51 protein-coding genes (1 of these 51 running past the window's edge) are annotated in these 56849 nt (G+C 72.4%); 25 read left to right on the top strand and 26 right to left on the bottom strand.

All coding sequences use genetic code 11. The features are described 5' to 3' along the window. A protein-coding gene (locus ABGB05_RS30165) for a BTAD domain-containing putative transcriptional regulator (RefSeq protein ID WP_347657328.1) crosses the window boundary here: on the bottom strand, positions 1–2155 show its 5' portion. The gene continues 731 nt to the left of window position 1, outside the view; the window shows 2155 of its 2886 coding nt (coding positions 1–2155); the start codon lies at positions 2153–2155; its stop codon lies off the left edge, out of view. Positions 2156–2283: 128 nt separating this feature from the next. Here ABGB05_RS30165 and ABGB05_RS30160 point away from each other — a divergent pair, with 128 nt between their 5' ends. From ABGB05_RS30160 to ABGB05_RS30145, 4 genes are all read left to right on the top strand, one after another. Continuing rightward, on the top strand, positions 2284–2481 hold the full coding sequence (locus ABGB05_RS30160; protein ID WP_347657321.1) for a hypothetical protein: 198 nt from the start codon (positions 2284–2286) through the stop codon (positions 2479–2481). 237 nt (positions 2482–2718) lie between these two features. After that, complete coding sequence (locus ABGB05_RS30155) at positions 2719–3258, top strand: TlpA disulfide reductase family protein (protein WP_347657320.1); 540 nt, start codon at positions 2719–2721, stop codon at positions 3256–3258. Further along, positions 3255–5093 (top strand): ABC transporter ATP-binding protein, encoded by a 1839-nt coding sequence (locus ABGB05_RS30150; RefSeq protein ID WP_347657319.1) that lies wholly within the window; start codon positions 3255–3257, stop codon positions 5091–5093. The genes ABGB05_RS30155 and ABGB05_RS30150 overlap by 4 nt, the downstream gene beginning before the upstream one ends. A 14-nt stretch (positions 5094–5107) precedes the next feature. Next, complete coding sequence (locus tag ABGB05_RS30145; protein ID WP_347657318.1) at positions 5108–5650, top strand: S26 family signal peptidase; 543 nt, start codon at positions 5108–5110, stop codon at positions 5648–5650. A gap of 10 nt (positions 5651–5660) precedes the next feature. Here the strand turns inward: ABGB05_RS30145 and ABGB05_RS30140 are convergent, their stop codons facing one another. Continuing rightward, positions 5661–6422 (bottom strand): TetR/AcrR family transcriptional regulator, encoded by a 762-nt coding sequence (locus ABGB05_RS30140; protein WP_347657317.1) that lies wholly within the window; start codon positions 6420–6422, stop codon positions 5661–5663. 103 nt (positions 6423–6525) lie between these two features. Between ABGB05_RS30140 and ABGB05_RS30135 the strand changes: the two genes are divergently transcribed. Further along, complete coding sequence (locus ABGB05_RS30135; protein ID WP_347657316.1) at positions 6526–8064, top strand: MFS transporter; 1539 nt, start codon at positions 6526–6528, stop codon at positions 8062–8064. Positions 8065–8164: 100 nt separating this feature from the next. Here the strand turns inward: ABGB05_RS30135 and ABGB05_RS30130 are convergent, their stop codons facing one another. Together ABGB05_RS30130 and ABGB05_RS30125 are read right to left on the bottom strand one after the other, a co-directional pair. Then, positions 8165–9397 carry an alpha/beta hydrolase gene (locus tag ABGB05_RS30130; protein WP_347657315.1) on the bottom strand — a complete coding sequence of 411 codons (1233 nt, stop codon included), beginning with the start codon at positions 9395–9397 and terminating at the stop codon, positions 8165–8167. Between the two features lie 47 nt (positions 9398–9444). Further along, positions 9445–9825, bottom strand: coding sequence for a hypothetical protein (locus ABGB05_RS30125; protein WP_347657314.1), 381 nt, complete (start codon positions 9823–9825; stop codon positions 9445–9447). Between the two features lie 150 nt (positions 9826–9975). Between ABGB05_RS30125 and ABGB05_RS30120 the strand changes: the two genes are divergently transcribed. Continuing rightward, on the top strand, positions 9976–11781 hold the full coding sequence (locus ABGB05_RS30120; protein WP_347657313.1) for a glycoside hydrolase family 15 protein: 1806 nt from the start codon (positions 9976–9978) through the stop codon (positions 11779–11781). Further along, the gene (locus tag ABGB05_RS30115) at positions 11778–12557 is read left to right on the top strand and encodes a glucose 1-dehydrogenase (protein ID WP_347657312.1); all 780 of its coding nucleotides are present in this window, start codon (positions 11778–11780) and stop codon (positions 12555–12557) included. The genes ABGB05_RS30120 and ABGB05_RS30115 overlap by 4 nt, the downstream gene beginning before the upstream one ends. Positions 12558–12607: 50 nt before the next feature. Here the strand turns inward: ABGB05_RS30115 and ABGB05_RS30110 are convergent, their stop codons facing one another. The 8 genes from ABGB05_RS30110 to ABGB05_RS30075 all read right to left on the bottom strand — a co-directional run bounded on the left by ABGB05_RS30110 (position 12608) and on the right by ABGB05_RS30075 (position 20314). After that, the gene (locus ABGB05_RS30110) at positions 12608–13357 is read right to left on the bottom strand and encodes an SDR family oxidoreductase (protein WP_347657311.1); all 750 of its coding nucleotides are present in this window, start codon (positions 13355–13357) and stop codon (positions 12608–12610) included. Positions 13358–13423: 66 nt separating this feature from the next. After that, positions 13424–15100, bottom strand: coding sequence for an aldehyde ferredoxin oxidoreductase N-terminal domain-containing protein (locus tag ABGB05_RS30105; RefSeq protein ID WP_347657310.1), 1677 nt, complete (start codon positions 15098–15100; stop codon positions 13424–13426). After that, positions 15091–16386, bottom strand: a complete 1296-nt coding sequence (locus ABGB05_RS30100; protein WP_347657309.1) for an L-fuconate dehydratase — start codon at positions 16384–16386, stop codon at positions 15091–15093. Before ABGB05_RS30100 ends, ABGB05_RS30105 begins: the two co-directional genes overlap by 10 nt. Beyond that, a complete protein-coding gene (locus ABGB05_RS30095) occupies positions 16383–17255 on the bottom strand; it encodes a fumarylacetoacetate hydrolase family protein (protein WP_347657308.1) in 873 nt (290 codons plus the stop codon). The genes ABGB05_RS30100 and ABGB05_RS30095 overlap by 4 nt, the downstream gene beginning before the upstream one ends. Further along, positions 17252–18085: an amidohydrolase family protein gene (locus ABGB05_RS30090; RefSeq protein ID WP_347657307.1), complete on the bottom strand. Its 834-nt coding sequence runs from the start codon at positions 18083–18085 to the stop codon at positions 17252–17254. Before ABGB05_RS30090 ends, ABGB05_RS30095 begins: the two co-directional genes overlap by 4 nt. Then, positions 18082–19098, bottom strand: a complete 1017-nt coding sequence (locus ABGB05_RS30085; protein ID WP_347657306.1) for an aldo/keto reductase — start codon at positions 19096–19098, stop codon at positions 18082–18084. The genes ABGB05_RS30090 and ABGB05_RS30085 overlap by 4 nt, the downstream gene beginning before the upstream one ends. After that, positions 19095–19232 (bottom strand): hypothetical protein, encoded by a 138-nt coding sequence (locus ABGB05_RS30080; RefSeq protein WP_347657305.1) that lies wholly within the window; start codon positions 19230–19232, stop codon positions 19095–19097. Before ABGB05_RS30080 ends, ABGB05_RS30085 begins: the two co-directional genes overlap by 4 nt. After that, a complete protein-coding gene (locus ABGB05_RS30075) occupies positions 19229–20314 on the bottom strand; it encodes a mandelate racemase/muconate lactonizing enzyme family protein (protein WP_347657304.1) in 1086 nt (361 codons plus the stop codon). The genes ABGB05_RS30080 and ABGB05_RS30075 overlap by 4 nt, the downstream gene beginning before the upstream one ends. A 175-nt stretch (positions 20315–20489) precedes the next feature. Here ABGB05_RS30075 and ABGB05_RS30070 point away from each other — a divergent pair, with 175 nt between their 5' ends. Continuing rightward, positions 20490–21158, top strand: coding sequence for a GntR family transcriptional regulator (locus tag ABGB05_RS30070; RefSeq protein ID WP_347657303.1), 669 nt, complete (start codon positions 20490–20492; stop codon positions 21156–21158). An 11-nt stretch (positions 21159–21169) separates the two neighbouring features. Here the strand turns inward: ABGB05_RS30070 and ABGB05_RS30065 are convergent, their stop codons facing one another. Together ABGB05_RS30065 and ABGB05_RS30060 are read right to left on the bottom strand one after the other, a co-directional pair. Beyond that, entirely contained in the window at positions 21170–22540 is a 1371-nt protein-coding gene (locus tag ABGB05_RS30065) for an MFS transporter (RefSeq protein ID WP_347657302.1), read from the bottom strand. Positions 22541–22633: 93 nt separating this feature from the next. Then, positions 22634–23725, bottom strand: a complete 1092-nt coding sequence (locus ABGB05_RS30060; protein WP_347657301.1) for a winged helix DNA-binding domain-containing protein — start codon at positions 23723–23725, stop codon at positions 22634–22636. Between the two features lie 152 nt (positions 23726–23877). On the opposite strand from ABGB05_RS30060, the gene ABGB05_RS30055 reads away from it, so the two are divergent. The 3 genes from ABGB05_RS30055 (at position 23878) to ABGB05_RS30045 (ending at position 26941) form a co-directional block, all read left to right on the top strand. Continuing rightward, positions 23878–24762, top strand: coding sequence for a helix-turn-helix transcriptional regulator (locus ABGB05_RS30055; RefSeq protein ID WP_347657300.1), 885 nt, complete (start codon positions 23878–23880; stop codon positions 24760–24762). A gap of 69 nt (positions 24763–24831) precedes the next feature. Further along, on the top strand, positions 24832–25653 hold the full coding sequence (locus ABGB05_RS30050; RefSeq protein ID WP_347657299.1) for an SAM-dependent methyltransferase: 822 nt from the start codon (positions 24832–24834) through the stop codon (positions 25651–25653). A 190-nt stretch (positions 25654–25843) separates the two neighbouring features. Next, positions 25844–26941, top strand: coding sequence for a hypothetical protein (locus tag ABGB05_RS30045; RefSeq protein ID WP_347657298.1), 1098 nt, complete (start codon positions 25844–25846; stop codon positions 26939–26941). 59 nt (positions 26942–27000) lie between these two features. Here the strand turns inward: ABGB05_RS30045 and ABGB05_RS30040 are convergent, their stop codons facing one another. Next, complete coding sequence (locus ABGB05_RS30040; RefSeq protein WP_347657297.1) at positions 27001–28038, bottom strand: LacI family DNA-binding transcriptional regulator; 1038 nt, start codon at positions 28036–28038, stop codon at positions 27001–27003. A gap of 290 nt (positions 28039–28328) precedes the next feature. Between ABGB05_RS30040 and ABGB05_RS30035 the strand changes: the two genes are divergently transcribed. The 7 genes from ABGB05_RS30035 (at position 28329) to ABGB05_RS30005 (ending at position 38851) form a co-directional block, all read left to right on the top strand. Beyond that, a complete protein-coding gene (locus ABGB05_RS30035) occupies positions 28329–30752 on the top strand; it encodes a glycoside hydrolase family 3 N-terminal domain-containing protein (RefSeq protein ID WP_347657296.1) in 2424 nt (807 codons plus the stop codon). Continuing rightward, a complete protein-coding gene (locus tag ABGB05_RS30030) occupies positions 30749–31747 on the top strand; it encodes an ABC transporter permease subunit (protein WP_347657295.1) in 999 nt (332 codons plus the stop codon). The genes ABGB05_RS30035 and ABGB05_RS30030 overlap by 4 nt, the downstream gene beginning before the upstream one ends. Then, the gene (locus tag ABGB05_RS30025) at positions 31744–32709 is read left to right on the top strand and encodes a carbohydrate ABC transporter permease (RefSeq protein WP_347657294.1); all 966 of its coding nucleotides are present in this window, start codon (positions 31744–31746) and stop codon (positions 32707–32709) included. The genes ABGB05_RS30030 and ABGB05_RS30025 overlap by 4 nt, the downstream gene beginning before the upstream one ends. Positions 32710–32766: 57 nt before the next feature. Continuing rightward, positions 32767–34404: an extracellular solute-binding protein gene (locus ABGB05_RS30020; protein WP_347657293.1), complete on the top strand. Its 1638-nt coding sequence runs from the start codon at positions 32767–32769 to the stop codon at positions 34402–34404. A gap of 126 nt (positions 34405–34530) precedes the next feature. After that, positions 34531–36129 carry a xylan 1,4-beta-xylosidase gene (locus ABGB05_RS30015; protein WP_347657292.1) on the top strand — a complete coding sequence of 533 codons (1599 nt, stop codon included), beginning with the start codon at positions 34531–34533 and terminating at the stop codon, positions 36127–36129. Then, complete coding sequence (locus ABGB05_RS30010) at positions 36126–36815, top strand: DUF624 domain-containing protein (protein WP_347657291.1); 690 nt, start codon at positions 36126–36128, stop codon at positions 36813–36815. Before ABGB05_RS30015 ends, ABGB05_RS30010 begins: the two co-directional genes overlap by 4 nt. Beyond that, positions 36812–38851 (top strand): beta-galactosidase, encoded by a 2040-nt coding sequence (locus tag ABGB05_RS30005; RefSeq protein WP_347657290.1) that lies wholly within the window; start codon positions 36812–36814, stop codon positions 38849–38851. Before ABGB05_RS30010 ends, ABGB05_RS30005 begins: the two co-directional genes overlap by 4 nt. Positions 38852–38912: 61 nt before the next feature. Here ABGB05_RS30005 and ABGB05_RS30000 read toward each other — a convergent pair whose 3' ends face one another. Both ABGB05_RS30000 and ABGB05_RS29995 read right to left on the bottom strand, forming a co-directional pair. Further along, positions 38913–41075 (bottom strand): alpha-glucuronidase, encoded by a 2163-nt coding sequence (locus ABGB05_RS30000; protein WP_347657289.1) that lies wholly within the window; start codon positions 41073–41075, stop codon positions 38913–38915. Positions 41076–41265: 190 nt separating this feature from the next. Next, positions 41266–41583, bottom strand: a complete 318-nt coding sequence (locus ABGB05_RS29995) for a hypothetical protein (RefSeq protein WP_347657288.1) — start codon at positions 41581–41583, stop codon at positions 41266–41268. Between the two features lie 340 nt (positions 41584–41923). On the opposite strand from ABGB05_RS29995, the gene ABGB05_RS29990 reads away from it, so the two are divergent. Then, positions 41924–42850 carry a 2-hydroxyacid dehydrogenase gene (locus ABGB05_RS29990; RefSeq protein WP_347657287.1) on the top strand — a complete coding sequence of 309 codons (927 nt, stop codon included), beginning with the start codon at positions 41924–41926 and terminating at the stop codon, positions 42848–42850. An 85-nt stretch (positions 42851–42935) separates the two neighbouring features. Here the strand turns inward: ABGB05_RS29990 and ABGB05_RS29985 are convergent, their stop codons facing one another. Next, a complete protein-coding gene (locus ABGB05_RS29985) occupies positions 42936–43688 on the bottom strand; it encodes a class I SAM-dependent methyltransferase (RefSeq protein WP_347657286.1) in 753 nt (250 codons plus the stop codon). A gap of 333 nt (positions 43689–44021) precedes the next feature. Here ABGB05_RS29985 and ABGB05_RS29980 point away from each other — a divergent pair, with 333 nt between their 5' ends. After that, positions 44022–45479, top strand: coding sequence for an MFS transporter (locus tag ABGB05_RS29980; RefSeq protein ID WP_347657285.1), 1458 nt, complete (start codon positions 44022–44024; stop codon positions 45477–45479). Here ABGB05_RS29980 and ABGB05_RS29975 read toward each other — a convergent pair. From ABGB05_RS29975 to ABGB05_RS29960, 4 genes are all read right to left on the bottom strand, one after another. Next, complete coding sequence (locus ABGB05_RS29975; RefSeq protein ID WP_347657327.1) at positions 45445–45744, bottom strand: DUF6510 family protein; 300 nt, start codon at positions 45742–45744, stop codon at positions 45445–45447. The genes ABGB05_RS29980 and ABGB05_RS29975 overlap by 35 nt on opposite strands. A 135-nt stretch (positions 45745–45879) precedes the next feature. Further along, the gene (locus ABGB05_RS29970) at positions 45880–46644 is read right to left on the bottom strand and encodes a ferredoxin reductase (protein ID WP_347657284.1); all 765 of its coding nucleotides are present in this window, start codon (positions 46642–46644) and stop codon (positions 45880–45882) included. Continuing rightward, on the bottom strand, positions 46614–47213 hold the full coding sequence (locus ABGB05_RS29965) for a molybdopterin-dependent oxidoreductase (RefSeq protein ID WP_347657283.1): 600 nt from the start codon (positions 47211–47213) through the stop codon (positions 46614–46616). The genes ABGB05_RS29970 and ABGB05_RS29965 overlap by 31 nt, the downstream gene beginning before the upstream one ends. A gap of 77 nt (positions 47214–47290) precedes the next feature. Next, the gene (locus ABGB05_RS29960; RefSeq protein WP_347657282.1) at positions 47291–49270 is read right to left on the bottom strand and encodes a glycosyltransferase; all 1980 of its coding nucleotides are present in this window, start codon (positions 49268–49270) and stop codon (positions 47291–47293) included. A 148-nt stretch (positions 49271–49418) separates the two neighbouring features. Between ABGB05_RS29960 and ABGB05_RS29955 the strand changes: the two genes are divergently transcribed. After that, positions 49419–50597, top strand: coding sequence for a CaiB/BaiF CoA-transferase family protein (locus ABGB05_RS29955; RefSeq protein ID WP_347657281.1), 1179 nt, complete (start codon positions 49419–49421; stop codon positions 50595–50597). Between the two features lie 76 nt (positions 50598–50673). On the opposite strand, the gene ABGB05_RS29950 is transcribed toward ABGB05_RS29955, so the two are convergent. After that, a complete protein-coding gene (locus ABGB05_RS29950) occupies positions 50674–51585 on the bottom strand; it encodes a sulfotransferase domain-containing protein (RefSeq protein ID WP_347657280.1) in 912 nt (303 codons plus the stop codon). 126 nt (positions 51586–51711) lie between these two features. Here ABGB05_RS29950 and ABGB05_RS29945 point away from each other — a divergent pair, with 126 nt between their 5' ends. Beyond that, on the top strand, positions 51712–51984 hold the full coding sequence (locus ABGB05_RS29945) for a DUF2795 domain-containing protein (protein WP_347657279.1): 273 nt from the start codon (positions 51712–51714) through the stop codon (positions 51982–51984). Positions 51985–52038: 54 nt separating this feature from the next. Beyond that, entirely contained in the window at positions 52039–52644 is a 606-nt protein-coding gene (locus ABGB05_RS29940) for a DUF1345 domain-containing protein (RefSeq protein WP_347657278.1), read from the top strand. Between the two features lie 276 nt (positions 52645–52920). Here the strand turns inward: ABGB05_RS29940 and ABGB05_RS29935 are convergent, their stop codons facing one another. Both ABGB05_RS29935 and ABGB05_RS29930 read right to left on the bottom strand, forming a co-directional pair. Further along, complete coding sequence (locus ABGB05_RS29935; RefSeq protein ID WP_347657277.1) at positions 52921–53586, bottom strand: hypothetical protein; 666 nt, start codon at positions 53584–53586, stop codon at positions 52921–52923. A gap of 67 nt (positions 53587–53653) precedes the next feature. Then, positions 53654–54631 carry a pirin family protein gene (locus tag ABGB05_RS29930; RefSeq protein WP_347657276.1) on the bottom strand — a complete coding sequence of 326 codons (978 nt, stop codon included), beginning with the start codon at positions 54629–54631 and terminating at the stop codon, positions 53654–53656. Between the two features lie 71 nt (positions 54632–54702). Between ABGB05_RS29930 and ABGB05_RS29925 the strand changes: the two genes are divergently transcribed. After that, the gene (locus ABGB05_RS29925) at positions 54703–55572 is read left to right on the top strand and encodes an LLM class flavin-dependent oxidoreductase (RefSeq protein WP_347657275.1); all 870 of its coding nucleotides are present in this window, start codon (positions 54703–54705) and stop codon (positions 55570–55572) included. A 74-nt stretch (positions 55573–55646) separates the two neighbouring features. Here the strand turns inward: ABGB05_RS29925 and ABGB05_RS29920 are convergent, their stop codons facing one another. Then, the gene (locus ABGB05_RS29920) at positions 55647–56201 is read right to left on the bottom strand and encodes a class I SAM-dependent methyltransferase (protein ID WP_347657274.1); all 555 of its coding nucleotides are present in this window, start codon (positions 56199–56201) and stop codon (positions 55647–55649) included. A gap of 27 nt (positions 56202–56228) precedes the next feature. Between ABGB05_RS29920 and ABGB05_RS29915 the strand changes: the two genes are divergently transcribed. Next, positions 56229–56726 (top strand): MerR family transcriptional regulator, encoded by a 498-nt coding sequence (locus ABGB05_RS29915; protein ID WP_347657273.1) that lies wholly within the window; start codon positions 56229–56231, stop codon positions 56724–56726. Positions 56727–56849: the final 123 nt, after the last annotated feature.

Raw genomic sequence — 56849 nt, 5'->3', positions numbered from 1 at the left:
CGAGAAAGGTGCTCAGGTGCCAGGCCAGCTCGCACACCGCCTGGTCGAGTCCGACCTCGGCCGCCTGATGGACCAGCGCCAGCAGCACCTGATGCTCGCTGTTGAACCACTCCAGCGCCGTCTCCGGGTCGCCGGGGTACCCCGCGCCCGACGGTGCCCGGGGCGGGGTACCGCCGCCTGTGTCCCGGGGCCAGCACGACACCGATCCCGGATGCCGGTACGGCGAGATCAGCCGGTCGGCGGTGGCGGTGGCGTCCAGGTAGTAGCCGAGGATCCGCTGCGACGCGGCGCGGCGTACCGCCTCCGGTTCGACCACTGCGGCGAGTTCGGCGGCGTAGGTGCGCAGCAGGTCGTGACAGCTGAAGCGCCCGGGCCGGTGCTCGACCAACAGGTGTGCCCGGGTCAGCTGCGCCAGCAGCGGACGGACCCGGCCCGGCGGTACGCCGACGAGGGCGGCCGCGGCGGTGGCCGACAGCTCCGGCCCGGGGTGCAGGCCGATCAGCCGGAACAGGGCCGCCGCCTCGGGGGAAAGGAGACGGTAGGACCAGGAGAAGACCGCCCGCACGTCGAACGCCGCGTCATCGTCGGAGAAGACCGCCAGGTCACCCGCGCTCTCCCGGAGTTGACTGGCCAGTGACCCGAGCGGGAACCGTGGCTGGATACCGGCCCGGGCGGCCACGATGGCCAACGCGAGCGGCAGCCGGGCACATGCGTTGATGATCTGGGTGGACGCTTCGGGCGCCGCCGCGACCCGCTCCGGGCCGATCCGGTTGGCCAGCATCTGCCGGGCCTCGACATCGGTCATCAGATCCAGGTCGATCGGATGGGCACCGGCGGCCACCAGCCCGGCCAGCTCGTGGCGACTGGTGACCAGGACAAGGCAGCGGACCGCGCCGGGCAGCAGCGGGCGGACCTGGTCAGCCGCGCGCGCGTTGTCGAGCAGGATCAGCATCCGCCGCCCGGCGAGCAGGCTGCGGTAGAGGCCGACCTGCGCGGTCAGGCTGACCGGGATCCGGTCGGGCGCCATCCCGAACGCGTCGAGGAAGCCACGCACCACCTCGTCGGGCCGGACCGGTCCGGCATCCGCCTCGAAGCCCCCGAGGTCGGCGTAGAGCTGCCCGTCGGGAAACCGCTCGGCGACGCGGTGTCCCCAGTGCACGGCGAGGGTCGTCTTACCCACGCCCGCCGTCCCGGTTATCGCGACCACTGTGGGGCCGTCGCCGGGGTCGGCCGTCAGCAGTGTGTCGAGGCGGCGCAACTGCTCGGCCCGCCCGGTGAACGCCGCCGTGCCGGGCGGAAGCTGGGCCGGCACCACCATGGGCCACCCGGGCGCGGTGACCGCGACGGGCGACGGCTCGACCGCGCGGGGAGGCAGACGGGTGAGCGCGTCCGACTCGAGCAGTTCCTGATGGGCCCCGGTCAGCACCGGCCCCGGATCCACGCCCAGCTCCGCCACCAGGCGCCGTCGGACGGTGTCGAAGACGGCGAAGGCGTCGGCCCGGCGACCGAGGGCGACGTAGCAACGCATCAGGTGGGCTTGTGCCTGCTCGTCCAACGGTCCGCCCTCGGCCCACTCACGGACAAGGGCCAGCACCTCGTCGGCCCGGCCCTGACGGATCGCGGCGGCCACCCGCCAGGAGAGTGCCAGCTGCGCCTCCGCGGTCAGGGCCGCCATCCGGGGATGCCCGGCGAGCACCGGTACGTCGGCCAGCGGTGGCTGCCACAGTCGCAGCGCCTCACCGATCAGCTGCCAGACCCGTGCCTGGTCGTCACGGTTGCGGGCGGTACGGGCCTCGGCCATCAGTCGCCGGAACCGGAGCGCGTCGACGGCGGCGGGATCCACCGCCAGCCGGTATCCGGTACCCACCGACGGCAGCAGTCGACTTGCCATCCAGGCCGGCCGGCCTGGTTCCAGCACCCGGCGAAGGTGCTTCACGTGGGTGTGGATGACGTTCGTACCGCTGCGCGGCGCCCCGGTCGGCCACAGCGCGTCCACCAGCTCGTCCCGGCCCACAGGTTGGCCCTCGGCGAGCGCGAGCAGACCCAGCACCGCCCGCCGCTGGGGTGGACCGGCCGGCAACTCCGTCGCGCCCCGCCAGAGGCGCACCCGACCCAACAGACAGAGCCGCAGCTCCGCCAACCTCTCCGGCTCCACACGCAACCCCCGTGGCTGTGACAGCACGTAGCGCGGCACTGCCGCTCTGGTCGTCCATTCTGCATCCAGTCAATAACCAGCCGGAAGATCCACGATGGCAGACACGTCAATGGGAGGAGGTGAAACGAATGCTGCGATTCGTGAACGAGCTTGGTGACCGGATGCTCGCCTTCCTCGTGCCGCGAGCAACGGCCGCCGCTGCTGACTGCGGGAGCCCCCGCTACAACGTGAAGGTGTGCATGAGCGGCTGGGAGCACTATTGCCGCTGCTGGTCCAACAGCAACTGCCGCTGCGACAACTGCACGCGAACGACCCACGCCTGCTGACCAGCGGACGGCAGGACGGTACCGGGGTGTCTGGCCGGTCGACGGTTGCGGTGACCGGCCGGGCCGGCGACGGACCACGACGGCAGCAGGGCTGTGTTGGTGGGTCAACCAACCACACCCGCTGGCGTGGAGACCCGCCACCAGGTCCGGCGGCGGGCCGTCCCCGGCCCGCCGCCGGACCTCGTCCACTCCCGCCGGCCGCGCGAATCGGCCGGGGTCCACGAACAAGGAGCCCTCATGCCATATCTCGTCGCCGGCGTGGTTCTGGCAACCGCGCTGGGCACGCTGAACCTGCTGCTCACCCTGGCCGTCATCCGTCGGCTGCGGGAACACACCGAACTGTTGGCCGGGCACGGGGCCGAGGCCGGCAGCGGGATCATCGAGGCCGGGCGGGCGCCCGGCGACTTCGTGGTCACCGACACCGACGGCAGTGTGGTACGCCGGGAGGACCTCGGTGGTGACGTCCTCGTCGCCTTCTTCTCCCCGGACTGTCCTGCCTGCGCGGACGCGTTGCCGCGGTTCGTGACGCAGGCGGCAGGATTTCCCGGCGGGCGCACCCGGGTGCTCGCCGTGGTGAGCGGCGACGGGTCAGGGGTACCCGAACTCGCGGGTCGGCTGACCGCCGTGGCGCGGGTGGTCGTCGACGGGGTCGACGGCACGCTCGCCAGGGCGTTCCAGGCACGTGCTTTCCCGTCCTGGTGCCTGCTGGACACCACCGGCACCGTCGCGCGCAGCGGCAGTGGTTGGGCCGAGCTGCCCGTACCGGTGGCCGTGTGACGTCGGAGCACACCCGGCACAGGGTGACCCTCCGGCTGGTCACCGCCACCGTGGGGCTGGCCTACCGGGCCGCGCCGCGAACGGCCGTGGCCCAAACGCTGCTGGCGATCGCCGCCGGAATGGTGCCGGTCCTGGTGGGCGTCCTCACCAAGCTGGTGGTGGACCGACTCGCCGGGACGGACGGGAGCCCGGTGGCCACGGTGATCGGGATCGCCGTCGGGCTCGCGCTGGCCGGAGTGGCCGCCACCGCGCTGCCACTGCTGGTGGGGCACGCGGAGGCCGAGTGGGGGCGGGCGCTCGCCGTGCGGGCCCAGGCCGACCTGTACGCGGCGGTGGACCGCCTTCCAGGCCTCGGCCGCCTCGAGGACCCCGCCTTCCGCGACCACCTCAGTCTCGCCGAGGAGGCCGGCCGCAACAGTCCGATCGCCGTGGCCGGCGGTGGCCTCGAACTGCTACGCGGTGTGATCACCATCGGCGGTTTCGCCGGCACCCTGGCCCTCATCAACCCGTGGATGGCCGGTCTGCTCGCGCTGGCGGCCGTGCCCACCGCCCAGGCCGAGCTACGGCTGTCCCGGCAGCGGGCCGAGTTGTCGTGGCAGCTCACACCCATCACGCGGCGCCAGATCTTCTACGCGCAGTTGTTGACCGGGCTCGCCGCGGCCAAGGAGATCCGGCTGTTCAATCTCGGTGGGTTGTTCGGCGGACGGATGGTGACGGAGCTCCTGGGACTCAACGCGGCGAAACGCCGGATTGACCGGCACGAGCTGCTCGTGCAGGCCGGTCTGGCGGTGGCCGGTTCCGTCGTCGCCGGCGCCGGTCTGGTCTGGGCGATCCTGACCGCCCGCGCCGGCCGGTTGAGCATCGGCGACGTGACGATCTTCATCGCGGCGGTGGCCGGCATCCAGGGGGCGGTCGCGAGCGGGGTCGGCCAGTTGGCCACCGCGCACGAGAACCTGCTGCGGTTCACCCACTACCAGGAGGTGCTGGGCAGCGCCCCGGACCTGGTGCTGTCCGCGCAGCCGGTACCGGTACCGCCGTTGCGCGGCGGCATCGACCTGCGCGACGTCTGGTTCCGGTACGGCGACCGGCACCCGTGGGTGCTACGCGGCGTCAACCTGACCATTCCGGCGGGGCAGACGGTGGCCCTCGTCGGGCTGAACGGCGCCGGCAAAAGCACGCTGGTCAAGCTGTTGGTGCGGTTCTACGACCCCGTGCGCGGCAGCCTGCGGTGGGACGGCGTCGACTACCGGGAGCTGGACGTCTTCCAGCTTCGCGACCGGATCGGGGCGACGTTCCAGGACTACATGTCCTATGAACTGTCCGCCGAGGAGAACATCGGCCTCGGCGACGTCGGGGCTCTCGGCGAGACCGAACGGATCGTCAGCGCGGCGAGGCAGGCCGGCGTGCACGACGTCCTGGCCGCACTTCCGCACGGATACGCCACCCACCTGACCAGAACGTTCGCCGACCCGAGGGACCGGGACGACGTGAGCACCGGCGTGCTGCTCTCCGGTGGGCAGTGGCAGCGGCTCGCGCTCGCCCGGTCCTTCCTGCGGGCCGGCCGGGACCTGCTGATCCTGGACGAGCCGAGCGCCGGCCTGGACGCGGAGGCAGAGGCGGACCTGCACCAACGGTTGCGGAGACTGCGGGAGGGCCGGGCCACTCTGCTGATCTCGCACCGGCTCGGCACGGTGCGGGACGCCGACCACATCGTCGTGCTGCGTGACGGGGTGGTCGCCGAGCAGGGCAGCCACGAGGAGTTGCTGGCGGCACGGGGTGCCTACGCCCGGCTGTTCCACCTTCAGGCGGCCGGCTACCAGCCCGCGCCAGGCTGACGGGAGCGTTGGACATGATCCTCGCCGTGGTCGCCGTGGTCGCCGGGGCCGCGCTGGGCGGCCTGCTGGTCCGGGTTCGGCGTTGCTGGGTGCTGGTCACGGTGGACGGCCGGTCCATGGTGCCGACCCTCGAGCCCGGTGACCGCGTGTTGGTGCGCCGCGTCCTGCCCAGCGCGGTGCGGACCGGTCAGGTCGTCGTCGTTGAGGAACCACTCGGTGGGAGTTGGGACACGCCACCCCTGGCCGAGGGAGTCGCCCCCGGGCCCGAGCGCCGGTGGATCGTCAAGCGGGCCGTCGCTGGTCCGGGTGATCCGGTGCCGGCCACGCCGATGCCACCGGGCGGCTCCGCCCTGTCCCGGGTGCCGCCCGGGCGCTTCGTGCTGCTCGGCGACAACCGGCCCGACAGTTGTGACTCGCGGGATTTCGGATTCGTTCCCGGTGACCGGATCCTCGGATCGGTACGCCGGGTTCTTCGCCCGGCCCGGAACGGGCGCGGTCGGGAACCGGCCGGCGGTCATCCGGCTCCGGGGAGCCGTACCGGCGGGCCTGACGGGTGACCCCGATCGGCTAGGCGTCGGGAGGGCCCGGATCCCGCCGCTGCCGGGTCAGCCACAGCTCCAGGCCGTCGAGCAGTCGGTCCAGTCCGAAGGTGAAGCCCTCGTCCCAGGACCGTTCCAGGTCCGTCGCGTCGGCACCGAGTCCACGTCGCCACCGGTCGTAGTTCGGGTGGTCGGCGCCGACCCGCTCCAGGTACGGCTCCAGGGTCCGGATCGTCTCGTCGAACGACCGGTCGGGGCCCCCCATGCTGTTCCGCACCGCCGCCGCGGTGGTTGCCGAGCCGATGGCGTGGGCCATCAGCAACGAGCTGACGTGGGCCACCTCCATATCGGCGAAGCCGGCCGCCTCGAGCAGCGCCACCATCCGGTCGCCGACCCGCAGGGCGTTCGGTCCGAGGTTCGGGCGTACCCCGAGCAGGCTGATCACCCAGGGGTGGCGCAGCAGCATGGTACGGAATCCGACGGCGAGGACCGAGGCGCCGACCCGCCAGCCCGTGTCGCCCGCCTCGGGGACGTACACCTCCCCCATCACCTCGTCGACGGCGAGTTCGAGCAGCTCGTCCTTGTTCGCGACGTACCAGTAGACGGAGGTGGCGCCGGCGCCGAGTTTGGTGCCCAGCCGACGCATGCTCAGCCCGCCGGCGCCCTCGCTGTCGAGCAGCTCGATCGCGGCGCGGACGATCTGCTCGCGGCTGAGCGTGGGCTGCTCGCCCCGGCCACGGGGCGGGCGGGTCCAGACCGAGTTGGTGAAGTGGTCCGACTTCGGGGGCATCCGGCGTCCTCTCTACCAGATCAGTCTACCGACCCTCGTACACTGTTCGAGATTCCTGTACGGTGTGCGAGAAAACTCGAACACCGTACGAGCGGAGATCGTCGTGACCACTCCCCACCCCCGTCGATGGTGGATCCTCGGTGTGCTCTGCCTGAGCCTGCTCGTCGTCGTGATCGACAACATGGTGCTCAACATCGCCATCCCGTCGCTGATCCGCGACCTCGGGGCGAGCAGCTCGGACATCCAGTGGATCATCGACTCGTACATCCTGGTCTTCGCCGGCCTGTTGCTCACCGCGGGCAGCCTCTCCGACCGGCACGGACGGCGTCGTGGCCTGGTCATCGGCCTGGTCGCCTTCGGAGGCGCGTCCGGCCTCGCCACGCTCTGCCAGACCCCCGGTCAGCTGATCGCCGCCCGGGGTCTGATGGGGGTCGGTGCCGCGTTCCTGATGCCCGGCACGCTCTCCATCCTGACCACCGTCTTCGACGAGTCCGAACGCAAGAAGGCCATCGCGATCTGGAGTTCCGTGCTGATGTTCGGCGCGCTCGGCGGCCCGACCGTCGGCGGGCTGTTGCTCGAACACTTCTGGTGGGGCTCGGTGTTCCTGATGAACATCCCGATCGCGGTCCTCGGCGTCGTCGCCGCCCTCGTGATCATTCCCGAGTCACGCGGACCGGCCAGCCGGCCCGACGTGCTCGGTGCGCTGCTCTCCACCCTCGGCATGACGGCCCTGGTCTGGGCGGTCATCTCGTCGGCCGGGCACGGGTGGTCCGCGCCCCGCACCATCGGCGGGCTCGTCGCCGCCGCCGTCCTGCTCACCGCGTTCGCGCTCTGGGAGCGCCGGGTCGCCGAGCCGATGCTGCCGATGGCGCTGTTCCGCGACCGCAACTTCGGCGGCGCCAGCCTCTCGATCGTGCTGCTCTCCTTCTCCGCCGGCGGCGTGATGCTCGCGCTCACCCAGTACCTGCAGTTCGTCCTCGGATACGGTCCGATGCGGGCGGGACTGGCGTTCATTCCGATGCTGGTGACCGTGGTCGCGTTCAACGGCATCGGGGTGCTGGTGGACCGACGGTTCGGCGCCCGGACGGCGATCGCCACCGGGCTGCTGCTGATGGCCGCCGGCTTCGGGGTGCTCGCCACCACCGGACCGACCGACGGTTACCTGCGGCTGGCCGTGGCGCTGGTCGTCATCGGGACGGGTAGCGGCCTCACCGGACCGGCCGCGGTCGGCACCCTGCTCGCGGCCCTGCCACCCGAACGCGCCGGCGTCGGATCGGCGGTCAACGACACCGTCCAGCAGGTCGGCGCGGCGCTCAGCGTCGCCGTGCTGGGCAGCGTACTGACCGCCGCGTACGCGGCGGCGATGCCCCGGGACGTCACCGGGCCGGCCCGGGAGTCGATCGGCGAGGCACTGCGGATCGCCGCCCTCACCGGCGACGGCGACCTGGCCCGGCTGGCCAGGAATGCCTTTGTGGAGGCGATGTCGACCGGCGCGGTCGTCGGCGTGCTGGGCGGCGTCGCCGCCGCGATCGTGGCGGTAGCCGTGCTGCGCCCAAAACCGGCCCCGGCCGCACCGGCGACAGCGACAACACCGGCGGCACCGGCGGCACCGGCCGAAGAGGACCTGACCGCGGCCCGCTGACCACCGGTCGTCGCGCCCGGAAATGGGTGCGGGAGCCGGCCCACTGACAGGTTGTCATCCCGGCCTCCCGTCGCTCGCCCCGACCGCCCCGGGGAAATCGTCAACGGCGGAACTTCCAGTAGGGACCGTTCGGGGCCATCATCGGCACCAGGCCGAACCGCTCCTCCGGTGGCCGGCCGTGCGTGATCAGCGCGTACAGGTCGGCGACCACCGAGCGGTGCTCCAGCACGTACGAGTGGCTGAGGAAGTCGGTGTCCAGATCGGTGGCGTCGACGGTGTCGACACCCTTCACGACCACCATTCCCGGCCCGGCCTGACCGGCGCGCGGATGCCGAACGAACCGTTGCGCGGCGGCCAGCGCCCGGTCCCGGGCGGAGGTGTAGAGCGTGTAGCGCTCGGCGGTACCGGTGAACCCGGCGACCCGGTCGGCGAAGACCCCGGCGTCGACGTCGGGCGCGGCGAAGACGACGTGCCCGAGCCGACAACTGTCCACGGCGGTCAGCGCCTCGCTGAGGATCCGGTTGCCCATGCTGTGGGCCACGACGTGCACCCGCCCGTCGCCCGCCTCGCCGGCCACCACCCGCAGGAAGGTACGGAAGTGCCGCTGGCTGGCGGCGGCGTTCTCCCCGTCGACGAAGTACGACAGCGTCTCCGCCACCGACGGCCAGCTGTACAGCAGCGGGACGCCGGTGAAGTTGAGGTCGTACGCGAGCTGGGCGGTCCGGCGTACCGCGTCGGCGAAACCGACGTTGTAGCCGTGGACGAACACCAGGAGGTCCGGTCCCGGTGCCCGGGTCCCGAGCCTGGTCAGTACGTCGGTCAGCCCGGTCGTCCCGTCCAGTTCGAGGTGGCTCTCCCGGTCCGGACGGAACCACAGCCGCCAACTGCGTGGCCGCGGCAGTCGGCCCATCCGGTGGTCGTCGGGGATGCCGACCCGGGCCACGCCGTAGCTCAGGTCGCTGGCCCGCTGGCCGCCGTACCGGCGTTCGGCGACCCTGGCCCCGGTGGGCGCGCGGTCGGTGACGTACCCGATCTCGACCTGGCTGTGCCGGATCCGGCGCAACCCTTCGTCGACCTGCGCACCACGTTCGAACAGCGTGTAGAAGAGGAAGTCCCGCTCGCGGTCCACCCGGTCCCGGAACCGGGGAACGCTGTCGAGCAGGGCGAGGAGCCGGGTCTCCGGCAGTGCGACCGCCGCACCGACGGCACCGTCCAGGGCGCGGAGTCCGTCGAGCAGCTCGGGTTCGATCGCCGCCACCTCGGGCGAAACCTCCGCCGGGTCGTCCGGCCAGGCCCGGGCGATGGCGTCGGCCAGCAGCTGGAAATCTTCCATCGTCTCCACCCACCCGTTCGGGAACCGGCTCCCCCGACAGTAGACAATCAGCCGCCGCGCTCGGACGCCTCCCCGGCACGGTCCGGTTCGGGCACCGCGCCCGGATCCACCGGAGGTGGCCGCACGAGGCGCCGGTAGGAGTAACCCTGGACCATCGCGGACACCACACAGCCAGGGACGAATCCGTACTGGGTGGTCAGCACGGCGTAGGTGATCCAGCAGATCTGCACGGCGGCGCCCAGCAGCCAGCCGACGCCGTGGCCCCGGCCCACCGCGTAGAGGGCGGTCACCTGCAGCGCGGTGAGTATCCAGGCCCAGGCGGGCCCCAGTCCGATCCCGTGGTCACGCCGGGTCGCCGCCATCACGGCGGAGAGCGCGGCGGACCCGGCGAAGGCCACGATCACCGCGAAACGCGTAGTCCTGTCCATAAACACCCACCTCGCGCCGCGTGTCCCATTCACCCAACGAGCGACGGTCGGCCGACGGCGTCACCGCGGGCGGCGGACCCCACCCGTCAGCGGACCGGACGACCCGGGTCGCCGACCGAATGCCGTCCGCCGATACGGGTAGACCGGGAGGTGGCCAACGACCGGATCGCCGACCACGGGTTGCTCGCCGACGGGCGCAGCGCGGCCCTGGTGGACCGGGACGGATCGGTCAACTGGTGGTCTCCGGAACGGTTCGACGCACCGTCGGTGTTCGCCCGACTGCTCGACCCGGACGGCGGGCACTGGTCACTACGTCCGCACGGGCGGTTCGAGGTGCACCGCGCCTATCTGCCGGGCACGCTGGTGCTGCGCACCGTCTTCCGTACCAGGCAGGGCGAGGTGGCGGTGACCGACGGGCTCGCGCTGGAGCCCGGCGCCCGCGGTCACGAGATCGGGCGACGGTCACCCCGGGCCCTGGTCCGGGTCGTCGAGGGAATCTCCGGCGTCGTACCGATGACCATGTCCTACTGCCCCCGGTTCGAGTACGCCCGGCGGGACGCCTACCTGGTCCCCGAGAACGGTGCGCTGCGGGTCACCGCCGGGCCGACGACGCTGACCCTGACCGGCACCCGGCCGCTGGTCGCGGCCACCGACCAGGTGATCCTCGACTTCGAGGTCCACGCCGGACAACGGGAGGTCTTCACCCTCGGTTACGCCCCGACGTACGGGACGGCGCCGGCCGTGCCGGACCCGCGCCACCCGGACCCGCTCGCCGAGACGGTACGGGGCTGGCAGTCCTGGGCCGACGAGCACCCGTTCCACGGCGACCACGCCGACCTGGTCCAACGGAACGCGCTGGTGCTGCAGGGGCTCACCTACCAACCGAGCGGGGCGGTGGTGGCGGCGGCCACCACCTCACTGCCGGAGGAGTTGGGCGGTGACCGCAACTACGACTACCGCTACGCCTGGCTGCGCGACTTCTGCCTGACCCTGCGCGCACTCTGGGTCGCCGCCTGTCCGACCGAGGCCGGTCGGCTCTTCGACTGGGTCGCCTCGGCGGTCGGCCGGGTCGGCGCGAACCGGGTGCCGGTCATGTTCGGTGTCGAGGGCGAACGGGACCTGGACGAGCAGACGATGGAGACACTGCGCGGCTACGCCGACAGCAGGCCCGTCCGGGTGGGGAACCAGGCATGGCGGCAACGGCAGCTCGACGTACCCGGTGAGGTGCTCGACGCGGCCTGGCGGCTACGGGACCATCTCACTCCGATGCCGGACCCGATCCGGGACCTGCTGCGCGACCTCGCCGACCAGGCGGCGGCCAACTGGCGCAAGCCGGACGCCGGGATGTGGGAGGCCCGGGACGCCGAACGCCACTACCTCTCCTCCAAGGTCTACTGCTGGGTCGCGCTGGACCGGGCGGTCCGGTTCGGCGACCGGCTCGGCAACGCCGACGAGGTGGCCCGCTGGGCCCGGCAACGCGACGAGGTGCGGGAGGTGATCCTGCGGCAGGGCTGGAACGCCGGCGTCGGCGCCTTCACCGGCGCGTTCGGGTCTGACCGGCTGGACGCCAGCGTCCTGGTCATGCCGATCATCGGTTTCCTGCCCGCCGCCGATCCCCGGATGCGGGCCACCATCGACCTGATCGACCAACGGCTCGGCCACGGCGGACTGGTCCGCCGCTGGGACGGCGACCCGGCCACCTTCCACCTCTGCTCGTTCTGGCTGGTGCAGTGTCTGGCGCTGGCCGGCGAGCGGGACCGCGCCGCGCGCCTGTTCGAGACCGTTGCGAGCCGCGCCAACGACCTGGGGCTCTTCGCCGAACAGCTCGACGCGCACACCGGCGAACAGCTCGGCAACTTCCCGCAGGCGTTCTCACACATCGGCCTGATCCTGGCGGCCTGGCAGCTCAGCACCGCGTCGACCGGCGCGACCTACTCCGAGGAGGGCTTCCCATGACCGGACGGCTCAACGGAATGACCGCACTCATCACCGGATCGGACTCCGGCATCGGACAGGCCACCGCGGTCGAGTTCGGCAAGGAGGGCGCGGACGTGGTGGTGCACTACCTGACCGACCACGACGGCGCCGAGCACACCCGGGAGCAGGTGGAGCGCTCCGGCCGGCGGGCCATCGTCGTACAGGGCGACATCAGCGACGAGCACCAGGTCGGCGCGATGTTCGACGAGGCCCTCGCCGAGTTCGGGGCGCTCGACGTCCTGGTGAACGACGCGGGGGTGGACGCCTCCGGCATCCCGGTGATCGACCTCGACACCGAAACCTGGGACCGGGCGATGCGGGTCAACGTCTACGGGGCGTTCTTCTGCGCGCGGCGGTTCGCCCAGCACCGCCGGGACCAGGGCGGCGACGGCAAGATCATCAACATCACCTCGATCCACCAGGAGGTGGCCCGGGCCGGCGGCTCCGACTACGACGCCAGCAAGGGCGCCCTGCTCAACCTCGCCAAGAGCCTGGCCCTGGAACTCGCCCCGATGCGGATCAACGTCAACAACATCGGACCCGGGATGGTCCTCACCCCGTTCAACCAGAAGGCGATCGACGACCCGAAGTACCTCGAGGAGCAGGTGCAGAGCATCCCGTGGAAGCGGGCCGCCCAACCCGAGGAGATCGGCCGGCTCGCCGTCTTCCTGGCCAGCCACGACGCCGACTACGTCACCGGATCGACGTACTTCATGGACGGTGGCCTGATGCAGAACCAGGGCCAGGGCGCCTGACCGGCCGGGCGGCCGGGTGGTGGACCACCCGGCCGATCCCGGCCCGTCGGTCAGACCCGGGGCAGGCGCAGCCCGTGCATGCCGCCGTCGACGGCGAGCGAGGTGCCGGTGGTCGCCCCCGCGGCCGGACTCGCCAGGTACGCCACCGCGGCCGCGACCTCCTCGGCGCTGACCAGCCGTCCGGTGGGCTGCCGGGCGGCGAGCCGCCGCTTCTCCGCCGCCGGATCGGCCGCCCGGGCCAGCAGCCGGGCCACCCACGGGGTGTCCACGGTGCCCGGTGCCACGCTGTTCACCCGGATGCCCTCGCCCACCAGGTCGGCGGCCATCGCCCGGGTGAGCGAGTGCACCGCGCCCTTGGAGGCCGAGTAGAGGGCCCGCTGCACCAGCCCGGCGGTGGCCGCGATCGAGGAGATGTTCACGATCGCCGCCCGGGCGCTGCGCCGCAGGTACGGCAGCGCGGCCGCGGTGGTCCGGACCACCCCGACGACGTTGACGTCGAGCACCCGGTGCCACTCCGCCTCGTCGTTCGCCTCGACGCCGCCGACCGCGCTGATCCCGGCGTTGTTGACCAGGATGTCGATGCCGCCGAACGTCTCGGCGACCCGGGCCATCGCCGCGTCCAGCGACGACCGGTCGGCGACGTCGGCGACCACCCCGAGCGTGTCACCGCCCTGCTCCCCCGGGTCGAGGTCGAGCACCCCGACCTCGCCGCCACCGGCGGTGAACGCCGCCACGCAGGCCGCGCCGATGCCGGAGCCTCCACCGGTCACCACGGCCACCAGGCCGTCGAAGTCACCCATGCCCCACCTCACTTCATTTCCGTCGCCCACGCCGGATCGGCCGGGCACCCCACACGTCCGGACCGGTCAGGCCCGATCCGTGAAGCCGAGTTCGTCCTGCAGCCGGGCCACCGCCGCTCCGAAGGCGGTCCGGTCCAGCACCGCTCCGGCGTACCGGCCGGCCGCGACCGGCTCGGTGAAGAACCGGTCGGGCAGGGTGTCCGCGTCCAGCCCGAGACCGACCCGGCGGTTCACCGCCCGCTGCAGGCGCAGCCGTCGCGCGCCGAGCGCCAGCACGTCGGGTCGTACGCCGGTCACCGCCCGCACCAGCTCCTCGACCCGGTCCAGGGTCAACGGCCGGGTCGGGGTGGCCGCGTACGGGCAGATCCCGAGCGCGTCCAGCCCACTCCAGAGCCGCATCAACTGGGCGGTACGGGTCACGTCGAGTTCGCCGCGCGGCCGCGGTGCCCGTACGCCGAGCCGGGCGAGTTCGGGATAGCTGTGCGGCAGTCCCTGCTCCGGGTCGAAGTCGAGATCGTGTTCGATGATGTCGTAGCGGGGCCCGATCGGCGCCACCGCGTAGCCGAGGCCGAGGTTCGGCTGCACCCGGGGGTCGAACGGCGGCAGCTCGATCCCCTTGCTGGTCATCGCCGAGCCCGGGGCGACCCGGGCGGCGCCCTCGCCGAGCGGGTCCGCGCCGGCGCCGATTTGTTCGACCGTCGCCGCGACCTCGCCGGCAGGGGTGCCGACCGCGGCGAGGGTGCCACCGAGTGACACCGGGTCCAGCCCGAGCTGCAGGCAGCGGGCGTGCACCGGCCACGGGTCGGCTAGGCCGAGGTTCGGCCCGAGCATCGCCAGCGCCTCCTGGTGCAGCCCGGCGCCGGCGAAGACCTTGATGCAGTCGGTGGGGCAGCCGGGACAGGCCGCGACCCGCTCCACCGGCGGCGCCACCCCGATCCCGCCCGCCGTCCGGGTGTCGGCGAAGTTGGCGACCGGGGCGTACCCGGGGTCGCCGGTCCAGACCCCGAAGCCGGGTGTGCCGTGCTGCCACGCGGTCAGCGGGTTGTCCGACTGGGCCGAGGCGTACCAGGCGCCGATCCGGGCCAGCGCCGCCGGGTCGGCGACCCGCGGCGGCGTACCGGGCCGGCAGACCACCGCCTTGACCCGTTTGCCGCCGAGCACGGCGCCGAGACCGAGCCGGGGCAGCGGATGGTCCCGGCAGGTGACGATCGAGGCGTACCTGACCCCGTGTTCACCGGCCGGGCCGATGACCGCGACCGCCGCGTCCGGGCCGTACCGGTCCAGCAGCGCGTCCGTGGCGGGGCCGGTCTCCAGCCCCCAGATCCGGTCCGCCGGCTCGAGCCGGGCCCGGCCGGCCTCGACCACCACCACGGACGGCCCGGCGGCCCGGCCCTGCAGCACCACCCCGGTGACCCCGGCGGCCCGCAGTCCGGCCCCGAACGGACCCTCGGCCCCGGTCTCGGCGACGCCGCCGGAGAGCGGGGAGAGCCCGATCGCGGCACAGCGGGCCAACCCGGGGCCGGGCGTACCGGCGACGGAGCCGGCGACCAGTGCGACAGGCGCGTCGGCCGGTTCGGTCGGGCCGGTCACCGCGTCGTGCAGGACCCGCAACGCGGCGACCGGACCACCGAGGTCGTCGTCGGCCACCGCGACGCCGGCAGGTCCGCCAGCGCCGGGCCGCCCGACCGTGCCTGCTGGTGGCGCTGGCGGCCCGGCGCCGAGGTCGACGTGGATCAGGACCACGCGGGCCCGTCCGGGTAGCGGTACTCGGCCAGCGTCTCCGGCCGCATCCGGGCCGAGAAGCCGGGCGCGGTCGGCGCCCGGTACGCCCCGTCCACGATCACCACCGGGTCGGCGAAGTGCTCGTGCAGGTGGTCGACGTACTCGATGGTGCGGTTCTCCAGCGAGCCGGAGACCGCCGCGTAGTCGAACATGGACAGGTGCTGGACCAGCTCGCAGAGGCCGACACCGCCGGCGTGCGGGCAGACCGGTACGCCGTACTTCGCGGCCAGCAGCAGGATCGCGATGTTCTCGTTGACCCCGGCCACCCGGCACGCGTCGATCTGGACCACGTCGACCGCCTCGGCCTGCAGCAGCTGCTTGAAAACGATCCGGTTCTGCACGTGTTCGCCGGTGGCGACCCGGATCGGTCGGCCGCCCGGGGCGGCGCCGGCCAGCGCGCGCCGGATCGCGGCGTGCCCGAGCACGTCGTCCGGGCTGGTCGGCTCCTCGATCCACCACGGGTCGTACGGCGCCAGCGCGGTCATCCACTCGACCGCTTCGGCGATGTCCCACCGCTGGTTGGCGTCGACCGCGATCCGGATCGCCGGTCCGACCGTCTGGCGGGCCAGGGCCAGTCGGCGCACGTCGTCGGCCAGGTCGGCGCCGACCTTGAGTTTGATCTGCCGGTAGCCGTCCGCGACCGCCTCCCTGGCGAGCCGGACGAGCTTGTTGTCGTCGTACCCGAGCCAGCCCGGCGACGTGGTGTACGCCGGGTAGCCGGTCCGCTCGAGCTCGGCGATCCGCTGCTCGCGGCCGGGGCGGGCCGCCTCCAGCAGTTCCAGCGCCTCGGCCGGGGTGAGCGCGTCGGTCAGGTAGCGCCAGTCCACCAGGTCGACGATCTGCCGCGGCTCCAGGTCGGCGAGCAGCCGCCACACCGGTTTGCCGGCGACCCGGGCGGCCAGGTCCCAGGCGGCGTTGACCACGGCCGCGGTGGCCAGGTGGATGACCCCCTTCTCCGGGCCGAGCCAGCGCAGCTGCGAGTCGGCGGTGAGCCGGCGGGCGAACTCGCCGAGGTCGTCGACGTCCCGCCCGACGACCAGCGGGGCGAGCGCCTCGATCGCCGCCCGGCAGACCTCGTTGCCCCGGCCGATGGTGAAGGTGAAGCCCTGCCCCTCCGTCCCCTCGTCGGTACGCAGTACCAGGTAGGCGGCCGAGTAGTCCGGGTCGGGGTTCATCGCGTCGGAGCCGTCCAGCTCCCGCGAGGTGGGGAAACGGATGTCGTACGTGTCGAGCCCGGTGACCTTCACTCGGCGGCCCGCACGACGGAACGCTGCCGGCCGAGGCCGTCGATCTCGAGTTCGACCACGTCACCGTCGACCAGGTACGGGTACCGGCCGGAGAGGGCGACGCCCTGCGGCGTACCGGTGTTGATCAGGTCGCCCGGTTCGAGCACGGTGTACTGCGACAGGTACCAGACCAGGTACGCCACGTCGAAGATCATGTCCGCCGTGCTGGAGTCCTGCCGGGGTTCGCCGTTGACCCACAGTCGCAGCCCGAGCTGTCCCGGGTCGCCGACCTCGTCCGGGGTGACCAGCCACGGCCCGAGCGGGTTGAACGTCTCGCAGGACTTGCCCTTGGACCACTGGCCGCCGGAGACCTCCAGCTGGAACTCCCGCTCGGAGACGTCGTTGGCGACCGCGTACCCGGCGACGTGCGCCAGCGCCACCTCCGGCGACTCCAGATAGCGGGCGGTACGGCCGATCACCACGGCCAGTTCCACCTCCCAGTCGGTCTTGGTCGACCCGCGCGGGACGAGCACGTCGTCGTACGGGCCGACCACCGTGTTCGGCGCCTTGTAGAAGATGACCGGGGAGGTCGGCGGCTGCGCCCCCGACTCGGCGGCGTGCGCGGCGTAGTTGAGCCCGACACAGAGCACCACCCCCGGCCGGGCGATCGGGGCGCCGATCCGCTGCCCGGTGATGTCGAGCCCGGGCAGCCCGGCCACCAGGTCGGCGGCACCGGCGTCCGGCGCCATGCCGCGTACCCCCGCCAGGCCGCCCGCCGCGAGGAAGGCGCCGTCGATGTCCCGGGTGACGCCGGAGAGGTCGTGGTACCGACCGTCCACCTGGGCCACCGGACGCTCCGCTCCGGCCGGACCCACCCGCAGGTACCTCATTCGATCTCCAATTGATAGGTGCGGACAGCTGTGCTGTGGAAGATGTCGTCGGGCGTGCCGCCGAGAACGGTCGCGATCGCGGCGAGAACCTCGACGTAGGAGGCGGCGACCTCGCAGACCGGCCAGTCCGAGCCGAACATCAGCCGGTCGGGGCCGAAGAGGTCGACCGCGGTCGCCACGAACGGACGCAGGTCCGCGACGGTCCAGGTGGCCCGGTCCGCCTCGGCGACCAGGCCGGAGAGCTTCGCCACCACGTTGGGCAGGGCGGCGACCGGAGTGACCAGCTCACGCCACCGGGCCAGCCCGTCGGCGCCGGCCCGGACCCGCGGTTTGCCGAGGTGGTCGAGGACGAACCGGCTCTCCAGCAGCGCGGCGGCGGCCCGGGCCACCGACGGCAGCTGCTCGGCCCGGACCACCAGCTCGTTGACAAGGCCGGCGGCCGCCACGGTACGCAGTCCGGCCCGGACGTCCGGCCGGTCCAGGTGGTCGTCGGGCTGGCCCTGGACCTGGTCCCGAATGCCGACCAGCAGATCGCCACCGACGCCCGCCCGGTGTCCGGCGACCACCTCGGCCAGCGCCGGATCGGTGAGCGCCGCCCAGCCGACCACGCCGGCGATCTCCGGGGTCTGCGCCGCGATCGCCAGGAACTCCGTGGTCTCGGCCGCCTCGCAGCGGCCGGCCTCGACCAGTACGGTGCGGTCCACTCCCGCCGCCCGCAGGTTGGTCCGCAGCTCCCCGACGCCGTAGTCGCGCCGGATCCGGGCCAGTGCCGGGTCGGCCAGCCAGGCGTAGTCGGCGGTCCAGAGGTGCTGGTGCGCGTCGATGATCACGGCAGCGGTGCCTCCTCCGGCAGCAGGCCCGCCCGACGCAGGTCCCGCCAGAGCTGTCCGGGGATCTCGTGGCCGAACATCGTCACGGCGTCGGCCACCTCCTCGGGTGAGCGGACGCCGACCAGCACCGTCGCCACCGCCGGGTGGGCGAGCGGGAACTGCACCGCGGCGGCCCGCAGCGGCACGTCGTACCGGGCGCAGACCGCGGCGATCGCCCGGGCCCGGGCGAGCAGCGGCTCCGGCGCGGGCAGGTAGTCGTAGGTGGCGCCGGGCCTCGGGTCGGCGAGCAGCCCGGAGTTGTAGACCCCGGCGGCGATCACCGAGACCCCGCGCTCGCTGGCCAGCGGCAGCAGCTCGGCGAGGCCGGACTGGTCCAACAATGTGTAGCGGCCGGCGAGCAGCACACTGTCGAGGTGCCCGGTCCGGACGAGGTCGGCCAGCATCTCCGCCTGGTTCATCCCGACCGAGACGGCGCCGATCCGGCCCTGGTCCCGCAGTCGGACCAGGGCCGGCAGCGCTTCGGCGACCGCCGGCCCGTAGTGCTCGTCGGGGTCGTGGACGTGCAGCACGTCCGCCCGGTCCAGGCCGAGCCGGTCGAGGCTGTCGGCGTACGACCGCAGCACCCCGTCGGCGGTGAAGTCCCAGACTGGTCCGGTGTCGCCCGCCTCGGCCCAGATGGTGCTGTTGTGGTCGACCGCCGCACCGCTGCCGGCCTCGGGCGGGCCGGGGTCGGCGGACGGCCGCAGCACCCGGCCGACCTTGGTGGAGAGGGTGAACTCGTCGCGGGGCTTACCGGACAGCACCCGCCCGGCGCGACGCTCGGAGAGCCCGCTGCCATAGAGCGGGGCGGTGTCGAAGTAGCGCAGCCCCTCGTCCCAGGCCCGTTCCAGGGTGGCGTACGCCTGCTCGTCGCCGACCCGGCGGTACAGGCCGCCGAGCGGTGCCAGCCCGAGCCCGAGCCGGGTCACCTCGACCCCGGTGTCGCCGAGTCGGGTCCGGTCGGTGTGTCTCATCCTGCTCCGTCCTCCCCCGCCGGGTCCGGCCCGGCGTGGATCGGCCGGATGACCGCCTGGCTCATCCGGCCGTGGTCGTCGGTGAATTCGCCGCGTGGCGTGACGTCCGGCACCGAGCTCCGGTCGGCCCTCACCGGACCCTCCGGTCGTCGATCGCGTCCCGGTCCCAGTCGATGCCGAGCCCGGGGGTCTCCGGTGCCACCGCCTCGCCGTCGACGATCCGGATCTCCTGGCGGGTGATCGTCCGTAGTTGTGGGATGTGTTCCAGGTAGCGGCTGTTGGGCACCGCGCAGCAGAGGCTGACGTGCAGTTCCATCAGGAAGTGCGGGCAGACCGGTACGTGGTACGCCTCGGCCAGGTGCGCGACCTTCAGCCAGGGGGTGATACCGCCGATCCGGGCCACGTCGACCTGGACGATGCCGGCGGCCTGGCGGTGCAGGTACTCCCGGAACTGGGTGACGGAGTACAGCGACTCCCCCACCGCGACCGGGATGGTGGTGGCCGCGGCGAGTGCCTGGTGCCCGGCCACGTCGTCGGCGGGCAGCGGCTCCTCGAACCAGTACGGGTCGGACGGTTCGAGCAGCCGGGCCCGGCGGGCCGCCTCGGCCCCGGTGAGCGACTGGTTGGCGTCGAGCATCAGGTCGAAGTCGGGTCCGACGGCGGCCCGGACGGCGGCCAGCCGATCCGCGTCCTGCACCGGTGACCGGCCGATCTTCAGCTTGACGCCACGCCACCCGGCGGCCTGGCTGCGCGTGGCACCGGCGACCAGTTCGTCGGTGCCGAGGTGCAGCCAGCCGCCCTCGGTGTCGTAGAGCGGAATCCGGTCCCTGGCGCCACCGGCGAGGCGCCACAGCGGCTGGCCGGCGGCCCGGCACCGCCAGTCCCACAGCGCCGTGTCGACGGCGGCCAGCGCCAACGACGTGATCGCGCCGACGGTGGTGGCGCGGGTGGCGGCGAACAGGTCCTGCCACACCGCCTCGACCCGCTGCGGGTCCGCACCGACCAGCCGGGGCAGCAGGTAGTCGCGCAGCATCGCGAGCACCGCCGTACCGCCGGTGCCGATGGTGTACGAGTAGCCGGTACCGCCACCACCGTCGTCGGTGCCGATCTCGACGAAGACGGTCTCCTGTTTGAGGAACGACTGGACCGCGTCGGTCCGTACCGTCTCGACCGCCAGGTCGACCAGGTACGCCTCGGCGTGGGTGATCGTGGGCAACACGGCTCCTTCACCGGCGGTGTCGGTCGTGGTCAGGCTGTCGGTCGTGGTCAGGTACGTGGAGTACTCGCCAGCCGATCGTAGATCCTATAGGATCTTCCAGAATGTGTACCCCCTCGTCGGCACCGCGTCAAGACTCGGCCGGCGGGCACGCACCACGCCGGAAGGAGGATCGTTGACCAGCCGTGAACCCGTCCCGCTCCGGCGCTCCACGCTCGGCGACGACGTCTACGAGACGCTGAAGAGCCTGGTCCTGGAGCACACCCTGGCCCCCGGCGACCGGATCAACATCGACGCGCTCGCCCGGGAACTGGCCGTCTCACCGACCCCGGTCCGCGAGGCGCTGGCCCGGCTGGAGTCCGACGGACTGGTCCGCAAACGCCCGCTCGCCGGCTACACCGTCAGCCCGCTGCTGACCCGGGACGAGTTCTTCCAGATGTTCGAGATGCGACTGCTGCTCGAGTGCGCGGGCAGCCGGTTCGCCGCCGAACGGGCCAGCGACGCGCAGCGCGCCTCGATCACCGCCGCGGCCGCCACCCCGACCCCGCCCGAGACCGACGGCCCGGACGGCTGGCACGCCGCCTTCACCGCCCTCGACGCCCGCTTCCACGGCCTGATCGCCGAGGCGTCCGGCAATCCCCTGCTCCGCGACGGCCTCGACCGGCTTCACGTCCACCTGCACCTGCACCGCCGCTACTTCCCGTACGGGCAGACCGGCACCACCCGCGACGAGCACCAGCGCGTCGCGGCGGCGATCGCGGCCGGCGAACCGGACCGGGCAGAGGCGGCGATGCGCGACCACCTGCTCCGGGCCCGGGAACGGCACCTGCCCGCCTTCGGGTGACCCGCCGGCGCTCACCCCACCTCGACCGGCGCCGGTACGGCCGCCGGCCGACTCAGGTACCGGCGACTCAGCCGCCGGTACGGCCGGCTGGCGAGGGCCAGCCCGGTCGCGGCCAGACCGACGACCCCGGTCAGTACGAAGACCAGCGCGAGACCCCGTTCGGCGCCGGTGCCGAACCACCCGCCGATGGTCCGGGCGCCGACCCCGTCGGTCATCGTCGGGATGAAGACGAACTGGGCGAGCGGCGAGATGAGGAACGCGGTCAACGGTGAGGCGGCCTGTTCGACACTCTGGGCGAAGCCGAAGACCCGCCCCTGCCGCTCGTACGGCACCACCTTCTGCAGGATCGTCTGCTCAGCCGCCTCCGCGTACGGCACCAGGAGCATGTACGCGTACAGGCCGGCGGTGAGCAGGACGATCGAGGAGCGCAGCGGGAACAGCAGGGTGACCGTCCAGAGCGCGAGGTTGACCAGCAGCAGCAGGCGTACCGGGTTGCGACTCAGGCCGGTACGGGCGACGAGCAGCCCGCCGACAATGAAACCGGTACTCAGCAACCCCCAGAGCAGTCCCCACGCCTGGACCGACATCAACGACAGTCCGTAGGCGTCCAGCAGCGCCATGAAGACACCACCGAGGAAGTTGTTGAACGCGGCGAAGAGGATCAACGCCCGCAGCCCCGGCACCTCGGCGACCACCCGGACGGTGCCGCGCAGGTCGACGCGGCGCTTCGGTGGGTTCGCCGGCTCCCCCGCCGGTCCGCCGACCGGCTCCGGTGCCCGCTCCGGCACCGGCACCAGGGCCAGGTGCAGGAGACCGACCGTGAGCACCACCAGCGCCAGGACCAGCACCCAGAGCATGCCGCCGACCGCCACCAGCACGCCACTGATCACCGAGGTGACCAGGAAGCCGACCCCGGAGGTACTGCCGACGAGCCCGTTGGCCCGGTCCCGCCCCTCCTCGGCGATCAGCACGGTGACCAGGGTCGGCAGCGCGATGGTCCGGACGTTGCCGGCGATGACCCCGCACATCAGCAGCACGATGAGCGTCCAGAGCCCGACGCTGGTCGGGTCGGTGAACGACCGGTCCGGCACGACCAGGTAGACGGCGAGGGCGGCGGCGTACAGGGCGAGCGACACCACCGCCGACACCTGCATCACCGTCTTCTTCGGGAAGTGGTCGACGAGGCTGCCGAACCAGATCCCGGTCAACGCCGTCATCACCAGGAAGATCCCGGAGATCACGCCGGTGGCGAAGACCGACCGGGTCTGCAGGTAGACGTAGAAGGTGATCGCGAACCAGACGGTGTAGTTGGTGACCGACACCAGCAGCGTGTTGCCGAGCAACTGGTAGAAGGTCCGGCGGTCCCCCGGAATCCGACTCATGACCCCTGACCGTACGGGCTCGACCGTGGTTGAGGTCCACCTCCGCCGACACCACGCCGGTCCCGGTCCACTGCCCGGTCCCCGGCGACGCCGTCATCCGCCGAACTCGACGCCGGCGAGCGGGACACCCCGGTACGCGGCGAGGCGTTCTGCCTGCTCGGTGACGCTGCTCCGGGTGGCCGTCGAGAGCCGGCGCCACGGCTGGACGGTGACGGTGAACGTCCGGCCGGACTTCCGGGGACGCCAACTGCCCACCAGTTCACCGTCGACCAGGACGGCGCCCGGGCGGCCCAGCACCGGCCACAGTTCCTTGGCGCGTGCCGGGTCGGTGACCAGCGTCTCCCGGTCCCGGGCCTGCAGGAAGAGGTCGTACGGGCCGAGCAGCCGGGTCACCCTGACCTCGGCGGACTCCAGCGCCGCCCGGTCGTGGCCGAGCAGCCAGCGTGGTTCGCCGTCGACCGTCACCTCGACAACGTCCTCGGGCCAGCGTTCCTTCACCTCCCGGACCGGGGCGTCGAGGTAACCGGCCACCTGCTTCGGGGTGGCCGGGCCGAGCAGTCGCAGACATCCCCGGATCAGGTCGAACCGGTCGCCCGCCGCGGTGGCCGGTCGGAAACCGGCGATCGGGCAGAGCACCGGAGGCGAGGTGTCGAGCCGCAACTCCAGTCCGGCCCGTACGGCGGCCAGCCGCAGCGGCATTTCGTAGACGTGGGTGGCGTCGCAGGGGCGGCAGAACCGCAGGTACGGTTCGGGCAGCCGGCTGGACAGCCGGCCGGAGACGTCGCCCTTGGCCATCGGCCCGGTCACGATGTCCCGCAGGTGGGCGGCCACCTCGTCGAGCGCGGCCAGGTTGCCGATGCCGGCCGCCTTCAGTGGCCTGGCCGCGTCGTAGATCCGCCGGCCCGCGTCGGCGTCCGAGTACGGCGCGACCGCGGTCGCCACCTCGGCCAGGTCGCCGCGCCGGTAGAGGTGCGGAGCGCCCCGGACGCTCCACAGCAGGATCACGTCCGGCTCGGCGAGCGCGCTCACCTCGACCCCTCGGACGGCCAGCGCCCACCGGGCGCCGTCCGGCCCGGTGTCCTGCACCCCGAGGTCGAGTACGGCGCTGTCGTCGAGCGTGCCGTGCTCCCGGTCGAGTTGCTGGGCGTGGACCCGGAACCTCGACACCTGACGCCGGTCAACCATGGCCACCAGCCTAGTGAGTGGGCCTGCCCGGCCGGGTCGGCACCGAGTCCTGCCGGCGGTGGCGTCGTGGCCGGCGCCTGCCATCGACCGCCGGTGGTTTCCGCCGGCCGGCGGTGGCATGCTGGACGGCGGGAAAGATCCGGAGGTGCGTGGTGCGCGGATCACCAGGGCAGGACGGGCCCGGCGAGGACCCGACAGCGGTGCGGATACTGGTCGGCGCCCAGCTTCGGCGCCTGCGCGAGGAGCGGGGGCTGACCAGGGCGGAGGCGGGCGAGCCGATCCGCGCCTCGGAGTCGAAGATCAGCCGGATGGAGCTGGGCCGGGTCCGGTTCAAGGAGCGCGACGTCCGTGACCTGTTGTCCCTCTACGACGTGCGGGACGAGCAGCAGCGGGAGACGTTGCTGGCCCGGGTCCGGGAGGCGAACGCGTCCGGCTGGTGGGACGCGTACCGCGACGTCACCCCGAACTGGTTCCAGCGGTACCTGGGCCTGGAGGCGACCGCCACGCTGATCCGCAGCTACGAGGTCCAGTTCGTGCCAGGACTGCTGCAGACCGAGGAGTACGCCCGGGCGGTGGTACGGCTCGGGCACGGCGGCGCACGGGAGCGGGAGGTGGCCCGCCGGGTACGGCTGCGTCTGGAGCGGCAGCAGATCCTGACCCGCCCGGACCCGCCGAAGCTGTGGGCGGTGGTGGACGAGGCCGCGCTACGGCGCCCGGTCGGCGGCCGCCGGGTGATGCGTGACCAGCTCGAGGCGCTGGTCGCCGCCGTCACGAAGCTGCCGAACGTGACCCTGCAGGTGGTCCCGCTCGCCGCCGGTGGACACGCCGCGGCCGGCGGCGCGTTCAGCATCCTGCGCTTCGCCCAGCCGGACCTGCCCGACCTGGTCTACATCGAACAGCTGACCAGCGCGTTGTACCTGGACCGACGGGAGGACGTGGACTGCTACTTCGACGCGGTGAACCGCCTGTTCGTGGAGGCCGCACCGGCGCGGGAGACCGTGCCGATCCTGGACCGGATCATCCGTGACCTTGGATGAGACGTGCCGCCGACCGGATGTATCCTTGGCCGACCACAGTGGACGGCAGCAGACCGAAGGGCTTGACCGGTGACCGAGGAGATCCGCCCGTCCGGCAACGGACCGGCGACCGAACCGAAGATCGACACCACCGTTCCGCAGACTGCCCGGGTCTGGAACTACTGGCTCGGCGGCAAGGACAACTACGCCGTCGACCGCGCCCTCGGCGACGAGATCGCGAAGGCCTTCCCGATCATCGTCGACATCGCCCGCGCCGACCGGGCCGTCCTCAACCGGGCCGTCCGCCACCTGGCCGGCGAGGCCGGCATCCGGCAGTTCCTCGACGTCGGCACCGGACTGCCGACCACCAACAACACCCACGAGGTGGCCCAGTCGGTGGTCCCGGAGGCCCGGATCGTCTACGTCGACTACGACCCGCTGGTGCTCGTACACGCCCAGGCGCTGCTGACCAGCGGGCCCGAGGGTGCCACCGACTACATCGACGCCGACCTGCGGGACGCCGAGACGATCCTGCGCGAGGCGGGGCGGACCCTCGACCTCGACGAGCCGGTCGCGCTCATGCTCTCCGGAATCCTGGCCCACCTGCCCACCGTCGAGGAGGCACGGTCCGCCGTACGCGCATTGATGGACGGCCTGCCCTCCGGCAGCCACCTGGTGGTCGTCGACGGCACCAACACCAACCCGGAGCTCAACGACGTCATGCGGATCTGGAACGAGTCGGCCAATCCGCCGTACGCGATGCGCAGCCCGGAGGAGATCGCCAGCTACTTCGAGGGGCTGGAGCTGGTCGAACCGGGCCTGGTGGACGTCACGCGGTGGCGGCCCGACCCCAGCCCGGCCGGCCTGCCCCCCACCCTGGACAACCTGATCGGTGTGGGCCGCAAGCCCTGACGCCGGTCGGTGGGCCGCCGCCGGCGCGGACCCGGCCCACCCGTCACACCAGGCACCCGGTGGGATCGCGTCCAGGATCGCGACCACAGTCGCCCGTACGCCTGTGCCACTGCCACTACCCGACAGCGCCGCCCGCCGACGTCACGGAGACTGTGCGGTAACGCATCGACTTCTGCCGATAGGAGGGCACATGCGTATCCGTCCCCGCATGCTCGCCGTCGCGCTGGCCGCCGCGCTCACGGCCACCGCGCTCGTCCCCGCCGCCCCGGCCCGGGCCGCCACCGCCGAACGGTGGGGCTTCGCCTACGTCGACGACCCGACCGTACCGGTCTGGACCGTTTTGGACCCCACCCGACAGTGGGGCAGCTGGAAAGCCAGCTTCCCCGGACTCTCCGCCGAGGGGATGAAGGTCGGACCCGGCCGGTTCCTGGTGAGGTTTCCGCAGGTCGGCACGGGCTCGCGAGGAAACGTGCACGTCACCCCGGTGAACCGCACCGGCAACTACTGCGAGATCGTGCGCTGGGGCCAGTCCGGCGCCGACGAGATCGTCGACGTGCAGTGCCACAAGCCCGGCGGCGAACGGTCCGACACCCCGTTCACGGTACTGTGGACGGTCAGCACCGGGGTGATCCCGCCGGCCCAGGGGACGTACGCCTCGGTGCAGTGGGGGCCGGCCGCGATCGTGCAGTCGTACAACTCGACCGGCGCCGGGGTGAGCGTCACCCCGCTCGGAGTCGGCATCTACGAGGTCCTGCTCGGCGGGGTCGGTACGCTCGCCGGGATCGCCGGCAACCTGCAGGTGACCGCGGTGCAGCCGAACGCCGGGCCTCGCCGGTGCAAGGTGCTGCGCTGGGGTGGCATCGGGTCCGACGTCCTCGCCTACGTCGGCTGCGTCAACCAGGCCGGCGCGGCGACGGCGAGCGAGTTCACCCTCTCCTACCACCGGGAGCGGGCCGTTTTCGGTTCGTTCGGCCCACCGAAGTACGTCGGCTACCTCTCCTCGGCCCACGGCGGCCAGACGAACTGGAACTACCCGGCCGGCGGCTTCGGCTTCAACGCCTTCGGCGCGATCGCCCCGGCCGGCCGCTACCTGGTGAAGTATCCGTTCCTCGGGTACGCGGAGACGCACGCCCAGGTGACGGCGTTCGGCCCCGGGTCGAACTACTGCCACCTGACCCAGCCGTGGCGGCACGTCGGCGGCACCGCCGAGGTGGACGTGCTCTGCTTCGACAACACCGGTTCGCCGGCACCGCACGACTTCCTCTCCACCGTCACCTCGCGGGAGTGATCCGGTAATCCCACCCTGGCGGCGGGCCGCCCGGCGCAGGTGCCGGGCGGCCCGGTCGGTCAGCGGGGTTCGGCCGGGGGCGCGGTGCTCTCCCGGACCACCAGTTCGGTCACCAGGTCCACCCGGCTGGCCGGCAGGGCGACACCCCGGGCCAGGTCGAGCAGCATCTGGCTGGCCGTGCTGGCCATGTGCCGCACCGGCTGGTTGACCGTGGTCAGCGCGGGTCCGAGCCAGGCGGCGACCGGGATGTTGTCGTAGCCCACCACGGAGAGGTCCCGGGGCACGTCGAGGCCGAGCTGCCGGGCCGCCCGGAACACTCCCATGGCCTGCATGTCGGAGCCGGCGAAGATCGCCGTGGGGCGGTCCGGCCGGGACAGCAGTTCCATGCCGTGCTGATAGCCGGTAGCCACCCGGAAGGCGCCGCACCGGACCAGCCCCGGGTCGACGGCGACCCCGGCCTCGTCGTGGGCGAACTGGAACCCGGCGGCCCGGGCCCGACTGCAGAGCACGTCCTGCGGTCCGGAGATGATCGCGATCCGCCGGTGTCCAAGGTCCAGCAGGTGCCGGGCGGCGAGTTGCCCGCCGTTCCAGTTGTTCGAGCCGACGGTGGGGACCGAGGCCGAGGTCGCGCTGTCGGTGTCGATGACAACAAACGGGATCCGCTGTCGTGCCAACTGCTGCCGCTGCGGCTCGGTCAGGTTGCAGAGCACCAGCAGTACGCCGAGGGGGCGGCGGGCCAGGATGCCGTCCAGCCACTGCGTGGACGGTCGGTGCGCGCCACCGAGCTGGGAGAGCACCACGTCGACCCGGGCGTCGGTGGCCACCTCCTCCACCCCACGGATGATCTCCATCGCCCAGACCGAGTCGAACTCGTGGAAGACCAGGTTGATCTGCTCGGCGTGGCTGGGCTGCCGCTTGCCGCGACGGCGGTACCGGTGCCGTTCGAGACTGGCCTCGACTCGGGCCCGGGTCTCCGGCGCGACGTCAGACCGTCCGTTGAGGACTTTCGAGACGGTGGTCGTGGAGACGCCGACCTCGTCGGCGATGGTCGCGATCGTTGCCGAACCGGGTCCGACGACCGCACGATTATTTGTCATCATGGCCTCACACAACGTGTCCGAAAGTTTCGGCAACGAACCCTAACACCGCGTAGCTCAAGCTTGCCGGCGCCGGCGAGGACCACCACGACCGGCTGGAGCGTTGCCGGGACGATACTCCATGCGACCAAACAGGACAGCAGTTCAGAGAGCCTTGACACACCCCGGCGTGGCGCTTAAGTTGCCCGGCACAGGTAACGCAGTTATTACCGAAAGTTTCGAAGACGCGCCGACGTGTGCCGCCCGCCGTCCGAACGGGCCGACGCCCATGTTCGGACTGGAAGGGTGGCATGACAACTCAGTTGCCCATGGACGACGGACCCGCGTCCGAGCCGACCGCGCCGTGGCGGGATTCGGCACTCTCCCCTGCCGAACGGGCCGAGGCGCTGGTCCGGGTGATGTCGCTGGAGGAGAAACTCGCCCAACTGGTCGGGCTCTGGGTCGGCGCCGACGCCTCCGGTGGCGGTGTCGCCCCGTACCAGGCCGACATGACCGACGACGTGCCACAGTGGAGCGACGCGATCCGGCACGGGCTCGGCCAGCTCACCCGGCCGTTCGGCACCGCGCCGGTCGACCCGGCGCTCGGCGCGCGGGCGCTGGCCGCCTCCCAGGCGCAGATCGCCGCGGCCAGCCGGTTCGGGATCCCCGCCCAGGTGCACGAGGAGTGCCTCACCGGTTTCGCCGCCTGGCGGGCCACCGTGTACCCGGCACCGCTGAGCTGGGGCGCATCCTTCGACCCGGAACTCGTCGAGGCGATGGCGACCCGGATCGGCCGGTCGATGCGGGCCGCCGGTGTGCACCAGGGTCTGGCGCCGGTGCTGGACGTGACCCGGGACTACCGTTGGGGCCGGACCGAGGAGACCATCGGCGAGGACCCGTACCTGGTCGGCACCCTCGGCGCGGCGTACGTCCGGGGTCTGGAGGGCGCCGGAATCGTCGCCACCCTCAAGCACCTCGCCGGATACTCCGCCTCCCGGGGCGGCCGCAACCACGCTCCGGTGCCGATGGGTCGGCGGGAACTGGTCGACGTCATCCTGCCGCCGTTCGAGATGGCGCTGCGGCTCGGCGGGGCACGGTCGGTGATGAACTCGTACGCCGAAATCGACGGCGTACCGGTGGCCGCCGACCCGACCCTGCTGACCGACCTGCTGCGCGACGAGTGGGGTTTCACCGGCGTGGTGGTCTCCGACTACTTCGCGGTCCGGTTCCTGCAGACCACGCACCGGGTGGCGGGCGGAGCCGAGGATGCCGCCCGACTCGCGCTGCGGGCCGGAATCGACGTGGAGTTGCCCACCGCGGACACCTACGGGCCACCGCTCGCCGAGGCGGTCCGCTCCGGCGCCGTCGACGAGGCGCTGGTCGACCGGGCCGCGCACCGGGTACTGGCCCAGAAGGCGGAACTCGGCCTGCTCGACGAGGACTGGCAGCCACTGCCCGACGACGTCGGACAGCTGCGGCTCGACGACGAGGTCGGCCGGGACCTCGCCCTGCGGCTGGCCCGACAGTCCGTCATCCTGCTCCGCAACACCGACGGGGTGCTGCCGCTCGCTGCCGACCAGCGGGTCGCGCTGGTCGGACCGCTCGCCGACGATCCGATGGCGATGCTCGGCTGCTACTCCTTCCCGCTGCACGTCGGCGTGCGCCACCCCGAACACGGGACCGGCGTGGAGATCCGGTCACTGCGCGAGGCCCTCGGCCAGCTGGTGCCGAAACTCGACCACGTGCCGGGCTGCGACATCACCGGCGACGACACCTCGGGCATCGCGGCGGCGGTCGCCGCGGCGGCCGAGAGCGACGTCTGCGTCGTCGCGGTCGGCGACCGGGCCGGCCTGTTCGGCCGGGGCACCTCCGGGGAGGGATGCGACGCCACCGACCTGCACCTGCCTGGCGTCCAGGGCGAACTGGTCCGGGCGGTACTCCACACCGGCACCCCGGTCGTCCTGGTCCAGCTGGCCGGTCGGCCGTACGCGCTCGGCCCGGAGGTCGACTCCGCCGCCGCCGTCGTCCAGGCGTTCTTCCCCGGCCAACTCGGCGGCCAGGCGATCGCCGAGGTCCTCACCGGTCTCGTCAACCCGTCGGGGCGGCTGCCGGTGGGTGTGCCCCGGGTCTCCGGCGGCCTGCCGGGCACCTACCTCGCCCCACCGCTGGGCCGGCGGACCGAGGTGTCGTCCGTCGACCCGACCCCCGCCTTCCCGTTCGGGCACGGGATCGGCTACACGACCTTCGAGTGGCGCGACGCCGTCGTACTCGGATCGGACGGTCGGCCGGTGCCACCCGGACCGGCCGACGGCGTCCCGCCGGGCTGGGCCGTCGACGGCGAGGTGACGGTACGGATCACCGTCCGCAACAGCGGGGTCCGGGCCGGCACCGAGGTCGTCCAGCTGTACCTGCACGATCCGGTCGCCCAGACGACCCGGCCGGTGGTCCGGCTGGTCGGCTACGCCCGGGTCGCGCTCGAGCCGGGCGAGGCCGCCGACGCGACCTTCGTGGTCCCCGCCGACGTCACCTCCTTCGCCGGCCTGCACGGCCGGCCGATCGTCGAGCCCGGCGACGTCGAGCTGCGGTTCGGCCGCTCCAGCGCGGACGTGGTCGCCACCGTGCCGCTGCGCCTGGTCGGCGTCGAACGCGAGGTCGGTCACCAGCGGCGACTCCAGTCGCTGGTGCGCGTCGAGCGCAACGACGCGCTCCCGCACATCCCGGAGGCCCGAGAATGAGCACACCGAGAACACTCGCCCCACCCCCGGAAACACTCGGCGTCGAGGTACGACCCGAGGGCCGCCGGCGCGGCCGCCCGGACCGGCCCCGGCGCCGGGGCTGGGGACAGGCACTTCGCCGGGACTGGCAGCTCTACTCGCTGGCGGTCCTGCCGCTGCTGTTCTTCCTGATCTTCCGCTACCTGCCGATGCTCGGCAGCGTGATCGCGTTCCGGCGGTTCCAGCCCGGCGGCAGCATCTTCGGCGAGTACTGGGTCGGCCTGCGTTACGTCAAGATGTTCCTCAGCGACCCGACGTTCTGGAACGTCTTCACCAACACCCTGGTCCTCGGCGCGCTGACCCTGGTCATCTGCTTCCCGCTGCCGATCGTGCTGGCCCTGCTGCTCAACGAGGTACGCGCCCGGCGGCTCAAGCGGTTCGTGCAGTCGGTGTCGTACCTGCCGCACTTCCTGTCGATCGTGGTCGTCGCGGCAATGGTGATGCAGATCCTCTCCGTCGACGGCACGGTGAACCAGCTGATCCTGGCGGTCGGCGGCGAGGCGGTGCCGTTCCTGCAGCAACCCGAGTGGTTCCGGACCATCTACGTCTCCTCCGAGGTCTGGCAGACCGTCGGCTGGGGCACCATCCTCTACCTGGCCGCGCTCACCACGATCGACGACAACCTCTACGAGGCGGCCCGGATCGACGGCGCCAACCGGTGGCGGCAGACCTGGCACGTCACGCTGCCCGGCATCCGGCCGACGATGGTGACGCTGCTGATCCTCAACGTCGGCACCTTCATGGCGGTCGGGTTCGAGAAGATCCTGCTGCTCTACAACCCGCTGACGTACCCGACGGGAGACGTGATCGCCACGTACGTCTACCGGATGGGTGTGCAGTCCAGCAACCTCAGTTACGCGGCGGCGATCGGACTCTTCGAGGCCCTCATCGGGCTGACCCTGGTCCTGACGGCGAACGCGATCTCCCGTCGCACAGTGGGGGCGAGCCTGTGGTGACCATCAAGCCCTCGACCGTCCCCCCGTCCGGGGAAACCCCCGACCCGACGGTCGGCACGCCGCCCGCGCCCCGGCGCCGCCGCGGTATCCGGACCAGCCGGGGCTACCGGATCTTCCAGGTGGTCAACAGCATCGTCCTCACCCTCGTCGTGGTGGTGACGCTGTACCCGTTCGTCAACATCGTCGCCCGCTCGTTCAGCGACGAGTTCTACATCCGCTCCGGTCAGGTCAACCTGATCCCGCGCGGCTGGAACCTCGAGACGTACCAGCTGGTGATGTCGGACTCGATGTTCTGGACGAACTACCGGAACACCGTAGTCTACACCGTGGTCGCCACGGTGATCGCGATGGTGCTGACCACCTGCTACGCGTACGTGCTCGCCAAGCCCCAGCTCAAGGGTCGAGGCGTGTTGATCGGCATCGCGGTCTTCACCATGTTCTTCACCGGCGGCCTGATCCCGAACTACGTACTGATCAACAACCTCGGCCTGCGGAACACCATCTGGGCCATCGTGCTGCCGAACGCGATCAGCGTCTTCAACCTGCTGGTCATGAAGGCGTTCTTCGAGAGCCTGCCGGTCGAGCTGGAGGAAGCCGCCGCGGTCGACGGGCTGAGCACGTACGGGATCCTGCTGCGGATCGTCATCCCGCTCTCCAAGGCGGTGATCGCCACGATGGTGCTGTTCTACGCGGTCTCCTTCTGGAACTCGTGGTTCAGCGCGTTCCTCTACATGGACCGGTCGGACCTCTTTCCGGTCACCGTCTACCTGCGCAACCTGATCGCGGGGGCGACCAGTGCCACGTCCACCGGCGGCGGCATCGGCACCTCCGACGTGGTTCAGACCGCCGCCAGCATCCAGTCGGTGACGATCGTGCTCACCGTCGTACCGATCCTGATGATCTACCCCTTCATCCAGCGGTACTTCGTCTCCGGAGTCATGCTCGGCGCGGTCAAGGGCTGACCCCGGAACCTCCCAGTCCGTTCACCCCCACCGCACCTCACACCGGAAGGAAACCCGATGTTCCACAGATTCCGGCGCCACGCAGCGTTGGTCGCTGCCGGTGCGCTCACCCTCGCCATGGCCGCCTGCGGCAGTGACGGGGACTCCGACGCCGAGAACCTGGACGACAACCGCGTCGGCGCGATGTCCGAGTACGGGGTCGGCACCCAGTTCAAGGCGACCGAGCCACTGACCTTCTCGATGCTCTACAACAACCACCCGAACTACCCGAACCGCAAGGACTGGCTGTTCTGGTCGGAGCTCAACAAGCGCACCGGCGTCACGATCGACACCGTCGAGGTCCCGCTGAGCGACTACGAGCAGAAGCGCGGCCTGATGATCGGTGCCGGCGAGGCCCCGATGATCATTCCGAAGACGTACCCGGGCCAGGAGGCCCCGTTCGTGGCGTCGGGCGCGCTCCTGCCGGTGAGCGAGTACATCGACCTGATGCCCAACTTCAAGGACAAGATGGAGAAGTGGAACCTCAAGGCCGACATCGACACGCTGCGTCAGGCCGACGGTAAGTTCTACATCCTCCCCGGGCTGCACGAGAACGTCTGGCCGGACTACTCGCTGGCGATCCGGACGGACATCCTGGAGGAACTCAACCTCCAGATCCCGAAGAGCTGGGACGAGTTCTACACCGTCCTCAAGGCGATGAAGGCGAAGTACCCGAACCAGTACCCGTTCTCCGACCGGTGGAGCAAGCCGACGCCGGGCGGCAACCTCTTCAACATCATGGGCGTCGGCTTCGGCACCCGGGGCGGCTGGGACTACCAGAACTACACCTGGGACGCGGCCGCCGGCAAGTTCGTCTTCACCGGCACCACCCCGCAGTACAAGGCGATGGTGGAGTTCCTGAACAAGCTGGTCAAGGAGGGGTTGCTCGACCCGGAGAGCTTCACCCAGGACGACGACCAGGCCCGGCAGAAGCTGGCCTCCGGTAAGTCGTTCGTGATCGGCACCAACGCCCAGACCCTGGTCAACGAGTACCGCCCGGACGTCAGCAAGCTCGACCCGAACGCGAAGATCGTGAAGATCCCGCTGCCGGCCGGCCCGGCCGGCGATGTCAAGCGGGGCACCCGGCTGGAGAACGGTGTCGCCATCTCCAGCAAGGCCCGGGAGAGCAAGAACTTCGTCGCGATGATGCAGTTCCTGGACTGGATCTACTACTCCGACGCGGGCCAGGAGTTCGCCAAGTGGGGTGTCGAGGGGACGACGTTCACCAAGGACACCGCCGGCAAGTGGACGCTGGCCAAGGACATCGACTACGTCGCGCTGAACCCGGGCGCGCCGAAGCACCTGCAGAAGGACTTCGGGTTCGGCAACGGCGTGTTCGCCTACGGCGGACCCACCAAGCTGCTCCAGTCCACCTTCTCCGCCGAGGAGCTGGAGTTCCAGCAGGCGATGGCGGCCAAGCAGACGCTGCCGGTCGACCCGCCGCACCCGCTCACCGACGAGGAGCGGGAGCAGGCGACGCTCTGGGAGACCCCGCTGAAGGACTTCGTCACCCAGCAGACGCTCGCGTTCATCCTCGGCCAGCGTGACCTGGCCCAGTGGGACGCGTACGTGGCCGAGGTGAAGGGCAAGAACGCGGACGCCTACATCGACCTGGTCAACAAGTCGTACGAGCGGTTCAAGAAGGACCACGGCTGATCGCACGGCACCCCGGTCCGGTCCCGCCCGATCCCCGGGCGTGACCGGACCGCACCACCCCCGGGCCCGACCGGTACGGCACCCGCCGACCGGCCGGGCCCGACGGCACTGAGCAGAGGACAACACATGCGTTTCACCGTTCCGGCGCGCCCCTGCGGCCGGCTGACCGACGCCTGGCGGGCCTGCGTCGGCACGGGCCGTTTCGAACTGGCGCTGCGCCGCGACTACCAGGACTCGCTGGCCCTGGTCCAGCGGGAGATCGGCTTCCGGCACATCCGGGGACACGGCCTGCTGAGTGACGGGGTCGGGGTGTACCGGCCCTACGAACACCAGGGCTCGCGCCGGGTCCAGCACGCCTTCACCTACGTCGACCAGGTGGTCGACGCCTACCTCGACCTCGGCATCCGCCCGTTCGTGGAGCTGGGGTTCATGCCGGCTGCCCTCGCCTCCGGCGAGCAGACCGTCTTCTGGTGGCGCGGCAACGTCACCCCGCCGTCGTCGGAGACCGAGTGGGTGGCGCTGGTCAAGGCCACCGTCTCGCACCTCGTCGACCGGTACGGCCTGGCCGAGGTACGCGGCTGGCCGATCGAGGTGTGGAACGAACCCAACCTCCGGGACTTCTGGCTCGGCGCCGACGAGGCCGCCTACCACCGGCTGTACGAGCTGACCGCGCACGCGATCAAGGACGTCGACGCCGGCCTCCAGGTCGGCGGTCCGGCGATCTCCCCCGGCGCCGACGAGTGGCTGCCACGGTTCGCCGACTTCGTCGCGTCCCGTGACGTGCCGGTCGACTTCGTCAGCAAGCACGCCTACAGCTCGGGACCGGCCCAGCACGTGCCGTTCGGCGTACACCAGACGCTCCGGCCGGCGAGCAGTCTGCTGGAGCAGTTCGGTACGCCCCGGGACCTGCTGCGGGACACCGCGCTGGCCGGATTGCCGGTGCACATCACCGAGTTCAACTCGTCGTACCGGCCGGACAACCCGATCCACGACACCGCCTTCCACGCCGCGTACCTGGCCCCGGTGCTGGCCGCCGGGGGTGACCTGGTCGACTCCTTCTCGTACTGGACGTTCAGCGACATGTTCGAGGAGGTGGGGATACCGACGGCGCTGTTCCACGGCGGTTTCGGACTGCTCACCCACCGACAGGTCAAGAAGCCCACCTACCACCTGTACGCCTTCATGGCGCGACTCGGCGACGAGATCCTGGCGCGCGGGTCGGACCACCTGGTGACCCGGGACCGCGACGGTCGGGTCACCGTGCTGGCCTGGGCGCCGGTCGACGTCACCGGCCGGGACCCGGTGGACCGGCACGAGCTGCGGCTGTCGATTCCGGTCGGTCCGGCCGTGGCGGACCCGGCCGGTTCCCTCGACGGCGGGTCGGACCCGGCGCGGGGCTGGGCGTTCGTCCAGCGCCACACGGTCGACGAGGAGCAGGGCAACGCCTGGACGGCGTGGGCCGAGCTGGGCCGGCCCCGCTCGCCGCGGCCGCGGCAGCTGGACGCGCTGCGGGAGGCGGCCGAGCCGGGTCGCCGGCACCACCGGCTGCCGGTCGTCGCCGGACGCGTCGACCTCGATCTCACCCTCACCCGGCACGAGGTGACCCTGGTCGAGATCACCCCGGTGGTCGACGAGACGCCGTCCTGGTGGGACGAGCGCAGGCTGTTCGGGATGTCGGCCGACACCGGACCGGACGGCGACGGCACGGCGGAGGAGCGGGGATGAGCGCGGCGGCCGGAGCCCGACGCCAGTTCGGCACCGGGCCACTGTCCCGGGCCGCCGCGCTGGTCTACTGCCTGCTCGTGGTCGAACTGCTGATCCTGCTCACCGCCGTACCCGGGTTGGTGCCGCTCGTCCTGCTGGACCGGCACGCCAGCAACCTCCCGCTGGTCGCGGCCTGCGTTCTGCCGGTCGGACCGGCGGTCTCGGCCGCGCTGTACGCGGTGCACCGGCACCGCCCGGACCTGGCCGACCTGCGGCCGGCGGCGGCGTTCTGGCGCGGCTACCGGGCCAACCTCGGCCCGGTGCTGCGGCTCTGGGTGCCGGCGCTGCTCTGGCTGACCATCCTCGCGGTGAACCTCGCCCACCTCGACGCCGCCGGGGTGCCGGGCTGGTGGCGGGTGCCGCTGGTGGTGATCGCGGCGCTGAGCACCCTCTGGCTGGTCAACGCGCTGGTCATCACCTCGCTCTTCAGCTTCCGGGCCAGGGACGTGGCCCGGCTGGCCGGCTACTTCCTCGGCCGTACCCCCGGGGTGACGCTGGGCAACGCCGGTGTCCTGCTCGCCGCGGCCGCGATCACCCTGTTCAGCTCCGAGGCGGTGCTGGTGCTGCTCGGCTCGGTGCTCGTCCTGGCGCTGCTCGGCACCGCCCGTCCGATGATCGACAAAGTCCGTGAGGAGTTCACCGCGTGAGCCTGCCGCGTACCCGGAAGGTGCCCTTCGGCGGGGACTACAACCCGGAGCAGTGGCCCGAGGAGGTGTGGCGGCAGGACTACCGACTCTTCGACGCCGCCCGGATCGACACCGTCACGCTCGGCGTCTTCACCTGGGCCCGGACCCAGCCCGCCCTCGACGTCTACGACTTCACCACCCTGGACCGGATCGTCGAGCGGGCCGGCGCCGAGGGTCGGCAGATCTGCCTGGCGACCGGGACCGGCGCCCACCCGGCCTGGCTGGCCCGGGCGTTCCCGGAGGTCACCCGGGTCGACTTCGAGGGCCGTCGGCACCGGTACGGGCAACGGCACAACTCCTGCCCCAGTTCGCCGGTGTTCCGCCGGCTCTCCGCCGAACTGGCCCGCCGGATCGCGGCCCGGTACGCCGGCCACCCCGCGGTCGTCGCCTGGCACGTCGGCAACGAGTACGGCGGCGCCTGCTACTGCGACCTCTGCGCCGCCGGCTTCCGGGACTGGCTACGGTCCCGGTACGGCACCCTGGAGGCGCTCAACACCGCCTGGTACACCACGTTCTGGTCGCACACCTTCACCGACTGGGACGAGATCGAACCGCCGTCGGCGTTGACCGAGCACTGGCGCGGGCCGAACCACACCGCCTTCCAGGGCATCACCCTGGACTACCTGCGGTTCATGTCCGACGCGATGCTGGCCAACTTCGTCGACGAGAAGGCGGCGATCCGCCAGGCGAGCGACCTGCCGGTGACCACGAACCTGATGGGCATGTACCGGCCGATCGACTACCACCGGTGGGCTCCGCACCTCGACTTCGCCTCCTGGGACAACTATCCGCCGGACGACCGGTCACCGGCCTGGATGGCACTGGCCCACGACCTGATGCGCGGGCTGAAGGACGGCCAGCCGTTCTGGCTGATGGAACAGACCCCGAGCTACACGGCGTCCCGGGACGTGAACCCGCTGAAACGGCCCGGGGTGATGCGGCTGTGGAGCTGGCAGGCGGTGGCACACGGCGCGGACGCGGTGCTCTTCTTCCAGATGCGGGCCTCCCGGGGCGCCTGCGAGAAGTACCACGGTGCGGTGATCGGACACGCCGGCCGTGACGACACCCGGGTCTTCCGGGAGGTGGCCGCGCTCGGTGCCGAACTCGACCGGCTCGGCGGTACGACGCTCGGCGCCCGCACCCCGGCCCGGGTCGCGCTGCTCTTCGACTGGGACAGCTGGTGGGCGGTGGAGATCTCCGACGGGCCGTCCCGGCTGGTCCGCTACCAGCAGGTGGTGCACGCCTACTACCGGGCGCTCTGGGACGCGGGGGCGGACGTTGACGTGCTGCCGGTGACCGCCGACCTGACCCGCTACGACGTGGTCGTCGCGCCGGTACTGCACATGGTCAAGGACGACCTGCCGCAGCGGCTCGAGGCGGTGGCGGCCCGGGGCGGCTCGGTGCTGACCACGTTCCTCTCCGGTCGGGTCGACGTGCACGACCAGGCATTCCTGACGGACGTACCGGGGCCGCTCGGGGCGCTGCTGGGGATCCGGGTCGACGAGTGGGACGCCCGGGAGGCCGAGGTGGTGAACCCGGTACGGCTGACCGTCGGCGACAGCGAGGTGGGGGTCGAGTCGCGGCTGGTCTTCGAACTGGTGATCCCGCAGGGGGCGGAGGTGGTGGGCCGGTACGGGGCCGACTTCTACGCCGGCACCCCGGCGGTCACCCGGAACCGTTTCGGCGCCGGCCACGGCTGGTACGTCGGCACACACCTCGACCGGGCCGGCGTCGACCGGGTGGTCCGCCAGGTGCTGTCCCGGCACGACCTGCTGGGGCCGTACGCCGACGTGCCGGAGGTGGAGAGCACGGTCCGGGTCGCCCCGGACGGAACCCGGCTGCGGTTCCTGCTCAACCACCGGTCCGAGCCGGTCGAGGTGGATCCGGCCCGGGCCGGACTCGACCTGCTGACCGGTGACCGGGTCACGCCCGGCGAGCCGGTCCGGCTGGAGCCGTACGGCGTCCGTGTGGTGCGCGAGGAGCCGGCCGACGGGTGACCACGCCCGCCGGTGCGGCGGACAACGCCACCGCACCGGCCGCACCGGGTCCCGGCCGTCCTCAGTGGATCCGGCGGCCGTGCGCGTCCGGCACCCCCGACTTGCGGTGGAAGTAGGTGTTCACCTGGTCACGCCACTCGGTGGCGGACCGGACCTGCTCGTCGAGCCGCTCGGCCACCCGGGCCGCCACCGCCGGGTCGACCAGGTCGGCGATCTCCGCCCAGCGTCGCCGCAGCGTGGTCACCTGGTCCACCCCGGCGAAGTGGGTGTCGTAGATGTGCTGGATGACGGTGACGCCACTGTGCAGCACGTGTCCGTACGGCACATGGTGGAAGAAGAGCAGCAGCTCGTCGGGGCAGGTGTCGGGTGACTCGTACACGTCGGACCAGGGGGCCGGATACTGGCCGGTGAAGCCGGTGCCGGTGGCCCGGGTCCGGTCCACCCCGACGCCGTCCCGGTCGGCGAAGTGGTAGGTGCCCCACGGGGTGTACTCGTAGCCGTCCACGTCCGGCCCGTAGTGGTTGCCCGGACGGACCATGAAGCCGACGCCGAGCGGGGCGGTGTACCGCTCGTACGTCCGCCACGAGTCGTCCATGATCTCGTGCAGCGTACGACGCAGCCGGTCGGGATCACCGGTCGCCGCCGGCACGAAGGTCAGGTCGATCCACTCGTCGAGGACCGTCAGCGGGTCCAGTCGGGGGTTCCAGGCGAGGCGACCGAAGGCGTACAGGTTCGCCTGGGCGAGCGGATGGCCGGTCCAGAACCGGTCGTCGCCGACGTTGGAGACGGCGGCCAGTCCCCCGCCGGCGCCGGTCGGGCCGGTGCCGCGCGGGCTCCGGTCGCTGACCGTCGTCGGTTGGCCAGTGACCGCCACCCGCCGGCCGGCGACCTCCGCCGTCGCGCCGGCGGCGACGTCGGCGACGGTCGGGCCGTCCGCGCCCCACAACCCGAAACCGAGCACCTCCGACCAGAGTGGACCGAGATAGCAGACGTGCCGCTGCTGGCCGGTGTACTCCTGGGTGACCTGCAACTCCACCGCCAGCCGGGTGACCGGCATCGCGGCGATCACCGGTGAGACCGGCTCGCGGGTCTGGAAGTCGATCGGACCGTACTTCACCTGCAGGATGACGTTGTCCCGGAACTGTCCGTCGAGCGGGGCGAAGTGGTCGTACGCCGCCCGGGCCCGGTCGGTCGAGCGGTCCCGCCAGTCCTGCCGGTGGTTGTAGACGAAGGCCCGCCAGTGCACCACACCCCCGTACGGCGCCACCGCCTCGGCGAGCACGTTCGCCCCGTCGGCGTGGCTGCGACCGTACCCGAACGGGCCCGGCTGTCCCTCCGAGTCCGCCTTCACCACGTAGCCGCCGAAGTCGGCGATGGTGTCGTAGACCTGGCGGGTGGTCTTGGCCCACCAGGCCCGGACGTGCTCGTCGAGCGGGTCGGCGGTCGACAGCCCGCCGAGCGTGACCGGCGCGGTGAAGGTGACCGACAGGTGCACCCGGATCCCGTACGGCCTCAGCTCGTCGGCGATCGCCGCCAGGTCACCGAGCCGGTCGGTGAGCAGCCGCGCCTCGGCCACGTGCACGTTCACGTTGTTCACCGTGACCGCGTTGACGCCACTGGCGGCGAGCAGTCGCCCGTACGCCCGTACCCGGGCCAGGTCGGGGGTCAGGGCGCCGTCCCGCCAGAAGATCGAGCCGCCCGAGTAGCCGCGTTCGACCTGGCCCATCACCGGGTGCACGGTGATGTTGTCCCAGTGGTTGAGCATCCGCAGCCGATTCGTCGGCCGGTGCCGCTCGACCGGAAGGTCGGCCCCGAACGCCGCCTCGCCCCGCCGGACCACCTCGAAGAGGCCGTACAGCAGCCCGGCCGGCGCGTCGGCCAGGACCACGGTGACCCCGGCGCGGCGGGCCAGGGCGAACCCGTCGGCGCCCAGCGGCACGGGTCCGGCCGCCACTTCGGCCTGGACCGCGTCCGCGCCGGCGGGCAGCCCGGGTTCCGTGGTCAGCGCGAAGACCAGGTCGTACGACGGGTCGGCCGACTCCGTCCCGGCGGTCGACTGCCGCAGAGCGCCGCCGTAGCGGGCGGCGGCGTCGGCGACCTCCTGTCGGACCGTCTCGACGAGCAGGCCGGCGCCCCGGACGAGGGTGTGACGCGAGCCGATGGCCCGGAACACCTCGGGCGGCAACCAGGCCGGGTGGATGTCGGTGAGCTGGGGGGTGGTCACGGGTCCCTCCGGGGTGCTCCGCACTGCTGTCGCTGGTGAATGGTCCGGCCCCGGCGGTGGGGTCCGTCCGGGCGGTCGTCCACCGGACCGGTCGAGCGCGATCCAATCGGCGCGACCTGCGAATCGATGATCGAACTCTAGTGCATCGGGGGTCTGCTGGCATGTACGGAGAACAGCCGCCGGGGTGTGGCTAACGGCCCCGGCCCACCGGCCACAACTGGATCCGGTACCACTCCCGCGCGGCGGAATCCGGCTGCCGAAGTTCGGTCAGCGCGGCGGCGAACTCCTCGGCGGACCCGGCGCGCGCCTCCTCATACCGGTCGCGCACCGTGTTGTGGTGGTACGCGACCACTCGTACCCCGTACTCACCGGGCCCCGACGGCAACTCGACGCCGACCTGCACCGCGGAGTCGCACGACTCGATGATGCACCAGCGCTCGTCGGGAAAGACGACAAAGCCTTCCCGCGCGTAGTCGAACGGCCGCTCGTCCGGCAGGATCAGCGGCATCCGTGACCAGGTTTCCACGGACACTCTCGGCCAGCCCACCTCCGTTGCGGCAACCCCGACGGCGCTCGCCGCGAACCCGATCCCGTCCCTGAAAGCGCGTCGCCCCGCCTCGGCAAGATCACGATATTCGTGTTCGCCCCGCGAGTGCAGACAGAACACCCCGTAGGAGGGTGAGACAACTGTGTCGACGACGGATCGAAGCACGGGCATCGCGACAGTGTGCCAACACCTCGCAACGGCCGGGAACCGCCGGCTATGACCGGCCTCACAAGCCGTTGACCAGCACATTTCACCGACCAGGCAGGCATCGACGGCAGCTGGCCAACTAGCCTTGCCCGACATGAAGGTGTGGATTCCTCATAAAGCCGGCATACCGCTGCTCGGCGACCTCCCGGACAGTGTTCTCGTCGAGGTCGCCGACAACCCGCAGGCGCTCCCCTCGGCACCGGACGGGGTTCAGTTCTGGCTGCCCACGTTCCTCGACCAGACCCCGATGCACCACCTGGTCACCGAACTGCCCGACCTGCGGGTGGTACAGCTGCCGAGCGCCGGCGCGGACGCCTGGCTCGACCGCCTGCCGGCCGGGGTGACCCTCTGCGACGCCCGGGGCGTGCACGACTCGGCCACCGCCGAATGGGTGGTCACCGGGATCCTGTCCCAACTGCGGGCCATCCCGTCCTTCGTCCGGGCTCAGGACCAGGGAATCTGGGCGAACGACCGGTACGCCCCGACCGACGAGCTCGCCGGCCGGCGGATCCTGATCGTCGGCGCCGGTTCGATCGGGTCCGCCCTGGCCGCCCGACTCGCCCCGTTCGAGGTGGACCTGACCCTGGTCGCCCGGACCGCCCGGCCCGCCGAGGGCGTACACGGGGTCGACGAGCTGCCCCGACTGCTGCCGAGCGCCGACATCGTGGTCCTGCTGGTCCCGCTCACCGCCCAGACCCGCGGCATGGTCGACGCCCGGTTCCTGACCGCGATGCGGGACGGGGCCATGCTGGTCAACGCCGCCCGCGGCCCGGTCGCCGACCCGGCGGCGCTGCTCGCCGAACTGGCCACCGGCCGGATCTCTGCGGTGCTGGACGTCACCGAACCCGAACCGCTGCCGGCCGGGCACCCGCTGTGGCAGCTGCCGAACGTCCTGATCACGCCCCACGTGGGCGCCCAGGTGCACGGACTGCTGCCCCGCATGTACCGGCTCGCCGCTGCACAGCTGCGTCGGTTCCTGGCCGGCGAACCGCTGCACAACCAGGTCGCGAACGGCTACTGAACCGGAAGTCGGACGCGGTGCCGGGTCGGGGCCGACCGTCCCGCCCGGCACCGCCCCGCCCCGGCGCCCGGGGCACCGGGTCGACTCAGCCGCGCCTGCGGGCCCCGAACAGGTACCGCCGCGAGTACGCCACGAACGGGCCGTCGGATTCGATCCGCCGATGCAGGTCCAGCAGCCGGTCCCGGTAACCGTCGACGGTGAAACCCGGCACCGTCCAGACCACCTTGCGGAGGAACACGATCACGGCGGCGACGTCGAAGAACTCCATCCGCAGCGCCTCGCTCCGCAGGTCCACCACGTCCAGTCCGAGCGCGGTCGCGGCCACCCGGGCCCGCTCCGGATCGCGGGCCCGCCCGACCGGCTGCGGTCCCATCAGGAAGTCGGTGAGTTCCCGTACCGACCCGGGACCGACCTGCTGGGACAAATAGGTGCCGCCGGGGGCCAGCACCCGGGCCACCTCGGCCCAGCGCACGGTCACCGGGTGGCGGCTCACCACCAGGTCGAACGCACCGTCGGCGAACGGCAGGTCGGCGTCCTCCCCGACCTCGACCACCATCCCGCCCAGGGGGGCGAGCCGCTGCCGGGCCAGCGCCACGTTCGGTGGCCAGCCCTCGGTGGCCACCAGTACCGGTGGCGGCTTCGGGATGCCGGCCAGCACCTCACCGCCGCCGGTCTGCAGGTCCACCGCCCGGTCGGCGAGCGCCATCCGTTCACCCATCAACCGGGCGTAGCCCCAGGACGGCCGCTGCTCCGTGGCCCGGCCGGCGAACCAGGAGAAGTCCCACCCGTCGACCGGGACGGCGATACCCTCGGCGACGAGTTCCGCGAAATCAGCCACCGGGTGAGTCTCGCGACGGCCCGGGCCCGACTCAACCGGGTTCCGGGGCCGGGACCCTTCCGGTACGCTCCCGTCATTCGACGTAGAACACCAGGAGGGTGATCATGGACAGGGCTCTCCTCGGCACGGTGCAGGTACCCGCTTCGGCGCGGAAGTCCACCGCCCGCTGATCCCGCCACTTCGACGTACGCCGGTCCGCTCGGCGTACGTGGCGGTAACGCGCCCCGTCGACCTCCGGCTCGAAGCGATCGATCCCACCAGGCCGCCCCGTCCGGGCGGCTGATCTCCGGCGCCCTCGTCCGGCGCCGCCGCATCGCTTCCGAGGAGTTCTCCGTGTTCTCGCACGTCGACTCCGGGCGCTCCGACGCGTCCGGAACCCACCGACCCCGCCCGCTGGGCCGGGAGTTCGACAAACTCTGGGCCGCCAGCGCGGTCTCCAACCTCGGCGACGGGGTGACCATGGTGGCCGGTCCCCTCCTGGTCGCCTCGCTCACCGCTGATCCGGCACTGATCGCCGGGGCGGTTGTCGCCCAACAACTTCCCTGGCTGCTGTTCGCCCTGATCGGCGGCGTGCTGGTCGACCGGTACGACCGCCGCCGGGTGATGGTGGTGGTCAACCTGGGTCGGGCCGGCGTCCTCGCCGCGCTGGTCGGGGCGGTGCTGGCCGGCCCCGCCCCCTCCGTCCTACTGATTGTCGTCTACCTGGCCTTCTTCCTGCTCGGCACCGGCGAGACGATCGCCGACACCGCCGCGACGGCCCTGCTACCCGCCGTCGTGCCGGACGAGCGCCTCGAGCAGGCGTACGGATGGCTGCAGGCGACGTTCGTGGTCGGCAACCAGTTCGTGGCCAAGCCGCTCGGGGCGTACCTCTTCGTGGTCGCGGTGGCGGTGCCGTTCGGGTTCAACACGACGACCTTCGTGGTCGCGGCGCTGCTGCTCGCCGTACTCCGATGGCGCCCGGTGCCGGACGACCGGCCGACGGCCGGCGACACAGCGGTCCGGCGGAGCCTGCCGGCCGAGGTCCGGGCCGGTCTCCGGGCGCTGTGGTCGTCCGCCGTGTTGCGGATGCTGGCGGTCTGCCTCGGCCTGATGAACCTGGTGTTCTGCGCGGCGTTCGCGGTGTTCGTGCTCTACTGCCGGGACCGGCTCGGCCTGTCCGAGGTCGGCTTCGGGGTGCTGCTGACCGCCTCGGCGGCCGGCGGCCTGCTCGGCGCCGGGCTCGCGCCACGGCTGCGCCGCCGGTACGGCACTCCGGCGCTGCTCCGGGCCGGTCTGATCATCGAGACCGGCACCCACCTGGTGCTGGCGGCGACCCGGGAACCGTGGCTGGCCGCGGCGGTGCTGGCGCTGTTCGGGGTGCACACCATGGTCTGGGGCGCGCTGGTGATGGGACTGCGGGCCCGGCTGGTCCCCGACCACCTGCGCGGGCGGGTGAACAGCGTCTACGGGCTGCTCGACCTCGGCGGCGCGGCGCTGGGCAGCCTGCTCGGCGGGATCCTCGCCACCCTGACCGACAGCCTCACCGCCCCGTTCTGGGTCGCCGGGGTGGCGACGGGGCTGCTCACCGTCGCCTTCTGGGGCCGACTCGCCGCCACGGACGGGACCGCGCCGACCGCCACGGGCGTGACGGCCCCGACCGGCGACCCGACCGAACCGGTGGCCACGGGCGTCACGGACCCGACCGCGTGGGGGCGGTCGACCGCGCCGGCGCGGGAACGGCCGGAAACGGCAGCCGACCAGGATCAGGCGGCGACGGTCACATCGCGACCGGGTTCGGCCCCGGCATCATGACCGGCTCGGCCGGCATCGGCACCTGCAGGAAGGTCGCGCCGCGCAGGTCCAGCCAGGCGGCGGTCGGGGTCCGGACCAGCCGGAGGATGACCTCCTGGCAGGACGGGCAGCGGGCTACCACGCCGGGCGCGTTCGCGTAGACCCGGAGGCCGGCCACCGGACCGGTGCGCCCGCACGAGGCGCACCGGCCGGTGGCCGTACTCAGGTCCACCGCGAACAGTTCGGCCAGCGGTCCGGCCAGCATGTTGCCGTCCAGGTAGTCCATCGCCGGCTGCTCGGGATAGAACTGGTCGGTCATCTCGTCTCCAAACAGTCGGGCTCGACGCGGTCGGTGTGACCCGGGACAGGCGGCCGGCAGTCGGCGTCGTCGGCTCCGGGTCGTCCGTGGTCGGTCCGGCGGTCAGCCCCCGGTCGGGCCGAACCGCTCGGTGCGGATCCGGCGGGGCTCGTGCCCGAGCGCGACCAGGATGTCCGCGACGGTCTCCACGAAACCGGTCGGACCGCAGACGTAACAGGCGGGCTCGAGCTGGGGTGGCCAGCCGTGGGTGTTCAGGTCGGCGACGCCGATCCGGTGCGGGCTCGCCGACGAGCCCTCCGGCGCCTGGCGGGTGTAGAGGTAGGTCACGTCGAGCCCCTGGTCGTCCCGGACCCGTCGACGCAACTCGTCGGCGAAGTAGATGTCCTGCTCGGTACGGACCGAGTAGACCAGCCGGAACGGCACCCGGCTACCGGCCGCCCGCCGGGCCCGGACCATCGCCATCAGCGGCGCGATCCCGGAGCCGCCACCGACCAGCAGGACCGGCGCGCTGTCGGTGACCCGCCAGACGAAGTAGCCGCCGATCGGCCCCCGGACCTCCAGCGGGTCACCGACCGCGAAGACGTCCACCAGGTACGGCGACACCTCGCCGTCGGGCACCCGCTGGACCGTCACCTCGACCCGGTCACCGTCCACCGGCGCCGAGATCGAGTAGCTGCGCGCCGCCTGGTAGCCGTCGTCGGCGGTCAACCGCAGGTCGACGTGCTGGCCGGGCTGGTGTCCGGGCCAGTCCGGCACCTCCAGCACCAGCGTCGCGGCCGTCTCCGTCTCCTGGCGACGGTCGACCAACCGGGCCACCCGCCAGGTGGCCCGGTTGGTCAGTCGCCCTGGTACCGCTGTTCGCGCCATGGGTCACCGTAATCGTGGTAGCCGGCGGTCTCCCAGAAACCGGGCTCGTCGGTCAGCCCGAGCCGGATACCCCGTACCCACTTGGCCGACTTCCAGAAGTAGAGGTGCGGGACGAGCAGCCGGGCCGGGCCGCCGTGCTCGGACGGCAGGTCGTCGCCGTCGTAGCGGTGGACGATCCAGGCCTGCCCGTCACGCAGGTCGTCCAACGGCAGGTTGGTGGTGTAGCCGCCGTACGAGTGCACCAGCGCGTAGTCGGCGGCCGTCTCGATCCCGTCGAGCAGGGTGTCCAGCGAGACCCCCTCCCAACTGGTGCCGAGCTTCGACCAGTGGGTCACGCAGTGGATGTCCACCGTCGGGGTCTCCGTCGGCAGCGACCACATCTCGTCCCAGGTCCACCGGTACTCCGCACCGGTCTCCGTGGTGATCACGAACTCCCAGTCCGTCAGCGGCACCCGTGGGGTGGGGCCGGCGGAGAGCACCGGGAAGTCCTCGGTCAGGTACTGACCCGGCGGCAGCGCCGGCTCGCTCGGACGACGCCGTCCCTGGAAGCCCGGAGAGACAATTCCCACCCGACAGTCCTACCACCCCGCGCGCCGACCCCGAAGCCGAACCCCGGTACCTGCCCGCCACACGGGGCCGCGACCGGTCAGGAGACGGGTCCGTCCAGCAGTTCGGCGGGCAGGCCGGACCAGCGGGCGTACGCGCTGTCCAGGAAGTAGTCCTGGCCGGGATCCCAGGTGTGGCCGGCGGCCCGACGGTGGTAGACGTAGCCGAGCGGATGGGTGCGGTAGACGATGCCCCCGTCCCGACGGACCCGCCGCAGCAGTCCGAGGTCGACCGAACGGGGCACCGGCCGCCAACCGCCGACCGCTTCGAGATCCCCCCGGCCGATCAGCATGGTTCCGCCGGCCACCACCTCCGCGTCGCTCTCGGCGGCACCGGACGGACGCCGGATCGTGATGCCGAGCGTCTCCAGGTGGACGAACTCCGAACCTTTGCCGACCACCGTCGCGCCCGAGTAGTGCCGGGCCAGCACCAGGTCCCAGACGTGCTCGGCGCCGTAGCTGTCGTCGTCGTCGAACTTGGTGACCAGGCTGCCCCGGGCCCGACCGGTGGCGGCGCCCAACGCCGCGCCGAAACTGACCGTCGCCGGCACCTCGACGACCTCGTACGGCCGTCCGCCGGCGGCGAGCAGGGCGCGTACCGGCTCGGGCAGTGCACAACCGTGCAGGCAGAGCAGCAGTTCCAGGTTCGGGTAGGTCTGCCCGACGATCGTGCGTACCGCCGCCGGAAGCAGGTCGGGGCGGCGGGTGGCCAGGATCGCGCTCACCGACGGGGGGTGGGGCAGCCCGGGAAACGGGGCGGCGGCGAGTCGCGGTAGCGCGAACCCGGTGGCGTGCCCGCGCAGGGCCGCCCGACGCTGCCGGACACTGCGGGCCTCCCGGGCCAGTGGACCGTCCTCCGGCACCGGCGTACCGACGATCTCCCGCAGTTCCGGGGTGAGCAGCGCGGCGACCCGCTCCGGCAGGGCCGGCGCGGACAGCGTCGCCCCGGTCATCGCCACCTGGACCAGCAGCGCCGCCACCGCGACCGGGTCGGTGTCCGGCACGGTGGCGCAGTCGACGACGCCGACCCGCCGGAGGGTGGCGAGGTCGGCGGCGGTCAGCCCGGGTCCGTCCACCGGCCCGACACCCGGGCGTCGTCGCCCCGGCGGCCGTGCGGCGAAGTCCAGCCGTATCCGGGGGGCGTCCGACCGGTAGGAGTCGGCCCGGCGGCCCCGGGGGTTGACCCGGCGCGCGTCCACCAGCACCGTCGCCGGGCCGGTGCCGGGCCGTGGCCCGTGCCGGCCGGTGACCCACCCCGCGGCGTACGACGGCGCGGCGGGCGGCGGCAGCGTGAGCCCGTCGGTTCCGTCGGTTCCGTCGGCGGGCGGCGGCGGATCGGCGGGCGGCGGCGAGTCGGTCCACAGCACCAGGTCGTGGGCGCGGATCTCGGTGTCGACCGGCAGCCGGTTGCCGGTCAGGACCGCGACCGGCCGGCCGGGCAGGTAGTCGGGCAGGGTGTCCCAGCAGGTCAGCTCCGCGCTGGCCGGGGTGGGCAGCGGCCGGTCGGGGGTGAGCGCGGGCAGCGCCGCCCGCAGCACGTCGCGCAGCCGCGTCGGCCGGGAGAGCCGGACGGCGACGCTGGCCGGGCCACGCCCGCGGTAGGGCAGCGTGACCCGGTGCCGACGGAGGTGGTCGAGCGGGCCGATGCCGAGTGACCAGCCGCGCCGGGGCGCCCGCCAGTACGCCACCACGATCGTCGTACGCCGGGTCGACGTCGCCGAGACCGGCAGGGTGAGCAGATCCCGGAGCCGGTCGACCGAGCCGGCGAGGACCAGCAACCGGCCCCGGCCGGGAAGCCGGAGCACCCGCAGTCCGACCCACCGGCCGAGGCGTTCGGCCCGGGTCGGTGGCGGCGCACCGACCAGGCGCCACCACCAGTGCCGCTCCGGTCGGGCACGGGAACCCGGCGCGGGCGCTGCGATGTCCGGTCCCCCGGACGCCGGGCCCGCCCCCGGTACGGTCGCCCCTGGCTCCACCTGCTCGCCGGTACGCATCTCGCTCCGCTCCTGCCGCTCCGCCACCGGTGCCACCGTCCATCGGCGCCTGCCGACACACAGCAAGACAGCGCTCTGTCCGCTGTTGACCACGGTTGGTGACTCCCCCGCCGACGATAGGCCCTGCCGGTTGTCGTACCCGCCAACTCCGGCCCGAGTGTCCTATCGTTCGGCGATGACCGACACCCGGCCGGCACCCGCGACCGGCCCGCTCCGTGGTCTCCGCGTCATCGAACTCGCCGGCATCGGACCGGCTCCGTTCGCCGCGATGGTCCTGGCCGACCTCGGCGCGGACGTGATCCGGATCGACCGGGTCACCGAGGTACGCCCGGAACGGTTCGGCACCCCCCATCCCGACCTGCTCAACCGGGGACGCCGCTCACTCGCGGTCGACCTGCGGAAACCGGACGGACGGCGGCTGGTGCTCGAGCTGACCCGTACCGCCGACGTCCTCGTCGAGGGTTTCCGGCCGGGGGTCACCGAACGGCTCGGCCTGGGGCCGACGGAGTGTCTGGCGGTCAACCCCCGGCTGGTCTACGGGCGGATGACCGGCTGGGGACAGGACGGCCCGAACGCCGGGCACGCCGGACACGACATCAACTACCTGGCCCTGACCGGCGTGTTGCACGGGATCGGCCGCGCCGGCGAGCGACCGGTGCCGCCGATGAACCTGGTCGGCGACTTCGGCGGCGGCGGGATGCTGCTGGCCCTCGGTGTGGTCTGCGCACTGTACGAGGTACGTGGCGGCGGGGCCGGGCAGGTGGTGGACGCGGCCATGGTGGACGGCGTCTCACTGCTGTCCACGATGATCCACGCACTGCGCGGGATGGGCCGCTGGCAGGACGACCGTGGGGTCAACATGTTCGACGGCGGTGCGCCGTACTACGACACCTACGAGTGCGCCGACGGCGCATACCTGGCGGTCGGCGCGGTCGAACCACGGTTCTACGCCGAACTGGTCCGGCTCACCGGGTTTCCGTTGCCGCCGGACGAGGCGCTCGACCGGGACGACCCGGCGAACTGGCCGGCGCTGCGCCGGGCCTGGGCCCGGCTGTTCCGGACCCGGAGCCGGGACGACTGGGCCGCGCTGCTGGAGCACACCGACGCCTGTGTGGTGCCGGTGCTGGACTGGCGGGAGGCACCGGAGCATCCGCACCTGGCGGCCCGCCGGGTCTTCGTCGAGCACGCCGGTGCGGCACAGCCGGCGCCGGCACCGCGGTTCAGTCGTACCCCCGGGGCGATCCTCCGGCCTCCGCCGCAACCCGGTGAGCACACCGACGAACTGCTGGCCGCGGAGCTGGGGCTGGACACCACGCGGATCCGCCGGCTCCGGGACGCCGGCACGGTGGCCTGATCCGGGTCCGGGACGCCGACACGGTGGTCTGACCCACGCCGGACCGCCCCGGGCCCCGCACCGAGATCGGCACGGGTCAACGGATGACGCCCGGCCCCCGCTCGCCGTGCAGCCAGGCGATCAGCTCGGGTGGCCCCAGCCGGGCCACCCGGGCCCGGTAGTGGGCGAGTTCGTCGGCACTGAGCAGTTCGCGGCCCGCGCCCGACCCGCCGCGTCGGAAGAACGCCCCGCGGTCCTTCAGGACCCCGGCCGGATCGGGGGCGAGTCGGTCGGCGCGGGCCCGCATCCGGTCGAAGGTCGCCGCCTCGACCAGCCGGGGCCACCGCCGGTCCGGCACCCCGATACCGAGCCGGTCGGCGATCCGGCGCATCTGCCCGTCGAGGTCGGCGACCAGGTCCGCGTAGTGCACGAGCAGGATGTGGGGCTGGTCGCGCCGCGCCCAGGCGTCGGAGAGGTGCCAGAGCACGCCCGGCAGCGAGTCGAGGGCCTCGGCCGGTTCGACCTCGCGGTCGATCCAGCGCAGCAGCCACTCCCGCAGCGGTGGCCGGACACCCGGTGGGGTGGCCGGGGCCGGCGCTCCGGTGAGTTGCCGGATCCGCTCCCGGTCGAGGTTGCCGCTCTGGTGGTACAGCGAGACCGCCATGTCGAGCGGGTCCCGGGCGACCACGATGTACGTGACCGTCGGGTCCAGCGGGAGACCGTCCAGCGGGGTGTGGGTCTTGACGAACCGACGGTGCGGTTGCGCGGCGAGCCGGGCGAAGACCTCGTTCCGGGGGACGATCAGCCAGTCCAGCCAGGGCGAGAGTTCCGCGAGCGGTGCCGGCGGCTCCGGCTCCTGGAACACCAGCAGGGCGCAGATCATCTGCATCCAGGTGGTGCCGCTCTTGGACCGGGTACTGATCACGATGTCACCAGGCCGGTGCGGGAAGCCGAGCCAGCGGGCACTGTCCTCGTCGTCTGAGCGGTACCGGACGGGGTGGCTGGGCATCCGGGCAGGATAACGGTCCCGCCGCCGCCGCCCACCGACATACCCCGGTCGGCAGGCGTGACCGGCGCGGTTACGGGTATCCGGCCGCCCGGTGGAGCGGAGACGACCGGCGAGGAGCGGAATCCCATGGTGACCAACGCGGACGTACTGCGGTACCTGCAGTCGATGGACTTCCCGGCCCCGAAGGAGGACATCGTCCGGGAGGCCGAGCGCGCGGGCGCGCCCCGGGAGGTGCTGCAGGCGTTGCGGGCGATGCCACCGGTGGACTACCGGAACACCGAGGAGGTGGCCCGTTCGGCCGCCACCGACCTGGCCCCGGACGCGTCCCCCGCCGAGTTGGCCGCGAAGACCCGCAACCGTACGCACCAGCGGGTCGCACGGCACATGCGTCAGATCTGACCCGGCGTACGCATGGGGCGCAGCCGCCGCCAGCCGCCTCGAGCCTCGACGCAGGTGGCCGTCATCACCGTCGTCGGGCTTCTCGTCGGGCTTCCCCTGACGCTGCTGCACTCCCCGGTGATGGGTCCGCTGATCGGCTGGGACGCCGCAGCCGTCACCTACCTGGTCTGGGCCTGGCTGCTACTGTCGCGACGGACCTGGCAGGAGACCGCCGAACTGGCCGTCCGGGAGGACCCGAGCCGACCGGTCCGCGACGTCGTGCTGATCACCGCCGGCCTGGCCAGCCTGCTCGCCATCGGCATCCTGCTCGCCACCGACCAGTCGGTGCGCGGAGTGGACCGGGACCTGAACATCGGAGTCGGCATCGTCAGTGTGCTGCTCTCCTGGACCGTGGTGCACACGGTCTTCACCGCCCGGTACGCCCGGCTGTACTACACCGGGGAGGACGGCGGGGTAAACTTCCACCAGACGGAACCGCCGACGTTCGCGGACTTCGCGTACCTCTCGTTCACCGTCGGGATGACCTTCCAGGTGGCGGACACCGATCTGACGTCACGTCCGGTACGTGCCACGGTGCTCGCGCACGCCCTGGTGTCGTACCTGTTCGGAGCGGTGATCATCGCTGCGACCATCAACCTGCTCGCCGGACTCGCGCACTGACCGGTGTCGGTCGGGTCCACGGGGGTCGGACCGGCGGGCGTCGCACCGCGGGACGGCACCGGACGAGGCGCCCCGCCCGCCTCCGCGCGGCGGCGCGGGCAGGGCACCACGTCCGACAGTGCCCCGGCGTCGACACGTCCGAACCGGACGCGGTCACCGGGCAACGGCCGCTCCCCGAACCGGATGAGCGATCACCGTCGCCTCATCCTACGAGTCACCATCGGCCGTCCGGCCAAATTTCCGGAAACTGTGGGGGAACCCACGGCACTTTCTCCCCTAACAAGGGATTTTGTCGTATGTGTCCTCCAGGTCGATCCTGGCCAACGCGCCGACCAGCCAGGCCAGCCGCTCCGACTCACCGCCCCCGGCGAGGCTCGCCAGGTCGGCCGCCGACCGGCCCAGGCCGAGCCGCCGGGCGGCGGCGAGAGCCCGCCGGTCGGCGACCGGTGCGGTCTCCCGCCACAGCGCCTGGACCTCGCGCAGGAACAGGTCGGTCACCTCGCCGTCGACCCCGGGCAACTCGCCGAGCAGGGCCCGTTCCCGGTCGGGCCGGTACCCGGCCGCGACGCGGAGTCGACGCAGGTCACCCTGGTAACGGGCGACCAGGACGCCGGCCAGGTCCCCCAGCGTGCCGGCGACCCGGTCCGCGTCCGTAGCGCGACCGTGTTCCCGCAGTACGGCGGCCCGCGCCTCGGGCCGGGAACGGAGCATCCGGGCCGGGCTCTCCCATCCGCGGCCGTACAGGGCCAGCGCCGGTGCGACGGCGCGCCGGACGTCGCCGGTACGGCGGAGCAGGATCGCCAGGCAGAGCACCTGGAAGAGGCTTGCCGGGTTGTTGGTGACCCGGATGCCGTACTCCTCGGCGAAGCCCCGGCCCCGGCCCGCCAGCCGACGGGCCAGCCGTCTGCGTTCCTCGACGCTCGTGGTCACAGTGGTTGCCATGCCGGCGACTACCCATCACGGCGCACGGCAAAGCAGCACGGAGCCGGTGGGTGGACGGCGGGCGGCGTCACCCGACCGTGCGACCGTGCCGGTCCCGGCTCTTGAGCCGGGTGGTCGGCATCGTCGGGGCCGGCAACGGGGCGCTGTCGTCCCCGTGTACCTTGCCGAACCGGGAACCACCGGCCATCCACTCCGTCCGGGCCTCGAGGATCTCCTCGTGCGAACGGCCGACGAAGTTCCACCACATCACCAGCGGCTCGTCGAAGGGCTCCCCGCCCAGCAGCATCAGCCGGGCCGGGCCGTCCGCGCGGATCTCGAGTTCCCGGCGACCGGTTCCGAGACAGAGCAGCGAGCCGGGGGCGAGCGGGACGCCGGCGACCTCGGCCGTACCCGACATCACCAGCACCCCGTGCTCGAAGTCACCCTGCAACGGGGTCCGGGCGGTGCCGCCGTGCGGCAGCCAGAGCTGGGCACCGAGCAACGGCGTGTGCACCACCGCCCCCGACCGGGCTCCGCCGAGCTCACCGACCAGCACGGTGACCGAGACGTCCCCGTCGTCGAGCACCGGCAGGTCGGCGTGGTGGGCGAACCCGGGCGGTCCGGACCGGGCGCCGTCCGGCAGCGCCACCCAGAGCTGCAGTCCGTGCAGGGTGGGCGGATGGTCGGGTGGGGAGTACTCGGCGTGGGCGATGCCGCGCCCCGAGGTCATCACGTTGAGCTGGCCCGGCCGGATCAGCTGGTCGCTGCCGAGGCTGTCCAGGTGTCGGATCTCCCCGTGCACCAGCCAGGTGACGGTCTGCAGTCCGGTGTGCGGGTGCGGGCCGATACCCATGCCGGGCCGGTTGGCGACGTCGTCCGGGCCGAAGTGGTCGACGAAGCACCAGGCCCCGATGGTCCGGCGCGAGCGGTGCGGGAGTAGCCGACGCACGGTGGTGTACCGCCCGAGCGGTACGTCGTGGCCCGGCAGCAGGACGTTGGTCGGCTCGGCCACGGCGGTCGCCGCGGGCGGGACGGTCTGCCCGGGCATGGGTTCGGTGCTGCTCACCCGTCCGAGGGTACGCGGGCACCACGTGCCGGAGGCGCCGAGCGGGCGCGTCCGGTGCCAGACTGGTGAGCATGGATCACGCGGTGCGGTTCGGCCTGAACGCGGACCCGAACGTCGGTGGCCTGGCCATCGCCGAACGGATCGCGAGGATCGCCGACGACAACGGTCTCGAGTACGTCGGCGTGCAGGACCACCCGTACAACTCCGGATTCCTCGACACGTTCACGGTGCTGACCTGGCTGGCCAGCCGGACCCGTCGGGTCCGGCTCTTCCCGAACGTGGCCAACCTGCCGCTGCGCCCGCCGGCGATGCTGGCCAAGCAGGCCGCCAGCCTCGACGTGGTCAGTGGGGGCCGGTTCGAGCTGGGGTTGGGCGCCGGCGGCTTCGTCGACGCCATCGCCGGGATGGGCGGGCCCCGCCGCACCCCCGGTGAGGGCCGGGCGGCGCTGTCCGAGGCGATCGACATCATCCGGGCGAGCTGGGCCGGCGAGCCCTTCGCCCACCAGGGCCGACACTACGCGCTGGAAGGAGTCCAGCCGGGTCCCCGACCGGCACACGGGATCGGGATCTGGCTCGGTGTGGTCGGGCCCCGGGCGGTACGGCTGGTGGGGGCGAAGGCGGACGGCTGGTCGGTCTCCGCCCCGTACGTTCCGCCGGACCGGCTGACGGAACTCCATCCGCTCATCGACGAGGCGGCCCGGGCCGCCGGCCGGGACCCCGACCGGCTCGTCCGGCTGTACAACGTGATGGGGCTGGTCACCGCCGAGGACCGGGACACCTTCCACGGTCCGGTACGACGGTGGGTGGAGACGTTGACCACGCTGCACCTCGAGCACCGGATGAACACCTTCGTCTTCTGGCCCGGCGGCGACCGGGAACGGCAGTCCCGGATCTTCGCCGAGGAGGTGGTACCGGCGGTGCGGGCGGCGCTGCCCGGCTGAGTCGCCACCGGCGTGTTGGCCCGCCCCCGGTCTGCCGGACCCAGCCCCCGGGCCGGCCGGAGCGAGCCCTCGGGTCAGCCGGGCCGACGGGCGGCCAGCCGCTCGATCAGGCCGAGCCGGAGCCGTTCCCGGGTCTGGGGTACGAATCCCTGGCGTACGGCCAGGTCGGCGGGCCTCCCCCGGAGCCAGCGCCGTTCCGCGTGGTCGACGAGGAGAAGCGTTCCCCCCGGCCGGAGTACCCGGTACATCTCGGCGATCGCCGCCGCCCGGTCGGCCACCGCGCAGACCGCCATCGTGCAGACGACGGTGTCGAAGCTGACGTCCGGGAACGGCAGCCGCTCCGCCTCCGCCTCGCGCAGTTCCACCGGCCGGCCCAGGTCCGCGGCGCGGCGTCGGGCCACCGCGAGCATTCCGGGGCTGAGGTCGACGCCGACCAACTCGACCGTGTCGTCATAGCGTTCGATGTTGCGTCCGGTGCCGATCGCGACCTCGAGGGTCCGCCCCCGGGCGCGGGCGCAGATCCACTCCCGGCTGTTCCCGATCGCCAGGCGTTCCGCCCGGTCGCCCCGGCTGTCGTAGCTCGCGGCCCGCCGGTTCCACGCCGCGCGGGCGTTGTCTCGCTTGACCATGGCTCAACTGTGCATGTTAATGTCAACATGAAGTCAAGCCCACGGCACGAGCCGGTCGGCGCCGAGATGAGCATCGGGGAGCTCGCCGGCCACTTCGGACTCGCCACCCACGTCCTGCGGCACTGGGAGGCGGTCGGGTTGCTGCAACCGGACCGCCGGGTCAACGGCCGGCGGCGGTACGGCCCCGCCCAGTTGACCCGGGTCGCGATCATCGTGCACGCCCGGCAGGTGGGCATCGGGTTGGATCGGCTCAGGGTCATGTTCACCACCGAGGACGCCACCGCTCGACGCGCCGTGCTGCGGCACCACCGGGACGAACTGGACCGCCAGATCGTCCGGGCCACCGCCTCGCGCGACCTGCTCGACCACGCCCTGGCCTGTCCGACGGAGGACTTCCTCGACTGCCCCGACTTCCAGCACCTGGTGCACCGGCTCGACGCGGACTGTCCGCGCGGGCGGGAGGCGACCGGTGGCCCGGAACGGGGAGTGGACGGACGGAGCAGCCGGCAGGCGACCGGCGGGTGACCGTTGACGGTCGGGCGGGGACCGGAACCGCCCGACCGTTCACGGTGGCGCCTGCCGGGTGTGCCCGCACGGACCGGCGCCCGCCGGACGTGGGTCGCGCCCGGCGGGGGCCGGTCGCGGGGG

The organism is Plantactinospora sp. B5E13 (genome assembly GCF_039871775.1).
Taxonomy (GTDB): Bacteria; Actinomycetota; Actinomycetes; order Mycobacteriales; family Micromonosporaceae; genus Plantactinospora.
This window is presented reverse-complemented; position numbering and strand designations above follow the sequence as displayed.

Coding starts and splice junctions, on each gene's coding strand:
- ABGB05_RS30160 (WP_347657321.1), top strand. CDS start 2,284: ATGCTGCGATTCGTGAACGAGCTTGGTGACCGGATGCTCGCCTTCCTC.
- ABGB05_RS30060 (WP_347657301.1), bottom strand. CDS start 23,725: ATGGTTGACCGGCGTCAGGTGTCGAGGTTCCGGGTCCACGCCCAGCAA.
- ABGB05_RS30130 (WP_347657315.1), bottom strand. CDS start 9,397: ATGGAAGATTTCCAGCTGCTGGCCGACGCCATCGCCCGGGCCTGGCCG.
- ABGB05_RS30035 (WP_347657296.1), top strand. CDS start 28,329: ATGACAACTCAGTTGCCCATGGACGACGGACCCGCGTCCGAGCCGACC.
- ABGB05_RS29995 (WP_347657288.1), bottom strand. CDS start 41,583: ATGCCGCTGATCCTGCCGGACGAGCGGCCGTTCGACTACGCGCGGGAA.
- ABGB05_RS30140 (WP_347657317.1), bottom strand. CDS start 6,422: ATGCCCCCGAAGTCGGACCACTTCACCAACTCGGTCTGGACCCGCCCG.
- ABGB05_RS30155 (WP_347657320.1), top strand. CDS start 2,719: ATGCCATATCTCGTCGCCGGCGTGGTTCTGGCAACCGCGCTGGGCACG.
- ABGB05_RS29970 (WP_347657284.1), bottom strand. CDS start 46,644: ATGGCGCGAACAGCGGTACCAGGGCGACTGACCAACCGGGCCACCTGG.
- ABGB05_RS30015 (WP_347657292.1), top strand. CDS start 34,531: ATGCGTTTCACCGTTCCGGCGCGCCCCTGCGGCCGGCTGACCGACGCC.
- ABGB05_RS30085 (WP_347657306.1), bottom strand. CDS start 19,098: ATGAGACACACCGACCGGACCCGACTCGGCGACACCGGGGTCGAGGTG.
- ABGB05_RS30045 (WP_347657298.1), top strand. CDS start 25,844: ATGCGTATCCGTCCCCGCATGCTCGCCGTCGCGCTGGCCGCCGCGCTC.
- ABGB05_RS30125 (WP_347657314.1), bottom strand. CDS start 9,825: ATGGACAGGACTACGCGTTTCGCGGTGATCGTGGCCTTCGCCGGGTCC.
- ABGB05_RS29920 (WP_347657274.1), bottom strand. CDS start 56,201: ATGGTCAAGCGAGACAACGCCCGCGCGGCGTGGAACCGGCGGGCCGCG.
- ABGB05_RS29955 (WP_347657281.1), top strand. CDS start 49,419: ATGACCGACACCCGGCCGGCACCCGCGACCGGCCCGCTCCGTGGTCTC.
- ABGB05_RS30020 (WP_347657293.1), top strand. CDS start 32,767: ATGTTCCACAGATTCCGGCGCCACGCAGCGTTGGTCGCTGCCGGTGCG.
- ABGB05_RS29945 (WP_347657279.1), top strand. CDS start 51,712: ATGGTGACCAACGCGGACGTACTGCGGTACCTGCAGTCGATGGACTTC.
- ABGB05_RS29975 (WP_347657327.1), bottom strand. CDS start 45,744: ATGGACTACCTGGACGGCAACATGCTGGCCGGACCGCTGGCCGAACTG.
- ABGB05_RS29935 (WP_347657277.1), bottom strand. CDS start 53,586: ATGGCAACCACTGTGACCACGAGCGTCGAGGAACGCAGACGGCTGGCC.
- ABGB05_RS29915 (WP_347657273.1), top strand. CDS start 56,229: ATGAAGTCAAGCCCACGGCACGAGCCGGTCGGCGCCGAGATGAGCATC.
- ABGB05_RS29990 (WP_347657287.1), top strand. CDS start 41,924: ATGAAGGTGTGGATTCCTCATAAAGCCGGCATACCGCTGCTCGGCGAC.
- ABGB05_RS29925 (WP_347657275.1), top strand. CDS start 54,703: ATGGATCACGCGGTGCGGTTCGGCCTGAACGCGGACCCGAACGTCGGT.
- ABGB05_RS30115 (WP_347657312.1), top strand. CDS start 11,778: ATGACCGGACGGCTCAACGGAATGACCGCACTCATCACCGGATCGGAC.
- ABGB05_RS29950 (WP_347657280.1), bottom strand. CDS start 51,585: ATGCCCAGCCACCCCGTCCGGTACCGCTCAGACGACGAGGACAGTGCC.
- ABGB05_RS30095 (WP_347657308.1), bottom strand. CDS start 17,255: ATGAGGTACCTGCGGGTGGGTCCGGCCGGAGCGGAGCGTCCGGTGGCC.
- ABGB05_RS30030 (WP_347657295.1), top strand. CDS start 30,749: ATGAGCACACCGAGAACACTCGCCCCACCCCCGGAAACACTCGGCGTC.
- ABGB05_RS30145 (WP_347657318.1), top strand. CDS start 5,108: ATGATCCTCGCCGTGGTCGCCGTGGTCGCCGGGGCCGCGCTGGGCGGC.
- ABGB05_RS30065 (WP_347657302.1), bottom strand. CDS start 22,540: ATGAGTCGGATTCCGGGGGACCGCCGGACCTTCTACCAGTTGCTCGGC.
- ABGB05_RS30110 (WP_347657311.1), bottom strand. CDS start 13,357: ATGGGTGACTTCGACGGCCTGGTGGCCGTGGTGACCGGTGGAGGCTCC.
- ABGB05_RS30010 (WP_347657291.1), top strand. CDS start 36,126: ATGAGCGCGGCGGCCGGAGCCCGACGCCAGTTCGGCACCGGGCCACTG.
- ABGB05_RS30040 (WP_347657297.1), bottom strand. CDS start 28,038: ATGACAAATAATCGTGCGGTCGTCGGACCCGGTTCGGCAACGATCGCG.